The sequence below is a fragment of the Cellulomonas sp. Leaf334 genome (genome assembly GCF_001424195.1).
Lineage (GTDB): Bacteria > Actinomycetota > Actinomycetes > Actinomycetales > Cellulomonadaceae > Cellulomonas.
The window spans coordinates 227,064-281,209 of record NZ_LMOO01000001.1; the positions used below are offsets into that span (position 1 = coordinate 227,064).

Here is a 54,146-nt window from a genome sequence, read left to right on the forward strand (position 1 = left end):
GCTACCCGGTGGGCAAGTCGCTCCTCGAGGAGGACCAGATCGAGACCGTCAAGGGCTACCTCGCCCAGGCGGAGGAGGCCGGTGTGGAGATCGTCCTGCCGACCGACATCGTGGTCGCGGACGAGTTCAAGGCCGACTCCCCGGCGCAGGTCGTCGCGGCCGACGCCATCCCCGACGGCAAGATCGGCCTCGACATCGGCCCCGACTCGAGCGCGCTGTTCGCGTCGAAGATCGTCGATGCCAAGACGGTCGTCTGGAACGGCCCGGCCGGCGTGTTCGAGTTCGAGGCGTTCTCCGGCGGCACCCGTGCCGTCGCGCAGGCGCTCGTCGACGCGGGCGCGAACGGCGGCTTCACGATCGTCGGCGGTGGCGACTCCGCCGCGGCCGTGCGCACGCTCGGCTTCGACGAGGCCGGGTTCGGACACATCTCGACCGGTGGTGGCGCGAGCCTCGAGTTCCTCGAGGGCAAGACGCTCCCCGGCATCGCGGTTCTGGAGGACTGATCGTGGCGACGCGTACCCCGCTGATGGCGGGCAACTGGAAGATGAACCTGGACCACCACCAGGCCACGCACACCGTGCAGAAGCTCGCGTGGACGCTCAAGGACGCGCGGCACGACTTCGCGGCCGTCGAGGTCTGCGTGCTGCCCCCCTTCACCGACCTGCGCAGCGTGCAGACGCTGGTCGACGCCGACAAGCTCGAGCTCGTCTACGGCGCGCAGGACGTCTCGGCGCACGCGTCGGGCGCGTACACCGGGGAGATCTCGCCACTGTTCCTGGCCAAGCTCGGCGTCACGTACGTCGCGATCGGCCACTCGGAGCGCCGCGAGTACCACAACGAGTCCGACGAGCTGATCAACGCCAAGGTGAAGTCGGCGCTCGGCGCGGGCATCACGCCGATCCTGTGCGTCGGGGAGGTGCTCGACGTCCGCAAGGCCGGTGAGCACGTCCCGCACACGCTCGCGCAGCTCGACGGCGCGCTGGCCGGCCTGACGGCCGCCCAGGTCGCCACGATCGTCGTCGCGTACGAGCCCGTCTGGGCGATCGGCACCGGCGAGACCGCGACGCCCGAGGACGCGCAGGAGCTGGCTGCGGCCATCCGTGCCCGCATCGCCGAGCTGTACGACGCCGAGACGGCCGACGCGGTCCGCGTGCTGTACGGCGGTTCGGTGAAGTCGTCGAACGTCGCGTCGATCATGGCCAAGCCGGACGTCGACGGTGCGCTCGTCGGCGGCGCGAGCCTGGACCCCGAGGAGTTCGCCGCGATCGCGCGGTACAAGTCGCACGCCGTCGGCCTCTGACCTGACCTCGACGTGCCCGGCAGGTTCCGGGGATCCTCCTGGAACCTGCCGGGGCACGGTGGTGGCTTATCGCCCCACTCGTCGCCTACCCTGTACCGCGGTCCACCGCAACGTCGCTGGCTCTACCGCCGTCGATGTGCCCGCCCAGTGAGGAACTACACCGACGTGACTGGCCTTCGTATCACCCTCCAGGTGCTGCTGGTGCTGACCAGCCTCCTTCTCGTCCCGCTCGTCCTGCTCCACAAGGGCAAGGGTGGTGGCTTGTCGGACATGTTCGGCGGTGGCATCACGAGCAGCGCGGGGAGCTCTGGCGTCGCGGAGCGGAACCTCAACCGCATCACGATCGGCACCGCCCTCGTCTGGACGGCGATCATCGTCCTGCTCGGTCTCATCGAGCGCACGGTCTGAGGGGCAGACGATGGCGAGCGGGAGCGCGATCAGGGGGTCGCGAGTCGGCGCAGGCCCGATGGGCGAGGCCGAGCGCGGTGACACGGCTCCGCGGATCTGGGTGTCGTACTGGTGCGCCAACGGCCACGAGACCCGCCCCAGCTTCGCCGAGGAGGCCGCGCTCGAGGCTCCGGTGACGTGGGACTGCCCCCGCTGCGGGTTCCCCGCCGGGCAGGACCAGGAGAACCCTCCGTCGCCCTCGAAGAACGAGCCGTACAAGACGCACCTCGCCTACGTGAAGGAGCGGCGCTCCGACGAGGACGGCGCCGCGATCCTCGACGAGGCACTGGCTGCACTGCGCGCCAAGCGCGGCGGCTGACCAGCTCCGTTCCGTGAGCGGCGAGAGCCCCCGGACCGACCCGCCGATCCTCTCGGTGATGCTCGCCGTGCCCGATGCCGGGGCGGCTGCGCGGTGGTACGCCCAGGCGATGGGCGCCACGACGTTGTGGGACGTCGGGGGCGTCGTCGGCCTCAGCATCGCCGGCGCGCCGTTCTTTCTCGGTCAGCCCGAGGGCGACACCTGGGACACCCCCGCGGGTCTGGGTGGCCGGAGCGTGCGCGTGGAGGTCTTCGTCGACGATCCGGACGCCTTCGTCGCCCGTGCGGTCACCGCAGGCGCGGACGGAACCGTCGACCCGGTCCGCGACCACCGGACGCCGTGGGGCGTGCACCGCCAGGGCGGCTTCATCGACCCGTTCGGGCACCTGTGGCTGGTCGGCGACCGGTCACCCCTGGCGCGGCACCCGCACGGCTGACACGAGCCTCAGTCGAGCACCCGCAGCAGGGCGAAGCCGTCGTGTCCTTTGGCACCGACCGTCTGCACCACCGTGGCGTCGTACCGGGGGTGGCGGGTGAGCAGCTCGACCATGGCGCGGACGCCCTGGACGCGCTCGTCGGCGTGGTCGGGCTGGATCACGGCACCGGCGCGGACCACGTTGTCGACGATGACGACCGAGCCCGGGTGGGTGAGCGCGAGCGTCTGCTCCAGGTAGCGGGGGATCGACTGCTTGTCGGCATCGATGAAGACGAGGTCGTACGGCTCGGTCTCCTCCGCGATCAGCCTGTCGAGCGTGTCCGCCGCAGGCCCGACGAGCACGTCCACGACCTCCCCGACACCCGCCTGGGTGAGCGAGTCGGTCGCGGTGCGCGCGTGCTGGGGCTCGAGCTCGAGCGTCGTCAGGCGGCCTCCGTCGGGGAGCGCGCGCGCGAGCCAGAGCGTGCTGTAGCCGCCGAGCGTGCCGATCTCCAGGATCCGGCGTGCTCCGGTCGCCTGAGCCAGCAGGTGGAGAAGCTTGCCCTGGTTGGCGGCGACGGCGATGTCCGGCAGCCCGCCGGCGGTCGCGGCGTGCCGCGTGTCGACCAGGGCGGCGTCCTCGGGCGCGAGGACGGAGAAGTAGTGGTCGACGTGGGTCCAGAGCTCGGGACCGGTCTCGGGAGCTGCCGGGAAGGCCGCGGGGGTCGTCGAGAGCGCGGCGGGCGTTCCCAGCGTCTCGGTCGCCGCGATGTCGACCAGCCAGAGCGTCCGCTCGGTGCCGATCGCGCCCGCCGCCGGGGTCGTGTCGACCGGGGCGCCACGGAGCGCGGAGGCGACCGCCTGCGCCTTCTCCGCACCGGCGGCGACGACCCAGACCTCGCGGGCACCACGGATCGCGTCGTAGGTGAGCGAGACCCGCTCGGGCGGTGGCTTGGGGGAGCCGTGCACACCGACCGTCGGGCGGCCGGTGACCGTGAGCGCCTCGTGGCCCGGGAAGAGCGAGGCGACGTGCCCGTCCGGGCCCATGCCGAGCAGCAGCACGTCGAAGGCGGGGGAGCCCGCCTCCGCGAAGGTGTCTGCGTAGGCGTCGGCGGCTGCCTCAGGCGTCGGGACGTCGTCGCTCGGCGCGGGGACCGGGTGCACGTTCTCGGCCGGCAGCGCCTCGCCGAGCGCGTCGATGAGGGCGCTGCGTGCCTGGGTCTCGTTGCGGTCCGGGTCCCCCTCGGGCAGGAACCGCTCGTCGCCCCACCACAGGTGCACGCCGGACCAGTCGACCGCGTCCCGCACCGGGCTGGCCGCGACGGCCGCGAGGGACGCGATCCCCACCGTGCCGCCGGTGAGGACGACGTGGACGGGGGAGCGGTGCGACTGGACGTCGACCAGGTGCGTGAGCAGCCGCGCGGCGACGGACTCGGCGAGGACCCGGGCGTCCGGGTGGACGACCACGTCGCGGGTCATGCGTCGATCCTCGTGAGGCCCTTCTGCAGCACCTCGCCGTAGACCTCGTCCGCGTCGAGCCGCCGCAGCTCCTCCGCCAGGCACTCGCGCAGCTGGCGGATGGGGAGGGCGATGCGGTGCTCCGGCTGGTCGGGCTGCCGCAGGGCCGCCGTCTTGCCGTCGGGCCGGTCGAGCACGATGTCGCCGGACGCGCGCTCGAGGCGGACCTGGGTGATCGCCGGTGCGTCCTTGATCCGCTCGATCTCGACCGGGCACTTCAGCGCGTACGCCAGCCACGCCGCCATCAGGTCGACGGACGGGTGCGTGCTCTCGCCGGCGACCACGGCCTTGGTCACCTGCTCGTACGGAGGCTGGTCGAGCGTGGCCGCGATGAGGCCGCGCCACAGGGTCGCGCGCGTCCAGGCCAGGTCGGTGTCACCGTCGTGGTGCGAGGCCGCCAGCGAGCGGAGGGCCGCGTTCGGACGTGCGCACTGCGTCGTGTCCGTGATCCGCCGGGTAGCCATGCGCCCGAGGGGGTGCTCGGCGGGGTTGTCCGGGATCTCGTAGGGCCACCACGTGACGATGGGCGCGTCGGGGAGCAGGAGCGGGATCACCAGGGTGTCGAGGTGTCGCTCCAGCTGCCCGGACGGCCGCAGGACGAGCACCTCGCTGGCCCCGGCGTCGCCGCCGAGCCGGATCTGCGCGTCGAGGTTCGAGGCCCGGTCCTTGGTGTCGTTCGCGATGACGATGACGCGGCACGGGTGCTCGCGGCTGGCGTCGTTCGCGGCGTCGATCGCCTCGTCCGGGTCCCGGTCACCCACCGAGATGATGAGGGTGAGGACGCGTCCGAGGGCGATCGCGCCGCCCTCGTCGCGCTCCTTGAGGAGCCGCTTGTTGATGTCCCGCGTCGTCGTGTCGGGCATCTCGATGATCATGGCCGTCTCCAGACTCGCCCGTCGCGGGCCATCATCTTCTCCGCCGACTCCGGACCCCAGGTGCCGGAGCGGTACTCCTCGGGCTTGCCCTTGCCGGCCCAGTACTCGGTGATCGGGTCGAGCACCTTCCAGGACAGCTCGACCTCCTCGTGCCGGGGGAAGAGCGGCGGGTCACCGAGCAGCACGTCGAGGATCAGACGCTCGTACGCCTCGGGCGACGACTCCGTGAACGCGTGGCCGTAGCCGAAGTCCATCGTGACGTCGCGGACCTCCATCGCGGTCCCCGGCACCTTCGCGCCGAACCGCAGCGTCACGCCCTCGTCGGGCTGCACACGGATCACCAGGGCGTTCTTGCCGAGCTCCTCCGTGGCCGTCGACTCGAACGGCAGGTGGGGAGCGCGCTTGAACACCACGGCGATCTCCGTGACACGACGTCCCAGACGCTTGCCGGTGCGCAGGTAGAACGGCACCCCGGCCCAGCGGCGGTTGTCGATGTCGACGCGGATCGCGGCGAACGTCTCGGTGGTGGACTCCGGGTTGAAGCCTTCCTCCTCGAGGTAGCCGACGACCTTCTCGCCGCCCTGCCACCCGGCCGCGTACTGCCCGCGGGCGGTGTGCTTGCCGATGTCGCGAGGCAGGCGGACGGCCGACAGCACCTTGATCTTCTCGGCGGTCAGGCTGGAGGCCTCGAACGACGCCGGCTCCTCCATCGCCGTGAGGGCGAGGAGCTGGAGCAGGTGGTTCTGGATGACGTCACGGGCCGCGCCGATGCCGTCGTAGTACCCCGCGCGGCCGCCGATGCCGATGTCCTCGGCCATGGTGATCTGGACGTGGTCGACGTAGTTGGCGTTCCAGATGGGCTCGTACAGCTGGTTCGCGAAGCGCAGGGCCAGCAGGTTCTGGACCGTCTCCTTGCCGAGGTAGTGGTCGATCCGGAAGATGTCGTCCGGCCGGAACACGCTCGAGACGATGTCGTTCAGCTCCCGCGCGCTGGCCAGGTCGTGGCCGAACGGCTTCTCGATGACCACCCGGCGCCAGGTGCCGTCCTGAGGCTGCGAGAGTCCCGAGCGCGCGAGCTGCTTGCACACGACCGGGAAGGCGCTCGGCGGCACGGACAGGTAGAACGCGTGGTTCCCGCCGGTCCCGCGCGACGCGTCGAGCTCCTCGACCGTGTCCCGGAGCCGGTCGAAGGCGTCGTCGTCGTCGAACGTGCCCTGGACGAACCGGATGCCCTCGGAGAGCTGGCGCCACGTCGCCTCGCGGAACGGCGTGCGGGCGTGCTCCTTGACCGAGTCGTGCACGATCTGCTCGAAGTCCTGCCGGGCCCAGTCACGCCGGGCGAACCCGGTGAGCGCGAAGCCGGGCGGGAGCAGGCCGCGGTTGGTGAGGTCGTACACCGCGGGCATGAGCTTCTTGCGGGCCAGGTCGCCCGTGACCCCGAAGATGACCAGACCGCAGGGCCCGGCGATCCGGGGCAGGCGGCGGTCGCGGGGGTCGCGCAGCGGGTTGTGCCCGGCGGACACCTTGCTCGGGCTCATCTGCGGTCCCCGGTGTCGTTCTGACGGGCGGCGTCGATGAGGCCGCCGGCGACGGTGTCGAGCAGCTCGCCCCAGCTCGCCGTGAACTTGTCCACGCCCTCGACCTCCAGCTGCTCGGTGACCTCGTCGATGTCGATGCCGAGCTCCCGCAGGCCGGCAATGACGGCCTCCGACTCCTCGCGCGTGCCCGTGACCGTGTCCGTGCCGTCGCCGCCATGGTCCGCGACCGCGTTCAACGTCGCCTCGGGCATGGTGTTGACGACGCCCGCGACGACGAGCTCGTCGACGTACAGCGTGTCGGGGTACGCCTTGTCCTTGACGCCGGTGGACGCCCAGAGCGGCCGCTGCGGGTGCGCACCGGCCGCGGACAGCGCCTTCCAGCGATCGTCGGCGACGACCTCCTGGTAGAGCCCGTACGCGAGGCGCGCGTTGGCGATCGCCGCCTTCCCGCGCAGCGCTGCGGCCTCGGGGGTGCCGAGGGCATCGAGCCGCGGGTCGATCGCCGCGTCCACGCGTGACACGAAGAAGGACGCCACCGACTCGATCGGCGCCAGGTCGTGCCCGTTCGCCCGGGCCTGCTCCAGTCCGGTCTGGAACGCCTCGAGGACGGCTCCGTACCGCTCGAGCGAGAAGATCAGCGTGACGTTGACGCTGATCCCCTCGGCGAGGACGGCGGTGATCGCCGGCAGCCCTTCGCGGGTGGCGGGGATCTTGATGAAGACGTTCGGCCGGTCGACCGTCGACCAGAGCGACTTCGCGGACGCGACCGTGCCGTCCGTGTCCTTGGCCAGCCGGGGGTCGACCTCGATCGAGACCCGGCCGTCCACGCCGTCAGTGGCGTCGTAGACGGGACGCAGGACGTCCGCCGCCTGCCGCACGTCGTCCGTGGTGATGCGGAAGACCGCCTCGTCCACGTCGGCGCCGCCAGCCGCGAGCTCGCGCAGCTGCTCGTCGTAGGCGTCACCCTTCGACAGCGCGCTCGCGAAGATGGACGGGTTCGTCGTCACGCCCACGACGCCCTTCGCCCCGACGAGCTCGGCGAGGTTCCCCGTGCGCAGGCGTTCGCGCGAGAGGTCGTCGAGCCAGATCGCGACGCCGGCGTCAGCCAGCCGTGCCAGAGGGGTGCTGCTCGGTGCCATGGTGGATCCCCTTCTCCTGCGCGTCGGCCCTGGGACGACCAGGGCCGACGCGCCCGTTCCGAATCAGACCTTCTGGTCGCCCGTCCCGCTCTCGGTGGGGACGGCGCCGTTGCTCTCCGGTGCTGCGTCGCCGCGTGCGGCCGCGATCGACTCGTGCGCCGCCGCGACCACGGCCTCGGGCGTGAAGCCGAACTCCCGGAAGAGGGTCGCGGCGTCGGCCGACGCCCCGTAGTGCTCGATCGAGACCGACCGGCCGGCGTCGCCGACGATCTTGTGCCACGACAGGGCGATGCCGGCCTCGACGGACACCCGGGCCCGCACGGACGACGGCAGCACCGACTCGCGGTACTCCGCGTCCTGCTCGGCGAACCACTCGAGCGACGGCGCCGAGACGACGCGCGTCGCGACCCCGGCGGCCTCGAGGGTCTCCCTGGCGGCGACCGCGATCTGCACCTCGGAACCGGTGCCGATCAGGATGACGTCGGGTGTGCCGCTGCTCGCCTCGAGCAGGACGTAGGCGCCGCGCGCCACGCCGTCGGTCGTCGCGAACCCGTCCTCGCCGCGCGGGAACGTCGGGACGTTCTGGCGCGTGAGGATGAGGCCGACCGGGCCGTCGGTGTGCTCGAGGATCGCGCCCCACGCGGCAGCGGTCTCGTTGGCGTCGGCCGGACGCACGATGGTCAGGCCGGGGATCGCACGGACGGCCGCGAGGTGCTCGATCGGCTGGTGCGTCGGGCCGTCCTCGCCGAGGCCGATGGAGTCGTGCGTCCACACGTACACGGCTGGAACGCCCATGAGCGCCGCGAGGCGGACCGAGCCGCGCATGTAGTCGCTGAACGTGAAGAACGTCCCGCCGTAGGGGCGGGTCAGGCCGTGCAGGCGGATGCCCGACAGGATCGCGCCCATCGCGTGCTCGCGGATGCCGAAGTGCAGCGTGCGGCCGTACTGGTCGCCGGCGAACTCGTGCGTCGAGCGCTTGGCGGGGATGAAGGACGGCTCGCCCTTCATGGTGGTGTTGTTGGAGCCCGCGAGGTCGGCGGAGCCACCCCACAGCTCGGGCAGCACCGGAGCGAGCGCGCTGAGCACCTCGCCGGACGCGGCGCGGGTCGCCACCGACTTGCCGGCGGGGAACACCGGGAGCGACTCGGTCCAGCCGGCGGGCAGCTCACCCGCGACCAGCCGGTCGAGCAGCGCGGCGTTCTCCGGGTTCGCGGCGTGCCACGCGTCGAACGCGCTCTGCCACTCGGCCTTCGCGGCGGCTGTGCGCTCCGACAGCCCGCGCGTGTGCGCCAGGACCTCGGGGGCGACCTCGAACGTCTTCTCGGGGTCGAACCCGAGCAGCTCCTTCAGGCCGCGGATGGCGTCGCCGCCCAGCTTCGAGCCGTGCGAGGAGTGGTCGTTCGTCTTGCTCGGTGTGGGCCACGCGATGAGCGTGCGCAGGCCGATGAACGACGGGCGGTCCGTGACGGCCTTGGCCGCCTCGATCGCGGCGTGCAGCGCGTCCACGTCCTCGCGGTACCCGTCCGGGCCACCGGTCCAGTCCACGAACTGCACGTGCCAGCCGTACGCCTCGTAGCGGGCGACGACGTCCTCGGTGAACGCGATCTCGGTGTCGCCCTCGATCGAGATGTGGTTGTCGTCCCACAGCACGACGAGGTTGCCCAGCTCCTGCGTGCCCGCGATGGACGACGCCTCGCTGGTCACACCCTCCTGCAGGTCACCGTCGGAGGCGATGACGTACACGAAGTGGTCGAACGGGCTGGTGCCGGGCGCGGCCTCCGGGTCGAGCAGACCCCGCTCCCGCCGCGCCGCCATCGCGAAGCCGACCGCCGAGGCCAGGCCCTGGCCGAGCGGCCCCGTGGTGATCTCCACGCCGGTGGTGTGCCGGTACTCCGGGTGGCCCGGGGTCTTCGAGCCCCAGGTCCGCAGCGCCTCCAGGTCCTCGATCTCCAGACCGAAGCCGGCGAGGTACAGCTGGATGTACTGCGTGAGGCTGGAGTGGCCCGCGGAGAGGACGAACCGGTCCCGGCCGAGCCAGTGCGGGTCCGCCGGGTCGTGCCGGAGCACGTTCTGGTAGAGCAGGTACGCCGCGGGGGCGAGGCTGATCGCCGTCCCGGGGTGACCGTTGCCCACCTTCTCGACCGCGTCGGCGGCCAGGACACGCACGGTGTCCACCGCCCGCAGGTCGAGGTCAGTCCAACCGACCGTCTCAGCCAGGGGAGCCTTCGCGTTCACCGAACCTCATTTCCACCCGGGCAGGGGTCCGGGTGTCGTGTCGGACGAGAATCTTCGACGTGATCTTCGACATGAAACGACATCCGCGTCGGATGCCGGGCAGGTGGGACGTCACGCCGTGACGGCGGTCGTCGGACCGTGCGAACCGACCTTATAGCGCACCCGGGCAGGGATGCCGGGCGTGACCAGCACCCGGCCGAGCGACCGATCTCACACGGCATGCCGGGCGTTTCCGGCGCCCGCGTCGCGCCCCGGTGCAGGCGCAGGCCGTAGCATGGCTGCGCGAACCACCCCCACCGGAACACGGAACGGAACCGCAGAGCGTGCGCCTCAGCAGCCCCTTGTCAGTCGACGACGCCGGAGCGTCGGCCGCGACGACCCCGGCTGCTCCTGACACGACGGTCGCCGTCGCCCCGAGCGGCCCCCTCGCGCGGTTGCGCCGGACCGTCGGCCCGTACGTCGCGCTGACGAAGCCGCGCGTGATCGAGCTGCTGCTGGTCACCACGCTCCCGACGATGATCCTGGCGCAGGGCGGCTTCCCCGGCTTCGGGCTGGTCGTCGCGACGCTCGTCGGCGGAGCGGCCGCGGCCGGCTCGGCCAACGTCCTCAACTGCTACCTCGACCGCGACATCGACAAGATCATGAACCGCACCAAGCGGCGACCGATCGTCACCGGTGAGGTCAGTCCCCGCGCAGCACTGATCTTCGGGCTCGCGCTCGGCGTCCTGTCCCTCGCCTGGCTCGCCGTCATGGTGAACGCGGCGTCGGCGTGGCTCACCGCGGCAGCGATCCTCATCTACGTCGTCGGCTACACGATGATCCTCAAGCGCCGCACCCCGCAGAACATCGTCTGGGGCGGCGCGGCCGGGTGCATGCCGGTGCTCATCGGCTGGTCGGCGGTCACCGGTGGCGTGTCCTGGACCGCGGTGCTGCTGTTCGGCGTGATCTTCTTCTGGACGCCGCCGCACTACTGGCCGCTGTCGATGAAGTTCCGTCGGGACTACGCCGCGGCGGGCGTCCCGATGCTGCCCGTCGTGGCCAAGGACACCAAGGTCGCCCGCGAGATGATCGCGTACACGGTCGCGATGATCGCGTGCTCGCTGCTCCTGGTGCCCGTGCAGGGCATGACCTGGGTGTACGGCGTCGTCGCGCTCGCGCTCGGGCTCTGGTTCCTCTGGGCGTGCATCGGTCTGCTGCGCCGCGCCGAGCACCCGGAGGCCGGCAAGCTGCGCGCGATGAGCGTGTTCCACGCGTCGATCACCTACCTCACGCTGCTGTCCGTCGCGATCGCGGTGGACGTGTTCCTCCCGTTCTGAGCGTGACCGGGTCGGCGATCGACGCAGCGGTCGAGCTCTATCTCGCCCACCTGTCGGCCGAGCGCGGCCTCTCGACGAACACCCTGCTCGCCTACCGCCGGGACCTGACCCGCTACACGGCGTTCCTGGTCTCCCGCGGTCATTCCGCGCCCGCTGACGTGGCCGCGCCGGACGTCGAGGACTTCCTCGTCGCGGTGCGTGCCGGGTCCGACGGTCGTACGGCACTGTCCGACTCGTCGGCGGCCCGCATCGTCGTGGCGGTCCGCGGGTGGCACAAGTTCCTCCTGCTGGGCGGCGTGACCGGCGTCGATCCCGCCCGAGCCGTGAAGCCCCCGGCTCCGCCGAAGCGGCTGCCGAAGGCGATCTCCGTCGAGGACGTCGAGCGCCTGCTGGACGCGGCGGGGCTGGGTGACGGACCGGTCCCCCTGCGGGACCGCGCGCTGCTCGAGCTCGTCTACGGCACGGGGGCGCGCATCTCCGAGGCGGTGGGGCTCGACGTCGACGACGTGGACCGCACCCCCGGACGTGCGGCGGTGCGGCTGATCAGCAAGGGGAGCAAGGAGCGTGTCGTCCCGCTGGGCGCGTTCGCGCTCGAGGCGGTGGAGACCTACCTGGTGCTGGCGCGGCCGACGCTGGCCGTCGGCAGCACGGGCGGGTCGCCGGGGGTGTTCCTCAACACGCGCGGGGCGCGGCTCAGCCGACAGAGCGCGTGGGCGGTCCTGCGGCTGGCCGCGGAGCGTGCCGGGCTGGCGGGTGCCGAGCAGATCTCCCCGCACACGCTGCGGCACTCGTTCGCGACGCACCTGCTCGCCGGGGGCGCCGACGTCCGGGTGGTCCAGGAGCTGCTCGGGCACGCGTCGGTCACCACGACGCAGCTGTACACGATGGTCACGTCGGACACGCTCCGCGAGGTCTACGCGGCCTCGCACCCCCGAGCACGGTGAGCATCGGCCGTGCGTCGGACTGTCGCGCGGCCATCGGGCGCCCTGCTCCGGTAGGTTGTCCCGCGTGGTGAGCCAGCAGACGACCGACCCGCAGCTCGATGCCGTCGGGCGGCCCATGCCCGCGTTCCCCGAGCCCCCACCTCTGGCGTCGCACGGTCCGGCGCGCGTGATCGCCCTGTGCAACCAGAAGGGCGGCGTCGGCAAGACGACGACGACCATCAACCTGGCCGCTGCTCTGGCGGAGTACGGCCGCAAGGTGCTCATCGTCGACTTCGACCCGCAGGGTGCCGCGTCCGTGGGGCTGGGCATCAGCCCGCACGAGCTGGACCGCACGGTCTACAACCTGCTCATGGAGCGGGACGCCGACATCCACTCGCTCATCCAGCACACCGCGACGCCGGGCCTCGACCTGCTGCCCGCCAATATCGACCTGTCCGCCGCCGAGGTGCAGCTGGTGGGCGAGGTGGCCCGCGAGTCGGTGCTGGCCCGGACGCTGCGTCCGGTGCTCGACGACTACGACGTCGTGATGATCGACTGCCAGCCGTCCCTCGGCCTGCTCACCGTCAACGCCCTGACCGCCGCGCACGGGGTGCTCATCCCGCTGGAGTGCGAGTTCTTCGCGCTGCGCGGGGTCGCGCTGCTCGTCGAGACGATCGAGAAGGTGCGCGACCGGCTGAACCCGCGTCTCGAGGTCGACGGCATCCTGGCGACCATGTACGACCCGCGGACCCTGCACGCACGGGAGGTCGTCGCGCGCGTCAACGAGGCGTTCGGCGACACCCTCCTGCACACCGTCATCAGCCGCACCGTCAAGTTCCCCGACGCCACCGTGGCCGCGGAGCCGATCACCACCTACGCCCCGACGCACTCGGGTGCGGCGGCCTACCGTCAGCTGGCACGTGAGCTCGTCGCCCGTGGCGACGCCGCCTGACGAGCGCGCGGTCCCACCCGAGCAGTCGGCCGAGGGGCCGGCGGGTGCGAACGCGCCTGCACCGTCCCCGGTCGGCACCAGCGCGTTCGAGGTCCACCTCACCAACTTCAGCGGTCCGTTCGACCTGCTCCTGGGGCTGATCGCCAAGCACAAGCTCGACATCACCGAGGTCGCCCTCGCGCAGGTCACCGACGAGTTCATCGCGCACCTGCGCGGCGCCGAGAAGCAGTGGGACCTCGGCCAGGCGAGCGAGTTCCTGGTCATCGCCGCCACGCTGCTCGACCTCAAGGCCGCCCGGCTGCTGCCCTCGGCGGACGTCGAGGACGCGGAGGACCTGGAGCTGCTCGAGGCGCGCGACCTGCTCTTCGCCCGGCTTCTGCAGTACCGCGCGTACAAGCTGGTGGCCGCGGACCTCGCCGAACGGTTCGCGACCGAGGGTCGGCGCTTCCCGCGCCTGGTGACCCTCGAACCGCACCTGGCCGCGCTGCTGCCCGAGCTGGTCTGGCAGATCGGTCCCGAGCAGCTGGCAGCGCTGGCGGCGAAGGCCGAGCAGCCGAAGGCGGCACCTCCCGGTGTCGACATCAGCCACCTGCACGCCCCGGCCGTCAGCGTCCGCGAGCAGGCCGCGGTGCTGGTGGACCGGCTGCGGCACGGCGGCGCGATGTCGTTCCGCGCGCTGACCGCGGACGCCGGGGCCACGGTCGTCGTCGTCGCGCGGTTCCTCGCGCTGCTAGAGCTGTTCCGGGAGGGTGCCGTCGCGTTCGACCAGGTCACGCCCCTGGGCGAGCTGACCGTGCGCTGGACGGGATCCGAGGAGGGCGAGATCGAGGTGTCCGACGATTTCGACACGCTGGACACCACACTCGACGCAGAGCTGGCGGCCGGTAGCGGTTCCGCCGAGGAGGACGCATGACCGAGCAGCCCGCTGACGACGCGGTGGTGGACGAGACCGATCCCGCCGCCGCCGACGAGCTCGCCTTCGACGTCGACGACCTTCCCGGCGGTGCCCTGGCCGCGCTCGAGGCGGTCCTCATGGTCGCCGACGAGCCCATCGCGGCCGTCCGGCTGGCCACGGTCCTCGCGCTGCCGACCGCCCGGGTCGAGGCGCTCCTCGACGAGCTTGCCGCCGAGTACCGCGGCGACAACGGCGGTCGGCCGCGCGGCTTCGAGGTGCGACGCGTCGGGGACGGCTGGCGGATCTACTCCGCGCCGGTCTACGCGGACGTGGTCGGGCGGTTCGTGCTCGAGGGGCAGACCGCCCGGCTCACGCAGGCGGCGCTCGAGACGCTCGCCGTCATCGCCTACCGCCAGCCCGTGACGCGCGGGCAGGTGTCGGCGGTCCGTGGCGTGAACGTCGACGGCGTCGTCCGGACGCTCACCACGCGCGGACTGGTCGCCGAGGTCGGCACGGATCCGTCGAGCGGTGCCGTGCTCTACCAGACCACGGGATACTTCTTGGAGCGGATGGGGCTGTCCAGCCTGGACGAGATGCCCCCGCTCGCGCCCTACCTGCCGGACATCGACGCCTTCGACGGCGTCGACCAGGCGATCGGAGACAACAGATGAGCCCGCAGGAACGACGGTCAGGGGGCGCCGGCCAGTCCGGTGGTCAGTCCGGCGGCAGGGGCGGCGCGCCGCGGGGCAGCAGCGGGTCCGGCGCGAGCCGGGGCGGCAGCGCCGGCGGGTCCCGGGGTGGCAGCAGCGGCGGGTACCGCGGGGCCGGTGGGGGCGAGGGCTACCGCGGCAGCACGGGCGGCGGCGACGGGTACCGCAGCAGCGGTGGCGGCGGCTACCGGGGGAGCAGCGCAGGCGGCGACGCTCGCGGCGGGAGCGCCGGTGGGTCCCGCGACACCGGGGGTCAACGCGGTGGCGGCTCGAGCGCCGGTGGCGACTCTCGCGACAGCGGCGGGTACCGCGGTGGCCCGAGCAGCGGTGGTGGCTCGCGAGGTGCGACCGGAGGCGCATCGCGCGGCGGGCCGGGTGCAGGGGCGCGCAGCGGTGCGCCTCGTCCGAAGAGCGGGAGCGGCTACCCCCGCAGCGGTGGTGCCGGCCGTCCCCGCAGCGACGGTGCGTCGAGCCGGCCGCGGAAGCCGAGCCGCACGCCCGAGGTGACGATCGACGTCCACGACCCCGACGGCGTGCGTCTGCAGAAGGTGCTCGCAGCGGCGGGTCTGGGGTCGCGACGTTCGTGCGAGGACCTCATCTCCGCCGGACGCGTGACGGTCGACGGCAACACGGTGCTCGAGCTGGGCGTGCGCGTCGACCCGCTCACAGCGGTCATCCACGTCGACGGCATGCGCGTGCAGCTGGACTCGTCGATCGTGACCATCGCGCTGAACAAGCCGAAGGGGGTCGTCTCCACGATGCACGACCCCGAAGGCCGGCCGTCGATCGGTCAGTTCGTGTCCGACCGCGAGGAGCGGCTGTTCCACGTCGGCCGCCTCGACGCCGAGACCGAGGGCCTGATCCTGCTGACCAACGACGGGGACCTGGCCAACCGCCTGTCGCACCCGTCGCACGGCGTCACCAAGGTGTACCTGGTCCAGCTCGAGGGTCGCGTGACGCCGTCGCTCGGCGCGCGCCTGGTCAAGGGCGTCGAGCTCGAGGACGGCGTCGCCAAGGTCGACAAGTTCCAGATCGTGCAGACGACCCCGCAGGCCAGCCTGGTGGAGATCGAGCTGCACGAGGGCCGCAACCGCATCGTGCGCCGGATCTTCGACGAGGTCGGCTACCCGGTCACACAGCTGGTCCGCACGCAGATCGGCCCGATCCGGCTCGGCGACCTGAAGCCGGGTCGCACGCGTGTGCTGTCGAAGACCGAGGTGGGCTCCCTGATGACACGGGTGGGCATGTGACGCTGGCGACGCGAGGGCCGGTGCGCATCGTCGGCACCGGCCTGCTGGGCACGTCGGTCGGTCTCGCGCTGACCACCCACGGAGTCGACGTCGTCCTGCACGACCCGTCGCGCACCGCGCTGGCACTGGCTCGGGACGTCGGGGCCGGTCGACCGGCGGCTCCCGACGACGTCGCACCGGCGTTGATCGTCGTCGCGGCCCCGCCCGACGTCACCGCCGACGTGGTCCGCGCGGAGCTGGACGCGTACCCGGACGCCGTCGTGACCGACGTGGCGAGCGTCAAGGGGTACGTGCTGGCGGAGCTCAGGGCCGCGGGTGCGGACCTCACGCGGTACGTCGGCTCGCACCCGATGGCGGGCCGCGAGCGGTCGGGCCCGTCGGCCGCCGTCCCCGACCTGTTCCTCGGTCGCCCGTGGGTGATCGCGGACTCGGGCTCGTCGCACCCGGACGCCGTGCTGGCCGTGCGCTCGCTCGCCGTCGACCTCGGGGCGGTGCCGGTGACGATGGACGCCGACGCGCACGACGCCGCGGTCGCCGCGGTCTCGCACGTGCCGCAGGTGGCAGCGAGCCTCGTCGCCGCCCGGTTGCGCGACGCCGACGACGCCGCGCTCGGGCTCGCCGGACAGGGCCTGCGCGACGTCACGCGCCTGGCGGCGTCCGACCCCGCGCTCTGGACCTCGATCCTCGCCGCGAACGCGGCCGCCGTCCGCGACGTCCTGTGCCACCTGCGCACCGACCTCGACACGGTGATCGACGCGCTCGCGCAGGCGGCTGCCGCCGACGGACCCGAGACGATCGAGCTCGGGGCGCTCGCCACGCTGGCGCAGGCGATCTCCGACGGGAACGCGGGCGTCGCGCGCATCCCCGGCAAGCACGGCGGCGCGCAACGGGTCTACGGCGTCGTCACCGTGCTGGTACCCGACGCCCCCGGCGAGCTCGCGCGGCTGCTGACCGAGGTGGGTGAGGCGGGGGTCAACCTCGAGGACCTGCACCTCGAGCACGCCGCCGGCCGGCCGGTGGGCATGGCGGAGATCTCGGTGCTGCCCGGTCGGGTGGAGCACCTCGAGGCGGAGCTGACAGCCCGCGGATGGAGACTGGTGAGTTGAGCAGGGCGATAGTCGTCGCGATCGACGGTCCGTCGGGGTCGGGCAAGTCGAGCGTGTCACGGGGCGTGGCGACCGCGCTCGGTCTGGCGTACCTCGACACCGGGGCGATGTACCGGGCAGCGACGTGGTGGTGCCTGCACCAGGGCGTCGCGCTGACGGACGTCGACGCGGTCGCCGGGCAGGTGCAGACGCTGCCCCTGGTGATGGGTGTGGACCCGCTCGACCCGGCGGTGCACGTCGACGGGATCGATGTCGGCGAGGCGATCAGGACCACGGAGATCTCCGCGGCCGTGAGCGCCGTCGCGACCAACCTCGCGGTGCGCGCCGAGCTCGGGCGGCTCCAGCGCGCGGAGATCGAGTCGGCACGCGTCCACGGCCGCGGCATCGTCGCCGAGGGTCGCGACATCACGACCGTCGTCGCGCCAGACGCCGACGTCCGCGTGCTGCTGACCGCGAGCGAGGACGCCCGGCTCGCCCGGCGCGCGCGCGACGTGCACGGCACGGACGACGCCGCGGCCGTCGAGGCCACCCGTGACCAGGTGCTGCGTCGCGACGCCGACGACTCGACCGTCGTGGAGTTCCACGTCGCCGCCGACGGGGTGGTGACCGTGGACTCGTCGCACCTGGACTTCGACCAGACGGTGCAGGCCGTGCTCGACGTCGTCGAGTCGGTCGTCGGCCCCCGCCCGTGAGCACGCCGACCGGCCCGTCGGAGCGCGGTCCGCGCTGGGCGCGCTGGATCGGCCGGTTCCTCGCACGGGTCGTCTGGAACACCGAGGTCACGGCCGCGCACCTGGTGCCCACCGACGGGCCGGTCCTGTTCGCGGCGAACCACACAGGAATCGTCGACGGACCGATCCTGCTCGGTGTCTCGCCGCGGCCGTCGCACATGCTGGTGAAGTCGGAGATGTTCTGGGGCCCCGTGGGCTCCGTCCTGCGTGCCGCCGGTCAGATCCCGGTGGAGCACGACGGGGGGCGCTCGGCACTCAGCAACGCGCTCGTCGTGCTCAAGCGCGCGGGTGTCGTCGGTGTCTTCCCCGAGGGGAACCGTGGCAAGGGCGACGCGGCGAGCGCGCGCGCCGGCATCGCCTGGCTCGCGCTGAACGCGCATGCGCCGGTCGTGCCGGTGGCCGTGCTCGGCACGCGGCGGACGGGGGAGTCGGTCGGGCACGTGCCGGGTCTGCGTCGTCGGCTAGCGATCGAGTTCGGTGAGCCGCTGGTCCTGCAACGTCTCCCCGGCATGTCCGGACGGGCCGCCCTCGAGGGCGCGAACGAGTCGATCCGGGTGGCCCTCGCCGACCTCGTCGACCGCGCCAGCGCCCGCACCGGGATCGTCCTGCCGACCGACGACCCCAACAGGGAACGCGCGCTCTGATGGGCTGGTCGTGGGACCCGAGCCTCTACGAGGGCAGCGCCGGGCACTACGCCGTCGGTCGGATGGCGTACCCGACGGCTCTCGCCGACGTCCTGCGCGACGAGCTGGGCCTCGACGGCAGCGGGCGGCTGCTCGACGTCGGCTGCGGCCCGGGATCCCTGACCCGGCTGCTCGCACCCCTGGTCGCGTCCGCCGTGGGCGTCGACGCCGACGCCGGGATGATCGCGGAGGCCCGTCGCTCAGGCGTCGCGGGTGTCGAGTGGCGGCACCTGCGCGCGGAGGAGCTGCCCGCGGACCTCGGGACGTTCCGGCTGGTCACGTTCGCGCAGTCGTTCCACTGGATGGATCAGCCGCGGGTCGCCCGGGCGGTCCGCCCGATGATCGAGCCCGGCGGCGCGTGGGTGCACGTCGCCGCGACGACGGACCGCGGTGTCGAGGGCGACGACCCGCTGCCGCACCCGCGGCCGCCGTGGGATCAGGTCGACGAGCTCGTCGTCGGCTACCTCGGACCGGTCCGCCGGGCAGGCCAGGGTGTGCTGCCGTCCGGGACGCGCGGCGGCGAGGAGGACGTCCTGCGGGAGGCCGGCTTCCACGGGCCGCAGCGGCTCGAGGTGGTCCGTGGCGACGTCGTGAAACGCTCGACGGACGAGCTCGTCTCCGCGGTCCACTCGTTGTCCAGCGCGGCCCCGCACCTGTTCGGCCCGCGGATCCAGGAGTTCGACGACGACCTGCGCGCGCTCCTGCGGTCGGCGTCCCCGAGCGGCACGTTCGCCGAGCGGGTGCGCGACGTCGCCGTCGTGATCTGGCGTCCGTGACGGGACTCTCGCGCCGGTAGTCGTCCCGGGGTCGGTCCACAGGGGACAATGGGTGCATGACTGAGCCCGATCCGACCTTTGCGCTGCCCGACGAGGCCGCCGACGCCGACCGTGAGCGGGCGCTGCGCGCAGGGCTCACCGAGTACGAGCTCGAGGACGAGGACCTTGCCCTCCTGCACGCCGGCGACGTCGGGGAGATCGGTGAGGAGCCGGTCGTCGTCTTCCCGGTGCTCGCCGTGGTCGGCCGCCCGAACGTCGGCAAGTCGACCCTCGTCAACCGCATCCTCGGCCGCCGCGAGGCCGTCGTCGAGGACAGGCCCGGAGTCACGCGCGACCGCGTGAGCTACCCGGCCGACTGGTCCGGCAAGCGGTTCACGCTCGTCGACACCGGCGGCTGGGAGGTCGACGTCGCCGGCATCGAGGCGCGCGTCGCCCAGCAGGCCGAGGTCGCCATCTCGCTGGCCGACGCCGTGATCTTCGTCGTCGACGCCACCGTCGGCGTTACCGAGACCGACACCCAGGTGGTCCGCCTGCTCCGCAAGGCCGGCAAGCCTGTCGTGCTGTGCGCCAACAAGGTCGACGGCCCTGCCGGAGAGGCCGACGCCGCCAACCTGTGGTCCCTCGGGCTCGGCGAGCCGTTCCCCGTCTCCGCGCTGCACGGCCGCGGCACAGGCGACCTGCTCGACGCCGCGATCGAGGCGCTGCCCGAGGTCTCCGCGCACGGCACCCCGATCCCCGACGGACCCCGTCGCGTCGCGCTGGTCGGCCGCCCGAACGTAGGCAAGTCCTCGCTGCTGAACAAGGTGCTCGGCGCCGAGCGCGTCGTCGTCGACTCCGTCGCCGGAACCACGCGCGACCCGGTCGACGAGCTCGTCGCGCTCAAGGGAAAGCCCTGGGTCTTCGTCGACACCGCCGGGATCCGCCGCCGCGTGCACCAGACGTCCGGCGCCGACTTCTACGCCTCGCTGCGCACGCAGGCCGCGATCGAGAAGGCCGAGGTGGCCGTCGTCCTGGTCGACGCCTCCGTGAAGCTCACCGAGCAGGACACCCGCGTGATCACGCAGGTCATCGAGGCCGGCCGCGCCCTGGTCATCGCGTACAACAAGTGGGACCTCATGGACGAGGACCGCCGCCCGTTCCTCGAGCGCGAGATCGAGCAGGACCTCGTCCAGGTGCAGTGGGCGCCGCGCGTGAACATCTCCGCGAAGACCGGCTGGCACACCGACCGCATGGTCCCCGCGCTCGAGCGGGCGCTCGAGTCCTGGGACACCCGCATCTCCACCGGGCGCCTCAACGCGTTCCTCGGCGAGCTCGTCGCAGCGCACCCGCACCCGCTGCGCGGCGGCAAGCAGCCCCGCATCCTGTTCGCGACGCAGGCGTCCACCCGCCCGCCGCGCTTCGTCATCTTCGCGACCGGCTTCCTCGACCCCGGCTACCGCCGCTACATCGAGCGCCGCCTCCGAGAGACGTTCGGGTTCGAGGGCACGCCCATCTCGATCTCCGTCCGGGTGCGGGAGAAGCGCAAGCGGTGATGGTCGTCGCGCGACGCCGCCCTCTCCTGAGGCTCGGCCTGCCGCGCGACCCCGCGTCGAGCAGCCACATCACCGGCTTCCTGGTGACCACGCTCGCCACCGTCATCGTGACGCGCCTGCTGCTCGGCCTCACCGGGTTCCCGCAGCTGGGCGGTGGGGGAGTGCACATCTCGCACGTCCTGTGGGGCGGGCTGCTCATGGCGCTGGCGTTCATCGGGCTCATGACGTTCATCGGACCCGTCGCCCGCCGCGTCTCCGTCGTCGTCTCCGGCATCGGCTTCGGGCTGTTCATCGACGAGATCGGCAAGTTCGTCACGTCCGACTACGACTACTTCTGGGAGCCGACGGCCGCCCTGATCTACCTCGTGGTCATCTCCCTGGGACTCTTCGCCGACGTCCTCCAGAGACGCCACCCTCGCGACCCCGCCGAGTACCTTGCCGCCGCCACCGACCAGGCCGTCGCCGGCCTCTCCGGGGGCTTCAGCACCCGCGAACGCACCCGCGCACGCTGGTACCTGTCCCGTGCCGGTGACGCCCCCGGAGCCGACGAGGTGCGCGCCCTGCTCGACTCGGTCGAGCACGACGCCGACGAGGTCCCCGACCCCATCGGCGCCACGTCCCGGTGGGTCGTCGCCGCCTCACGCTGGCTCGTGCGCGCCCGCTGGGTCCCCTGGGTGACCGTGGCCGTCCTCGTCGCCACGTCCGTCGTGACGCTCGCCCGCGGCATCTACGGCTGGACCGCGTCCGACGACCAGCCCGTCTGGCTCGTCGCCGGCATCCTGCTCAGCGGCCTCGCATCCACCGCGTTCGCCGTCGTCGGCCTCGTCGAGGTCCGCCGCGACCGCGAAGCCGGCTACCGCTGGTTCCGCCGCGCCGCGCTCGTCGCCCTCCTCGTCACCCAGATCTTCCTCTTCCGGCTCTCACCCTGGGACGCGACGTTCGGCCTCCTGGTCGACCTGCTGATCCTCGGGGTCGTCGCCGCCGAGCTCGACGTGATCGCCGATGACAGGACCACCTCGCCCGTGGGGTAGAGTTTCCGAGGCTTCTGCGGGAGCCATCGGGCTGTGGCGCAGCTTGGTAGCGCACTTGACTGGGGGTCAAGGGGTCGCAGGTTCAAATCCTGTCAGCCCGACCGATGAACGCGCAGGTCACACCAAAGATCTGGCACCGACAAGGCTCTTCTCCACCAGTTGTGGAGAGGGGCCTTTGTCGCATCTGTGTCAGCGTTGATCGTCACCGCCGCTCCGGCCCCCGGCTGCTCATCGGCGCTGGCGTTCCCGTATCCCCGCCGCCGCCGTCTTCGCGTTCCTCGCACTGGTCGCGGTTGTCAGGCAGATCCTCTGCGCGGACACGTCATTCGTGCGCGGGGCCGTTGTCAGGCAGATCCTCTGCGCGGACACGTCATTCGTGCGCGGGGCCGGGGACTCCCGGTCCGCCTCGATCACGTCATGGAGAACCCGGTTGCACGTGCTCGCCCGGGTGACGTGAGAGGGCACGGAAGGTTGACGACGCGGCGGTCCCACCGGTGCGGGCCGTGGACGGTGATCATGGGGAGGTTCTGCTCCGAGCGACGGGAGTCTCGATGAGGGTCACCGGCACATCGCGACGTCTCCGCCCCGGGCGGTCCTGCTGATGTGGGAGGCGCTGGGCTGGGGGGCCGTCGCCGCGTCGTCCCTGGTCGTCGGTGCCGTCCTGGGCATCCTGCGGGACTGGCCGCGGGCGCTGATCGGCGTCGTGCTCGGGTTCGGCGCCGGAGCGCTGATCTCGAGCGTCTCCTTCGAGCTGGCGCAGGAGGGGTTCGAGCGTGGTGGCGGTCTGTCGCTGACGATCGGCCTGGCCGCCGGCGCACTGGCGTTCTACGGAGCCGATCGCGTCGTCCAGCGGCTGGGCGCCCGGTCGCGGGTGGGCGTGGCCGGCCTTCCGCTCGCTCTGGGCGCCTTGCTGGACGGCATCCCCGAGCAGGCGGTGCTCGGGCTCGGACTGGGCCAGGGCGAGGGCGTCGGGATCGCGCTGCTGGTCTCGATCTTCGTGTCGAACCTTCCCGAGGCGATCGGGTCGTCGAGCGACATGCGGGCCGCGGGTCAGCCCCGCCGTCGCATCCTGCAGTTGTGGACAGTCGTGGCGGTCGTCTGCACGGGGGCGACGCTCGCGGGCTACGCGGTCTCCCGTGTCACGGCGGAGCGGTTCGAGGCCGGCGTGGACGGTTTTGCCGCCGGAGCCTTGCTGGTCATGCTGGTGGGTTCGATGATCCCCGAGGCCACGGAGAAGGCGCAGGACAAGGCGGGTCTGGCCGCTGTTCTCGGGTTCGCCGTCGCGGCCGGGCTGTCCGCGCTCACGTGAGCGCTCCGGCCGATGTCGGCGGAGGTGCTCTGGGTGACGTCGGGATGCGGGGAGAGGAGGCGATGACAGGCCCGGACTCCACCCGCTTGTCTCGCGGCATGTCGCGACCGGCCGACCGGAGCGACGCTGCCACGATGCGGGCATGGCCTGGAACGTTCTTCGTCGCGTGCTCCCGGACAGCCAACGTCGGACGAACGACGACCTGACCGCCGACCTGGACCTGTTCGCGGGGGAGGTGTCCGCGAAACGGTCGGCGTTCTGGACGATGCTCCTGCTGAGCTCCGTCATCGCGACGGCGGGGGTGCTGGCCGACTCCACGGCGACCGTCATCGGCGCCATGATCATCGCGCCGCTGTCGACCCCGATCATGGGACTGGCTCTGGGGCTGGCCCGGGGTGCCCCACGGTCGGCCGTGCAGTCCGCGTGGATCGTGACCCTGGGAGTCGCCCTGGTCGTCGCGGTCGGTGCAGTGTTCTCCCTCGTCGTCCCGACATCCTTCGACCTCCTGTCGAACGGACAGATCACGTCGCGCACCTCTCCTGGGCTGCTCGATCTCATCGCGGCCGTCGCCACGGGCTTCGCGGGCGCCATCGCGCTGGCCCGGCGGGACGTCGCGGCGGTCCTGCCGGGGGTGGCCATCGCCATCTCGCTCGTCCCGCCGCTCGCCGTCGTCGGGGTGTGCCTCGGCGACGGTGCCCCCGGCCTGGCGGGTGGTGCCCTCCTGCTGTTCCTGTCGAACGCGGTCGCCCTCGTCCTCGCGGGCACCCTGGTGTTCGCGATCACCGGGTACGGGGTCGCCCCGGTGGGCCAGGAGCAGCCGACCCGGCGCCGCACCTACGCGACCATCGTGGTGGTCCTCGTGATCGTCGCGCTCCCGCTCGTCGGCAACACCGTCTTCACCTACCAGGTCGCACTGAAGTCCGAACGGGTGGAGCGCGCCGCGGACGCCTGGCTCGCGGACGTCTCCGGCGCGAACGTGACCCAGGTGTCGTACAGCGGCTCCCAGGTCGAGATCGACGTCCGCACGCAGGGTGACCTTCCGGACGCTGACGTCCTCGTCCGCTCGCTCGAGAGCGCGGTGCCGCGCGGCACGCCGGTGGTCATCGTCACGAACTTCGGAGACCGTCAGGAGGTGGGCCGGGTCGGGTCCGACTGACGCAGCCGTGCACCCCACGGCCGTCGTCGTCCTGACGATCTGGCAGGACCATCGGCCCTGTCCTCTCGCCGCGCCGCGGAGTATCGCTGGAGATGCGCGGGCAACCGTGCCCGACGTGGTCGAGGTGAGGAGTCACCATGAAGGCGCTCGTGTTCCATGGTCCGAACACCATCGCGTGGGAGGAGGTCCCGGACGCGCGTCTGCTCGAACCGACCGACGCCGTGGTCCGGATCGACACCACGACCATCTGCGGTACCGACCTGCACATCCTGCACGGCGACGTCCCGGCGGTGACGGACGGACGCGTGCTCGGGCACGAGGGCGTCGGGACGATCGTGGCGGTCGGCGAGAGCGTTCGCAGCCACGCTGTCGGCGAGCGGGTCATCATCTCGTGCATCAGCGGGTGCGGTGTGTGCACCTACTGCCGGAGCCAGAACCCGTCCCACTGTCTCGCAGCCGAGGGGATGCCTGGGATCGGCTGGGTGCTCGGCCACCTCATCGACGGAACCCAGGCGGAGCTCGTCCGGGTGCCGTTCGCCGACAGCTCCCTGCACCGCCTCCCGTCGAACGTGCCTGACGAGCTGGCCGTGCTGCTCTCGGACATCCTGCCGACGGGATTCGAGATCGGCGTCCGGTACGGGCACGTCCAGCCCGGCGACTCCGTCGCGGTCGTGGGAGCCGGGCCGGTCGGCCTCGCCGCGGTCGCCACCGCAGGGTTGTACGGGGCCGCGCAGATCATCGCCCTCGACACGGACGGCCACCGCCTCGACGTCGCGAAGCGGCTGGGCGCGACGGCCACGGTCGACGCCTCGGCACCCGACTGGAAGGCGCAGGTGCTGGCGATCACGGACGACGCGGGGGTCGACGTCGCGATCGAGTGCGTCGGCATCCCGCAGACGTTCACGATGTGCACCGAGCTGGTCCGACCCGGCGGGCACGTCGCGAACGTCGGGGTGCACGGGGCGCCGGCCGAGCTCGCGCTGCAGGACCTGTGGATCCGGAACATCACGATCACCACCGGCCTCGTCAACACCACGACGCTGCCGATGCTCCTTCGCCTGGTCGCGGCAGGGAAGCTGCCCGTGGAGGCGTTCGTCACCCACCGGTTCGACCTGGACGACATCGTCTCGGCGTACGACACCTTCGGGCGTGCGGCGCAGACCCAGGCGCTCAAGGTGCTCCTGTCCCGGTGAGACGTGACGGACGAGGGGCCCGGCTCCATGAAGAGCCGGGTCCCTCTGCGCCGGCGGTCGCCGACCCTGCCGATCGCTCGGGGTCCGTGCTCGCCGCGCGGAGCGGGTGACCACCTGCATCGCAGCGGGGGCGACCTGTTCCAGAACTGTCATCCGTTGTCGTGCGCCACGATCACCAGGACCGTCCGCAGCGGACCACGCCGACCCCGTGTCCGGCCGCACCGCCGGCGCTCCCTCCACCCTGCGTCCGCGCGAGCGGGGCCTAGATGAACAGCAGCTGGGCGCCGTCGGTCTTCTCGATGAAGTCGCTGGCGCTGATGATCCCCTCGACGTCCTCGTCGAGGTCGGCGAGCGTCAGGTGGTTCATGTCCGCGGACAGTCGGCACGCCCACAGGTGCCCACCGGAGGCGACGATCTGCTCGAGGAACTCCGGGACGTCGGGGACGTCGAGCTCCGCGATCGCCTTCTTCAGCCGCGACGTCGCCATCGCTGTCATCCCGGGAAGTCCGCCGAGGCCCTGTGGCATGTGGGTCGCCGTGTTCCCGAGCATGGTGAACTTCAGGTCGCCCATCGTGGCTCGCGTGATCATGTCGAGGCCCCAGAAGGTGAAGAACAGGTGGGTCTCGACGCCCTCGCCGAGCGCCGCGTTCGCCAGGATCAGACCCGGATAGGCCATGTCCAGGTTGCCCTTCGAGCAGATGATCGCGAGCTTCCGCCCGGGAGCGTCGTCGGTCCCGAAATGGGGCACGATCGCGGTAGCGGTCTCGGTGGAGGTCATGGCAGTGCCTTTCGTCGGCGTGGATCAGACGCAGCCCACGGGCTTCGGCAGGCCGGCGACGTAGGCCATCTTCTTGGCCGGCTTCTGCGGGAAGAGCCGGAAGAGCTCCTTGACCGGGACGCCGCTGCCGGCTGACGCCCGCCGGAGCGTCGGGGTCTCGCCGCGCTGCCGGAAGTCCTCCCGGAGGAACGTCAGGACCGCTCGGTGCTCGTCGGTGAGCGTGAGCCCGACCTGCTCGGCGAGGACGAGTGCGAGCCCGTCGTCCCACTCCGAGGGGTCGGTCAGGAAGCCCGCGTCATCGACGTGGATCGTGTGGTCCGCGAGGGTCGTGACTGGCATGGCGCACCGCCTTCTAGGACGTGGGAACGGGAGACTTCTTGCCGGCCATCGACATGGCCGGCGCGATGGGCATCGGGCGGCCCGGGAGCAGGACGTTCCAGTACAGCCACCGGAACGCGAGCTTCCCCAGGTGGTTGGCGCGGCTCTCCATGAGCAGGCGCAGCGGTCCCACGAACGGGACCGGATACGTCCCGGGGAGGGGCTCCGTGTCGTAGTTGAAGTCGAGCAGCAGGGCCTTGCCGTCACCGGACTCGACGAAGCAGGTGGCGTGGCCGTCGAACGAGTGGGTGAGCTCTCGGCCCGAGGTGAGGTCGACGAGGTTGTCGACGAGGACGTCGGCCGAGAAGTGGGCGACCGACCCCGCCTTGGAGGTCGGGATGTCCGATGCGTCGCCGATGGCGAAGATGCGTGGGTCCGCGGTCGACTGGAGGGTGTGGCGGTCGACGGGGACGAACCCGAGCTCGTCGCCGAGGCCGGATCGCTCGACGAAGTCGGCTCCGCGGTGCAGCGGCACCGTGACGAGCAGATCGAACGGGATTCGGCGGCCGTCGTAGGACTCCAGCGTGGTGCCGTCGATCCGCTCGACGAGGAAGTCAGGCTCCACGGTGATGCCGCGGTCGACGAGCATGGATCCGAGCCGCTGCGAGGCGATCGGCTGGGTGAACGCACCATCCAGGGGCGTCACGAAGATCAGGTCGGTCGCCTCCCGGCGTCCCCGTTCACGCAGCCAGTCGTCGGCGAGGAACGTGAACTCGAGCGGCGCGACCGGGCACGTGATCGGCACGTCGGTGACGTGGACGACGAGACGGCCGCCCTGGAACCGCCGCAAGGCGGTGGCCAGGGCCTTGGCTCCGTCCAGCGTGTAGAAGTCGAAGATGGTCCGTCGCCACTGAGGGCCGAGCATCCCTGGTGTCTGGTCCGGCCGGGTTGAGGCTCCGGAGGCGATGACGAGGTAGTCGTAGGGGAGGAGCCGGCCGTCCAGGAGCACGACCTCTCGGGCGTCGACGTCGATCCGGTCGACGGCTTCCAGGACCAGCTCCACACCGTCGCGCACGAAGGCGTGCCGCGACCGGACCAACGAGGTCGTCGGACCACCGAACGGCACGAAGAGGAAGCCAGGCTGGTACGCGTGCGCGTCGTCCCGGTCGACCACGGTGATCGCCCAGGTGTCGTCGAGTCTGCGTCGGAGCTTGTTCGCGACCATCGTGCCGGCGGTCCCTCCGCCGAGCACCACCACGTGCCTGGTCATGGCACTCAGTGCGCGATCTGCACGTCACCGTGCTCGATCGCGGAGACGTCGTCGGAGGTTGCACGCAGCAGGCGGTCCGCCAGGTCGCGCAGCGCGCGGGCGGCCGCCAGCTCCTCGCCGATCTCAGGGACGTCCATGTCCTGCGGTGCACGTCGCGCTCGGCCGTAGCCGTCGAGGTGGGTGCCGGCCGACGTGGTGAGCACGGCGTGTGCCTTCGTCACGTCACCGTCGGCCCGCAGGTCGTCCGCATCGAAGAGATGGATCACGACTCTCCAGGTGTGCGTCATCGCACTGCTCCTTCCGCCTGGCGGGGCCGCCCGCCACCACGGCGGTGCGTCCTTGTCACCCAGCCTTCGTCGGCCCAGGTGTCCGACATAGAGCAGAAGGTCCTGACACGCGCAGCGTCTAGCGGACGACCACCACCGGACACGTGGCGTGGTGCAGGACAGCCTGGCTCACCGACCCGAGAAGAAGGCCGCGGAAACCACCGAGGCCGCGAGACCCGACCACCAGGAGCTCGGCGTCCTCGGAGGCGGCGAGGATGACGTGCGCGGGTCCGCCGCGGTGCACCATGGACGTCACGTTCACGTCGGGATAGCGCTCCATGTGCCCCGCGAGGCTCTCGGACAGCAGAGCCTTCTCTGCCATCCGGATCTCTTCGATCTCTTCGGGCATCCACGGCGGCACCGGCCCGAACAGCGTCGGCATCTCCCATGCGTGCACGGCGACCAGGGGGAGCCCCAGGCGGGACGCCTGGTCGAACGCGTAGTCGACGGCGCTCACGCTCGTCGGGGAGCCGTCCACCCCCACCACGACCGGTCGCGTGGACGTCTCCGCCGCCGCGCGCGGCGTTCGGACCACGACGACCGGGCAGTGCGCGTGCGCAGCAACAGTCACGCTGACCGACCCGAGGAGCAGACCTGCGAAACCGTCGCGGCCCCGGGAGCCCACGACGAGCATGCGGGCGTGCTTCGATGCCTCGGTGAGCACCGCTGCCACGCTGTCCTGGGGCTCGAGCTGCGACGTGACCTCGAGCTCGGGGTCGATGGCCCGCAGACATTCGACCCCGCCCTCCAGAACCTGGCGACCGACCTTCGCCGTCAGGTCCAGGGGACGGTCAGCGACGACGTAGCCGTCGAGGAACGTCCGCGCGACGTGCACGATCCGGAGCGGAACGTGCTCGCGTCGAGCCGCCCTAGCAGCCCATGCCAGCGCCTCGTCCGCGTGGGTGGAGCCGTCGTAGCCCACCACGATCTCTCGGTTCATCTCGCACCTCCGAAGGCTTCCTTGTCTCATCCGTTCGCTCGGGTACCTCGATCGTGCGAGCCCGGCGGTTCCGTTCGTAGAGTCCGAGGTCCCGAGCTGCCCCTGGACCACCGACGCGACGTCACGGCGTGCGTGCGTCGCGCAACGCTGCCGTCCTCGTTCTCGACGACGTGCTCAGCACTTCCCGCAGACGATGGGACCAACGACCGTGGCGCTCCGCCTCCACGCGCGGTTCGCTGGGGCTGGGAAGGTGCGTCACGGGAAGGACCGCCATGAGCACGTCCAGGACTGTCGAATCCGGCCCGATCGTCGTCGGCGTCGACGGCTCCGAGCCGGCACTCCGAGCCGTCGCCGCCGCTGCCGTCCAGGCCGGACTCCTCGGGTTCCCGCTCGAGGTGGTGCACGCGTTCATCTGGCCCGAGCTTCGTGGACCAGCGATCCCGACACCCTCGGACCTGCCCGGTGCGGGCTTGAGGAAGTCGGCTGAACGCATCGTGGACGAAGCGGTCCGGCGTGCCCAGGAGACGGCGCCCGGCGTCGCTGTCAGCGGAGCGGTGATCACGGGCGCACCCGAGCCGGTCCTCCTGCGGGCCAGCGTCCACGCCGCGCTGGTGATGGTGGGGGATCGTGGTCTCGGCGGGTTCACGGGCCTCCTGCTCGGCTCGGTCGCGATCGCGTTGGCTTCCTCGGCGCAGTGCCCGGTGCTCGTCGTCCGTGGACGACCCGAGCCCTCCGGTCCGGTGGTGGTGGGGCTGGACGACAGCACCGCCGGGGAGACGGCCGTGGACCTCGCGCTGTCGTGGGCGGCAGCGAACCGGCTGACCCTCCGGGCCGTCCACGCTGCACCCGAGGCTCCGTCGCGTCGCGCTGACCCTGCCGGTGAGCGCGGCCGGCGGTGGGCGCCTGACGCCGCGGCCGTCCCCACTGTGTTCGCGCTGGTCGAGCTGCATCGACGCGCCCACCCGACGGTCGAGGTCGAGCGTGAGGTGCGACGCGGGGATGCTCGCCGCGTGCTCATCCGCGAGAGCGAGCACGCAAGCGTCGTCGTCGTGGGTTCCCGCGGGCGCGGCGGCTTCGAGGGACTCCTGCTCGGGTCGGTCAGCCACGCGACTCTGCACCATGCAGCCTGCCCGGTCGCGGTCGTCCCGCACGGGATCCGGGGGCTTCGACCCCCGCTGGGACCGTCCGACGGCCTGCGTGCGTCGCGCGTCGACACGTGAGCGCGGGCACGTCGACCGACCTACCTGGCCGCCGGGGTCTTCTCGGAGTGTGTCGATGGGCCGGACCAGCGCGGGACACGGCCTAGCCTGTTCGTCAGACGTCGCGCTCGTGGGGTGGGTGCACGATGGCGACCGGGCAGGTGGCATGGTGCACGACCGCATGGCTCACCGACCCGAGCAGGAGACCCGCGAAGCCGCCGCGCCCCCTGGACCCCAGAACCACCAGCTGGGCTCCATCCGAGGCCGCCAGCACGACCTCGGCGGCTCCGCCCAGCCTCACCGTCGACCGCACCTCGACGTCGGGGTACTTTTCGCAGTGGCCGGCGAGGCTCTCGGCCAGGAGCGCCTTCTCGGTGACGAGCCGATCTGCGATCTCCTCCGGCGTCCACGCCGGGGTGGTACCCAGCAGCGCGGGCGTCTCCCACGCGTGCACAGCGGTCAATGGAGCCTCGAGCCGTGACGCCTGGTCGAACGCGAGGTCGACCGCCCTGACACTCGTGCGCGAGCCGTCCACGCCGACGACGACGGGCCGTGCGAGCGGAACCGCGGATCGGCCTGGGCGGCGCCTGACGACCACCACCGGACAGTGGGCGTGCGCCGCGACCGCCGTGCTCACGGAGCCGAGCAACAGTCCAGAGAATCCCCCCAGGCCGCGCGCGCCGAGCACGAGCATGTGCGCGTCGGTGCTCACCTCGACGAGAGTGCCGGGAACGCTGTCGCGGAGCTCGAGCGATGACGTGATCTCGACGTCAGGTGCCTCGGCTCGTGCACGTTCGACGCCGTCGGTCAGTGAACGTGCGCCGCCCTGCCCGAGCCCGACATGGACGATACGCAGCGGACGGCGCTCACGTCGTGCCTCGTCGGCGGCCCACCGCAACGCCTGCTGCGCCTCCGGAGAGCCGTCGTACCCCACCACGATCTGCCCGCTCATGCTGCACCTCCAGCGCGCGTCGGCTGCGGCCTGTGCTTCGTCCAGGTTCGCCTGGACGCCGTGCCGACCCCAGGGTCGTTGGTCCCGAAGGTGGTCGCTCCTGGTCGCGGCCCCCTGGCCCTAGAGGGCCGACACGCCCAGCATGCGACCCACGGCATAAGTGACGATCATCGCCAGCGCGCCGCCGACCATGAGGCGCGCCATCGCCCGCAGGCGACGCGCGTGCCCGAGCCGAGCGCTGATCCCGCCGGTGATGGCGAGTGCCAGGAGCACGGCGACAAATGTCACGGCGACGCGAACGTCGGCGGGGGCAACACCGATGGCGACCAGGGGTAGCACCGCCCCGGCCGTGAACGACAGACCAGACGAGATCGCAGCATGAACCGGGTTGGTCAGCGCGTTCGGGTCCAGGCCGAGCTCGACATCCAGGTGGGCCGCCACCGGATCGTCGGCACTGAGCTCCAGCGCCACGGCTCGAGCAGTCGCAGTGGACAGGCCCCTCGACTCCAGGATTCCGGTCAGCTCCTCGAGCTCTCCTTCAGGATCGCCCTCCACCTCGCGGCGTTCGTGCTCGATCAGAGCTCGCTCGGCGTCGCGCTGGCTGCTCACCGACACGTACTCCCCGAGCGCCATGGAGACGGCGCCGGCTACGAGTCCCGCGACGCCTGCAACGAGGATCGGACTGATCGCCGCCGTAGCGCCAGCGACGCCGACGACCAGCCCTGCCGTCGAGATGATGCCGTCGTTGGCGCCGAGCACGCCCGCGCGCAGCCAGTTCAGGCGGGATGCCTCCCGCCCCCGGCCGGCATCGACGACCAGGCGTGCCTGCTGTGCTCCGCTACCGGGCATGGATCCGACGCTCGGGGTGTCGCAGGGCCGGTTCCGTCGACGGCCGGTCAGCTCGCCCAACCATCCACCGCACAGCAAGTGCAGTCTCAGCCAGCCCCACCGCGAAGAACGCCCACTGCACCGGCGACTCCCCACCGATCAGGGGCAGCTGCGCGAGCACCCAGCCGGTCAGGACGACGCCGGCGCCGAGCGCGGCCTGGGGCGCGAGTGCGTGCCCTCGTAGGCCGAGCACCATCGCGACACCCTGCGGCACCGCGATGCACACCCCGAGGGCCAGAGCGGGCACGGCGGGGCCGTCGATGAACGTGAGCTGGTCGACCAGCGGATCGAACTGGCCGGAGAGGAACCCCTGCACGCCCGCGAGCGCGCCCGCAGTGGTCAGACCCTCGAGCGCGATCGACCACCGTCGGGCCACGGGTCTGGCGGGACGGGGCAGGGCCCTCCGCTCGGTCATGACTCGAGCCTGTCCCGGGTCTCCGCGCGTGGACCAGGGCACAACGTCCCACGACAGCGCAGCGGAGGATGCGTGATCCTTGGTCAGGGTGCCGTACCCGCACCTCTGCCTGAGGCGCCAGGTCCAGGAGGTCGTTCCATGGCACGCCGCTCGGCTCGTCCCGGGGCCACCGGCTCCGGGGTGCTCCCGACTCACGGGAGCACACCGGGCCGAGCCTGGACGGCTGCCTGGTTCGCGATCGCCGGCGCTGCTGTCGCCAACGGCGCCGTGCGCGAGCGGTACCTGGTGCCGCGCTTCGGCGAGGTGCGCGCGCAGCAGATCTCGACCGGCGCGCTGGTCGCCGTGATCTGGACGGTCGCCGCCGGGCTGGGCCGGGTGCGGCCGCTGCCGGACCGCGCCTCGGCGCTGATCGTCGCCTGCGGGTGGGCCGGCTCGACGTTGACGTTCGAGGTCGGGCTCGGTGCGGCGGGTTCCGCCGCGGGAGCTGGTGGCCGCCTACGACCTGAGAGCAGGCAGGCTGTGGGCTCTCGTCCCGATCACCATGGCTGTCGCTCCGATCGTCGCCGGAACTCACACCCTCCACCGACGGGTGAGCAACCCCACGATCGCCGCGCGGATGGTGAGGTTGCGTGAGCTCCGGCCATGCGCAGCGCGGACGATCCGCGGTCGTGTCATGGTTGCGCGATGGCGCCCACCCCCCAGGTCGACATCTCCGCCCTCCTGACGGCGGTGGAAGATGCCTCGCCTGCCGAGGCGATGTCCGTCGCCGCAGAGGTGCTGCGGCGGACGCTCGGCGTGCGCTCCGCGAGGTTCTTGATCGCCGACGCCGCAGGGAGCACGCTCGTCGACCCGGCGAACCCTGGCGGGCGCTTCGAGCTCGAGGGGACGGAGGCGGGGCGGGCGTGGCGCGAGCAGCGCACCGTCCAGGACGGGCACGGGTGGGCGTTCACCCCCGTGACCGTGCGCGGCGACGCGCTCGGGGTGCTCGCCGTCCAGATGCCTGCGCACGGCACCGGTGGAGACGCTCCGGAGACCGCGACGATCGCGCAGCTCGCAGCGGTCGCGCACGCCCTCGGGTACGTCCTCATCGCCAGCCAGCGGCACACCGACCGGTACGAGACAGCGATGCGGTCGGTCGACTTCACGCTCGCCCGGGAGGTCCAACGACGCCTTCTGCCGCCCGGCTTCGTCTGCGAGGGAGGATCCTTCACGATCGCCGGGTGGCTCGAACCCTCGGCCAGCGCCGCCGGCGACACCTTCGACTACGTCGCATCCTCCGACCGGCTCACGGCCTCGCTCACGGACGCCACGGGGCACGACCTGGGCGCGGCGATGGTGGCGACCCTCGCGGTGAACGCGCTGCGTAACGCCCGTCGGCGGGGCGCCGGTCTCGCCGAACAGGCGAACGCCGCGAACGCTGCCCTGCTCGAGCGCGACGGGGACCGCAGCTTCGTAACGGGGATCCTCCTGGAGATGGACCTCCGGTCGTCCGGTGGCGAGCAGGGCCCCGGTGACCGCACCGTGGCACGGATCATCAACGCGGGGCACCCCGGCGCGCTCTTGTTGCACGAGGGGCAGGTCAGGGGCGTCGCGCCGGCCAACAACCCGCTGCTCGGGCTGCGCGAGCACGAGTACCAGGTTCAGGAGATCGAGCTGTTCCCTGGCGACCGGCTGCTCATGATGACCGATGGCATGTTCGAGCGGAGCGCGGCGAGCTTCGACCTTCCGGGTGCCCTGCGCGACACCGCCGACCAGCACACCCGCAGCGTGGCGCAGGGCATCTCGCGGATCTTCCTCGAGACGGTCGGCAACGACATCCAGGACGACGCGGCTCTGCTGCTCCTCGAGTGGCACGGCGGGACGACGGGCCGCACCACCCGGCGCGGGGCGGACCGCTCGTCGCAGTAGGCCTGCCCTGTCGACCCGCGCGAGTGCCAGTGACACGTGCGACGCCGCATGCGATCACCCTCCGGGCGCTCGACGCGCGAACGCGCCAGGTGCGGCCCGATGCCGATCGCGGAGCAGGAGCAGGCCTGGCACGACGACGACGGCGCCCGCCGCGAGCGTCAAGGCGGACCACCCGGCGAGTGCGAGGACGACCGTCGAGGTCAGGGTGCCGGCCGCGGCCGAGATCCACACCACCGCCTCGACCGAGCCCTCCACGTCGGCCCGCAGCTCCGCGGGCAGCCCGACGGCCAGCGACGCGCTGCCGCCCACGAAGCACAGGTTCCACCCGTAGCCGAGCGCGAACAGCCCCACCGCCTGGGGGAGGAGGGCCCCGGATGCGGCCACGATCGTCGCGACCAGCAGGGTCGCAAGGCCGAGCACCATGACCGGCACGGCACCCCGGCCGTCGACGAGACGTCCTGTGACGGGGGACAGGACGAACATGCCGAGCGTGTGGGCGGCGAGGACGAGACCGACGACGTCGAGGCCGTGATGGTGCAGGTGCAGCTGGACGGGCACCGACGTCATCACGGCCGCCATCACGACCTGCCCGGTGACCATCACCGCGAGGCCGTCGCGGCCGGCAGGCGATCGCACGATCGTCCGCACGGGCACCCGGGGACCTGTCCGGGGTCGTCGGGTCGTGTCCAGGCCGCTGACCGCCAGCGCGGCGAGCAGCCCCGCCGGGATGCTGAGCAGGAACGCACCGGAGAGGGCGGGCCGTCCGAGGGCGTCGGCGAGGTGCGCGGTGGGGAGCAGGAGCAGTGGTCCGCCGACGGCGCCGACGGTGCCGGCCCAGACGATCAGTGCGATCGCGGACCCACGTCGTCGGGCGGGTACGAGCTCGGCGGCTGCGTACCGGGACAGCTGCGCGGCGGCGTTCCCCAGCCCGATCAGGAGCATGCCGCCGACGAGCAGCACCACGTTGCCGACGGGCACGGCGACCGCACCGGCCGCGGCGCCGAGCGTGGTCGCCAGGTACCCGAGCCGCAGGGCCGTCCGGGTGCCGGCCCGGTGGGTGAGCACGGTGACCAGGAGGGCCCCGAGCCCGGTGCCGATCACCGCCGCGGTGCCCGGCACACCGCCCCAGGCCGGTCCCAGGGCGTCGACCATCACCAGTGCGGCGACCGTGCTGGTCGTCGCGATGACTGCGCTGTTCAGGGCGGCGCCGACGAACAGAGCTGTCGTCGCCGGAGCCGTCGTGGTCGTGGTGCCGCGCCTCATGCCGTCGACGGTACGAAGGCTCGGGGCATCGGAGAATGGCCGATCGCAGGCGTTGCCATCGTCTCGCCTCTCGATCCTGAGGTATTCCGGCGATACGGTTTGCAGATGAGCAGACCGCTCGACGGGACCGACTGGCGCATCGTCTCCGAGCTCCAGAAGGACGGTCGGCTGTCGTTCAACCAGCTCGGCCGCAAGGTCAACCTGTCCGCCCCTGCGACCGCCGACCGGGTCCGGCGGCTGGAGGAGGCGGGCGTGATCGCCGGCTACCAGGCCCGGATCGACCCTGCACGCGCGGGCCTCCCGCTGACCGCGTTCGTCAAGCTGCGGTGCTCGCCGGGCCGTTGCCTGCTCAAGACCACAGCGTCGGACGAGTTCCCCGAGGTCGTCGAGATCCACAAGCTCAGCGGGAGCTCGTGCACCCTCCTGCGGGTCCGTGCCGCGTCGATGCCGCACCTGGAGGAGATCTTCGAGCGCATCGGCAGGCACGGCGAGATCGACACCCAGATCGTGCTGTCCACCCAGTACGAGGGCCGCCCGGTCGCGGAACCACCGGCGGAGAACCGGACCGCTCAACCGTCGCCGGGATGGAGCCGTGACGCCCGGTCCGACGGGGTCTGAGCGCAGGGCTCGACCTGACGAGCCCGTCGCGAGTGCCCAACGGCTGTCACCGGCGGTGCTCCGCCGCTACTGTCGCCAGAATGGGCGATGCGGGCCTCACGATCGACGGCTACCAGATCGAACCGCTCGGTCCGCCGACGTGGGACGCGTTCGCGGGCCTGGCGGAGCGGCACAACGGTGTCTGGGGCGGGTGCTGGTGCGTCTACTTCCACTGCTACCCCGACCCGGTCGAGGAACGCCGAGAGCTCGGCAACCGGGAGTTCAAGCGGCAGCGCGTCCTGGCCGGCACCGCCCACGCGGCGCTCGTGCTCGACGGCGACGCCGCGGTCGCCTGGGCGGAGTTCGGGCCCGTCGAGGAGCTGCCGAACATCCACCACCGCAAGGAGTGGGAGAAGGGGGTCGTGCGCAGGCCGGACTTCCGGATCACCTGCCTGTTCGTGGACCGCGACTACCGTCGCCAGGGGATGGCGTCCGTCGCCGTCCGGGGCGCGCTCGCGCTGATCGCCGACGCCGGGGGTGGTCTGGTCGAGTCGTACCCGCACGACCTGCCGCCCGGCAAGAAGACCTCCGCGTCCTTCCTCTACAACGCGACGCGGACCATGTACGAGCAGCTCGGGTTCGAGTACCAGCGGCCCAAGGGCAAGGGCAACTGCGTGATGACCACCGAGGTGCCAGCCAGCAAGGCGTAGCCCGTGCGGCGGGGTGCCCTCTCAGCGCCGTACCCCGGTCACCGTTCCGTCGTCGTCGGTGACGTACCGGCCCTCCGACAGGTCGAGCAGCACCAGGCGGTTGCCGAACGGGTCCACGACGACCGCCACCCGCCCGACGGGAACCTCCTCGGGTCCGCTGACGAGCTCACCGCCGACCGATCGGAACTCCTGCACCGCCACGAGCACGTCGTCGACGAGCCACGTCGGTTCGTAGGGCAGCGTCGTCGTCAGGACCACCTCGGTCTCGCTGTCGGGGAGGGCGAGGCCGGCTTGGCCGACGGCGTCGTTGCGCCACAGGAGCCGGTGCCCGAGCCCGTGCACGTAGCAGCGGAGCCCGGTGTCGAGATCCGGCACCGGGATGGTCACGGCATCGACGTTCCTCAGCACGGTCATGTCCCAGGGTGCCACCGCGGGGGGTCCTCGTGCGGACCGCGGTCAGACTCTCCTGGGCGACCCGACCGTCGCCGCCTCCGCCTTCTCCCGTCGCATGCTCCGATGCAGCTCCTGGAGCAGCAGCGGGACGTCGGCCCACGCCTGCAGGCTCACGGTGGCGACTGCCCGTACCCGGGGCCACTCGCCGTCGGCGAACTCGTGAGGGATCGGGTCCAGGGCTCGGAGCGCGATCTGGCGGAGCTCCTCGGCGATGTCGCGGGCGCGTTCGTCGGGGACCGCGGGCAGCACGGCCGCGACCAGGATCTCGTCGTCGCCGAGACGGCCGATCACACAGCCTGACGGATAGGCGCCGGCGAGCGCCTCGGCCATGGTGTTCAGGACGCGATCACCGTGGCGCAGACCGTGGATCGCGTTCAGGAGCCCGAAGGCTCGGACGTCGATGAGTGTCGCGGCCAGTCGTCGGCGCGAGCCCCGGATCTCCAGCGCCCACGAGTCGAGCGTGTGCTCGAGGGTGTGGCGGTTGACGAGACCGGTGGTGCGGTCGCGCATGCCCTGCTCAGCCAGCGCGGCGGCGAGGGCGTGCACGAGCTCGGCCGTTCCCGTGGCCGACCAGACGTCCGCGCGCACCACCACGTCCTCGAACCGGGACTCGGCCGGTCGGGCCATCGCGAGGAGCGCCGCCTCGACGACCGACGACGCCGGGTCGACGACGAGCGGCTCCCAGTCGGCCACCGCCCGCGCCGGTCGACGCGTGAGCACTGCTCGGCCGTAGCCGAGCCGGCCCGCCATGCCGGCGGTGAACCGCGAGCGCGTGATCAGTCCGATCCGGCCCGGGTCGGTCCGGTCGATGACGCCGATCCGCACGAGGGCCGCGTCGAGGAACAGGGGTTCGACCTCGTGGACGGGCATCTCGGCGTCGATCACCTGGAGAGGGACCGCGACGGTCGCGACGGGAGCGGTGGACGGGACGGCGCCGGAGCGGAGGTCACGCAGGAGGGTCTGAACGTTCGCCACAGCGCATGGTCGGTCAACGAAGGCGCAGGTCGGAAGGGTGTTCGTCGAGTCGCCGGTCAACGTTCATGTGCGGGACACCGGGGCTGCCGTCATCAGCACGGCCGCGCGCCACCGGCGCTCGCGACGTCGATGACCGCCTGCACCAGGACGGGACCTGACGTGAGCGCCGGGTCGTCGTGGTCCGCGTCCGGCACCACGACCTCGACGACCTCGCGATCCGCTGCACGGGCCGCGTCCGCCACGGCCCGGCTCTGGCGTGGCGGCACGGTCGTGTCCCGGTCGCCGAGGACGACGACGACAGGGACGGTCGTCTGGCGCACGGCTCCGACGACGTCGAACCGGTCGTGCAGCACGGGGCCGACCGGCACGTGGGAGACCGCCCGGGCAGCGTCCGCGAGGGTGGTGAACGGCGACCGCAGGACGAGCGCGGCCGGCGGGTGCTCGGCGGCCAGGCCGGCCGCGACCGCGGCGCCGAGACTCTCCCCGAGGTAGACGAGCGAGGTCGCCCGGATCCCGGCATCGACGAGGAACGCCCGCGCGGCTCGGGCATCGCGCAGGAGGGTCACCTCCGACGGCGACCCCGGGTTGCCGCCGTACCCGCGGTACTCCAGCAGCAGGACCCCGAAGCCGGCGTCACCCAGCGCAGCGGCGAGCGGGACGCGGTCCGCACGGTTGCCCGCGTTGCCCGGCGCGACCAGCACGGTCGCGGTGCAGCCCCCGGGCGCCGGCAGGTACCACGCGGCGAGCGTCAGGTGGTCGGTCGTCGACAACCGGACCTCTCGCGCACCCGGCAGCAGGTCCGACACGGACGGTGGGGTGCTCCGGTCGGGGAAGTAGATGAGCGAGCGCTGGAACGCGAGGACCAGGCCGACGACGAGGACGACGGCGACCGCGACCGCTGTCAGGATCCGACGACCGCGCACCTGCCCAGCCATCGTCTGATCGTCGCACGGTGACGGGCGCGAGGCGCTCGCCCGGCCGCGGGCGTACCGTCGGACGAGAGCCCGAGCCGACGTCCGGAGGAGGACAGGACCATGAGCACAGACACGCCGCCGCTGCCCGACGACGAGACGCGAGCGCACACGACCGAGCCGGCCGAGGGGGCCGAGGTGGCCGGGGACGGGACGGACGTCCGGCAGCACGCCACCGAACCTGCCGAGGGCAAGGACCCCGCCGACTCCTGATCGCTCAGCGGTCGGGTGCGCGGCGGTTCCGACCGCGGCCCAGCGCGCGCACGCTCTGCGAGCGCACGAGGGCCCGAAGGTCGGCCACCGTCCTGCGCAACCAGGTCATGCGGCGGGGTCCAGGACGACCTTGATGCACCCGTCGTGCTTCTTCTGGAACATCTCGTACGCCGCAGGGGCGTCGAGGAGCCCGACGCGGTGGGTGCGCAGGTCGAGGACGCCGAGGGGGTCGGCGTCGTCCGTCACGAGCGGCAGCAGGTCGTCCACCCAGCGCCGGACGTTCGCCTGCCCCATCCGCAGTGTCAGCTGCTTGTCGAACATCGTCATCATCGGCAACGGGTCGACCGCGCCGCCGTACACCCCGGAGATCGACACCGTCCCGCCCCGGCGTGCGATGTCGATCGCGGTCAGCAGCGCACCGAGCCGGTCGATGCCGGCCTTCTCGATGAGGGGCGCGGCGAGCGCGTCGGGCAGCAGGGTGGCCGCGCGCTGTCCGGCGGCGGCGACGGGTGACCCGTGCGCCTCCATCCCGACGGCGTCGATCGCCGCGTCGACCCCGCGACCGCCCGTCAGGTCCTGCACCGCGCCCACGAGGTCGTCGGTGTCGCGCAGGTCGAGGACCTCGATGCCGTGCCGACGTGCCATCGCCAACCGCTCGGGGACCAGGTCGATCCCGATCACCCGGGACGCCCCGCGGTGCGCGGCGATGCGTGCGGCCATCTGGCCGATGGGTCCCAGACCCAGGACCCCGACGGTGCCGCCGGGGGGCACCTGGGCGTACTCGACGGCCTGCCACGCAGTCGGCAGGACGTCGGACAGGAACAGGTACCGCTCGTCCGGGCTGCCGTCGTCGGGCACGACGACCGGGCCGAACTGGGCCTGCGGGACGCGCAGGTACTGTGCCTGCCCGCCGGGGACCTGGCCGTAGAGCTTGGTGTACCCGAACAGTGCCGCGCCCTTGCCCTGGTCCCGTACCTGCGTCGTCTCGCACTGCGAGTGCAACCCGCGGCTGCACGTCCAGCAGGTGCCGCACGCGATCCCGAACGGGACGACCACACGGTCACCCACCCGCAGAGAACCCGCCGCGGGACCGACGGCCTCCACGACGCCCATGGCCTCGTGCCCGAGGATGTCCCCGGCGTCGAGGTAGGCGCCGAGCACGGAGTACAGATGCAGGTCGGAGCCGCAGATCGCCGTGGACGTCACGCGGACGACGGCGTCCGTCGGCTCCTGGATGGTCGGGTCGGGGACCTCCTCGACGCTCAGCTTCTCGCGTCCCTGCCAGGTCAGTGCTCGCACCGGTCTCTCCTCCGTCAGAGGTTCGGCGCCGGTGGCTCCACGCCTCCTCGACGCTAACCCGACCCTCGGGGGAGCCGCACGTCGAGCGGGACCCTCAGGGCGCCAGCTCGTCGAGCAGGGTGGGCAGCTCGTCCGGGAGCTCGCGTGCCAGGTAGCCGAGGTGGCCGACCCGGGTGGCGAGCCGGTCGCCGGCGGCTGCGTGCAGGTGGGTGGCCCAGCACGCGGCCTGTGCGGGCTCCGCGCCGCGGGCGAGGAGCCCGACGAGCGTCCCGGCGAGGACGTCCCCGCTCCCTGACGTCGCCAGCCCGGGAAGTCCCGTCGACACCTCCCACTGCGTTCCGTCCGGGGAGGCGACCCGACCCTGGCAGGACACTGCCGCACCGAACGTCGCCGCGATGCGGGAGCATGTCCGGTCGTCGAGCTCGTCGACCCCGAGCAGGAGCGCCGCCTCCTTGGGGTTGGGGGTCAGGACGAGCCGACCGCCGAACCGCTCCGCGACCTCGGGGACCTGCGGGAGGACACCGAGCGCGAACGCGTCGAGCAGGACGGGGACCTTGCCGGGGATGCTGTCACAGAGGTTGTGGAGCAGGGTGATCGTGCGCTCGGGATCGTCGAGCCCGGGGCCGACGAGGACCGCGTCGGCAGACCGCAGCTCGCTCGCGAGCCGGTCGGTTCCCGTCCCGTCGGGCGAGCCGTCCTCGGTCTCCGGCAGACCGATCACACCCGCCTCGGGGATCTCGATCGCCAGCGGGACGGCGACGGACCTCGCCACCGCCAGGGTGAGCCGCCCCGCGCCGACCCGAAGAGCAGCGACTCCGGCCAGGAGGACGGCTCCCGGGGTGCTGCGGGCGCCGCCGACGACGACCACCTGCCCGCGGCCGTACTTCGACGTGGCGTCCGCGGGAAGAGGCCACTCCCGCAGCAGTACCGGTGTGATCGGCTCAGTGCGGGAAGGCATCGCGGTCCCCGGCGTGCGTGGTGACGGGTGCTCCCTCGCGAGCGAGGTGGTCGTCCTCGTTGAAGGCCGCCAGCGTCCAGGGTGCCCCGGCCGACGACCGGACGAGCCGGGTCACGGCGGCGTTGCGGACCGGGGTGTGCCGGGCGAGGTCGAGGACCTGCTGCTCCACCAGGGACTCGCACACGTACCGGACGGTCATGATGACGGCGTCGTGCGCCACGACGAGCACCCGGCGTCCTCTCTCGACGCGGTCGAGGTCCGACAGCACGCCCCGCAACCGCAGCGCCAGGTCGGCCCACGACTCACCGCCCGGGGGGCGGTAGTAGAACTTGCCGAGGTGGCGTCGGCGGGCCGCCTCAGCCGGGTACCGAGCCTCGACGCCCGTCGTCGTGAGGAGGTCCAGGATCCCGAGCTCACGGTCGCGCAGGCGTTCGTCGACGCGGACGGCAAGCCGTGAGCCCGCCGCCTCCAGTGCGATCGTCGCGGTCTGCACCGCGCGCGCGTACGGCGAGCACCACACGACCTCGGGCGCCGTGGACTCCGCCTGGTCGCGCAGCCACGCACCGAGCGCCTGAGCCTGGTCGGCCCCGCGCGCCGACAGTGGCGTGTCGGCGTCGCGGGTCTCCAGGTGGATGACGTCGAGGCCCGCACGCTCGGCCGCGGTCGCGGCGACGTTGCCGACGCTCTCGCCGTGCCGCACGAGGATGAGCTGCGCGACACCGTCGACTGCGTCGGCGCTCACGTGGGGTCGGCGCCGGTGGGGTCCGTCGGGTAGATCCGACGTGCGGGCACGTCCTGGTTGTCGCCGGGTTCCGGCTGCCCCGTCTCGGGTGCCGTGTCGGGCAGGGGAGTGACGTCGTCAGGGTTCGTCGGGGTCTCGCTCATCGCTCTGCTCCTCTCGGTCAGTGATTGCGCAGGGCGTCGACGAGCTGGGACTTGTTCATCGACGAGCGTCCCTCGATGTCGAGCTCGCTCGCCCGCTTCTTCAGCTGCGCCAGCGTCCAGTCGTCGTACGAACCCGAGCTGCCGCCCTTGGCCGCGACCGTGCGTCGGCTCGAGCCGGCGCTCGCGTTCGCGATCCGCGCCGACTTCTCCTTGCTGTTGCCCTCGTCGCGCAGGGCCTCGTAGACCTTCGTGTCCTTGACGCTCGGTCCTGGGGTACGTCCCGGCATCGTGCACCTCCCTGCTCGGCCGCCTCGTGGGGGGCTCGCAGACACGGCCGTTTCTGGACCTCGACCCAGCGTAAGGAGGCTCCGCCGTGCCCGCGACAGCACCGCCCCCGTTGCGGACCGGGTGATCCACGGGTCAACTGGGGACGTGAGCCGGACCGACAAGGTGGAGCACGCATCGGGGTACGACGCGGAGCTGCAGCGGCTCGACGTCGTGTTCCGACGAGCCTGCGCCGTCCGGGCCGGGGACAACGTCCTCGACGTGGGCTGCGGCACCGGTCAGACCACGCGGGCGGCGGCGGTCGCTGCCCACCACGGTCGCGCGCTGGGCGTGGACACGTCCGCACCGGCCGTCGAGCGCGCGCGCAGGCTCGCGGAGGACGAGGGGCTCGACAACATCGCGTTCGAACGTGGCGACGCACAGGTCCACCCGTTCCGTTCGGGAAGCGTCGACCTCGTGATCAGCCGGTTCGGGACGATGTTCTTCCACGATGCGGGTGCGGCCTTCGCGAACCTCGCTCGCACCCTGCGCCCGGACGGACGGCTCGTGATGATGGTCTGGCAGGCGGGGAACCGCAACGAGTGGACTGTCGCCATCCACCGGGCGCTGGGCGAGGAGGTCGCCGAGTCGGCGGCGTTCTCGCTCGCGGACCCGTCCCGGACGACGGAGCTCCTCAAGGTTGCCGGGTTCGTCGACATCGGACTCGACGACGTCGCCGAGCCGGTCTGGTACGGCCCGGACGTGGCCTCGGCCGAAACGTGGGCCCGGAGCTTCACCACCACGACCGAGGTGCTGGGCCGGCTCGGTCCCGACGGGGCGGAGCAGGGCCTCGACCGGCTGCGCGAGACGCTCACGGCACACCTGGGCGACGACGGCGTCTGGTTCGACTCACGCGCCTGGATCGTCACCGCGCGTCGGTGACAGCGCTGAGCGATCGTCTACCCCTGCTGCCGGCGGACGATCTCCGTGATCCAGATCGGCGCGAACGGGGACGTGCAGCCCGGTGGGGTCGGGTAGTCCTTGAGCACCTCGAGCCGCTCGCCGATCTCCAGCGCGCGCGCCCGGTGCTCGGGGTGGTGGATGCCGATGGTGGCGAGGCACTCGTTCATCGCCCACTGCAGGCGGTCCGGTGCGTCCTTCATCCGCGCCTCGACGAGGTCGAGGAGCCCGGTCAGGTCGAGCCCGTCGGGGCTCTTCGCGACGCGGTCGCTCGTCAGCGCCCACCCGGCACTGGCGACGACCGGGTCGGGGTCGGAGAACCACGCGACGCGCAGCTCCTCGACGTGGGGGTTCTTCTTCACGACGTAGCCGACCAGCCAGTCGTGCACCTTCGGCACGCGGGCGTCGCGCAGCATGGTGTCCAGCTCGGTCGCGGAGTACTGCTTCGGGCGGCTGATCAGGATCGCGACGAGGCGAGCCGCCGTGTCGCCGGTCTGCCACAGCCGGGCAGCGAGCTCGTGGTCCGTCTTGAGGCTCTTGGCCACGGCACGCAGCTTGGTGAGGTTCACGCCGTGGTCGTCACCGTGGCGTTCGTTCACCGCCCGGATCCTCGGGTCCTCCAGCAGTGCGAGCTCGGCCAGCACGTCGCCGACCGTGGCCTGGGGGAGCACACCGGTTGCCACTCGATCTCCTCGTCTCGTGATCGTCGACGAACAGCCTACGTCCGGACGCGCGCGCGCCCGTGGAGCGGTCGTCGCCGTTTCGCCGCTCGACCGTGACACATCCGTGAGCGGAAGCCCTGCGCGCGGACGGCACACGGTTGGACACTGCGACCTGTGCACACAGCCAGCAGCGGTCCGCTCCGGCGAGCAGCGGTGGTCGTCGGCACGGCACTCCTCGTCGTCGGGGGGTGCTCGACCGATCCCGGAGCGCCGGCAGAGGAGGACCCGCCCTCGCCGAGCGTAGGGGAACACTCCGGAGCGCCGACGGCGATCGACGGGCAGCTGCTCTGGCCGGACGGGAGCCTGGTCGAGCGGACCGAGGTCGACACGGGAGCGGCCTGGACGGCCGGCGACGGGGTCGACTACACCGTGCTGTACACGTCGGCGCCCGGGTCGGCGGGCGAGGCGTACCTCGCTCCGTTCGCTCTGTCGCCCGACGGGTCGCTGGTGGTCGGCCGGGTGCCCGCCGGCCAGAGCGACGGGGGGCAGTGGCTCACCGCGCCGACGGTGGTGGGGCTGTACGACGGAGAGGCGTTCGACCCGTTCCCGGGGGCGCCGCCCGTCGCTGGTGACCATCCACGGCAGGCGTTCGGTGCGTCGGTGGAGGACGGGCTGGCCGCGTGGGTCGAGACGGACCGCACCGACATCGGCGCGTCGAGCTGGCGCATCTTCTCGACAGGTGCCGGCGGTGGGTCGAGGCTCGTCGCGCGGTCCGAGGACGCCGGTGGCACCGAGGTGCTCGTCGGGACGCCGATGATCTCCGGCGGGCGCGTGTACTGGGCGACCGGGAACGCCGACGAGGTCGATCTCTTCTCGCGTCGCGCCGACGGCAGCGGGACGCGGGACGACGTCACGACCGGGGTCGGGCCCGCCCTGGGCGCGGATGCGACGGGGGTCTACGTGGTCCGACCGTCGGGGTCGGCCGAGCAGAGCATCGAGCGAGTGGCTGCGGGGAAGCCGCCGGAGGTGATCCTGCGGCGTTCCGGACCGGAGGTGGCCGCGATCGTCGCGGACGGCGGTGTCCTCGTGCTCGTGACGGCGACCAGGTCGTCGGGTGGCGGGACGATCGAGATCGTCGACACCCGGGCGCGGTCGGCCCGGACCGTCCGGCTGGACGGGTCGGCCTGGAGCACGTCGGTCGCCCTGTGCGACGGCAGGCTGCAGTGGTCCGAGGCCGGAGCCGAGGGTCTCGGTGCCACCGTGCCCACGTTCGTGCTCGACGTGGCGTCGGGGGACTTGGCCCGCATCGACGTCGACGATGCGTTCGGCAGCGTCCTCTGCACCGGCGACCGCCTCGCCTGGAGCCACCTCGACCCGGCGTCCGGGGCGGTCGCCGGGACCGTCGTCGCCCGGTGGGCCCACTAGGGACCTTCGACCCGTCCGACGCGCCACCCCGCACACCTAGCGTCTACATCTAGTCCCCCAGGGGCCGATCGACCACAGCATGTTGTGGTCGACGCCTGGAGGGCCTCGGAGCAGAAGCCGGAGCGGGACATGTCGGACAAGGTTGTCGTGGATGTCGGATCGTCGATCGACGAGTACCTGGAGCGCACGGACTGGCGCGTGAACGCCAACGCGAACCAGGGGTACTCCCTCGGCGGGTTGATCCTGCAGACGGCAGGCAAGGTGGTCGCGAACTACTGGCTGAGCCACGTCTACCCGGCGGACGTCGGCGCCGCGCACCGTGAGGGCGACCTCCACATCCACGACCTCGACATGCTCTCCGGCTACTGCGCAGGCTGGTCGCTGCGGTCGTTCCTGGCCGAAGGGCTCAACGGGGTGCCGGGCAAGGTGGACGCCCGGCCGCCGCGGCACTTCGGCTCGGCCGTCGGGCAGATCGTGAACTTCCTCGGGACGATGCAGAACGAGTGGGCGGGCGCGCAGGCGTTCAGCTCGTTCGACACGTACATGGCCCCGTTCGTGCGGCGCGACGGGCTGTCGTACGAGGAGGTCCGGCAGGGGATCCAGGAGCTCGTCTACAACCTCAACGTGCCGTCCCGGTGGGGGACGCAGACGCCGTTCACCAACCTCACGTTCGACTGGACGTGCCCGGACGACCTGCGCGAGGAGGTGCCGTTCGTCGGGGGCGAGCCGTGCGACTTCACCTACGGCGACCTGCAGGCCGAGATGGACCTGATCAACCGCGCGTACATCGAGGTCATGACCGACGGGGACGCGTCGGGCCGCGTCTTCACGTTCCCGATCCCGACGTACAACATCACGCACGACTTCGACTGGCACAGCGAGAACGCCGACCGGCTCTTCGCGATGACCGCCCGGTACGGGCTGCCGTACTTCCAGAACTTCCTCAACTCCGAGATGAACCCGGGCGACGTGCGCTCGATGTGCTGCCGCCTGCAGCTGGACCTGCGCGAGCTGCTGAAGCGCGGGAACGGGCTGTTCGGGTCGGCCGAGCAGACCGGGTCGCTCGGCGTGGTCACGGTGAACTGCGGCCGTCTCGGGTTCCTGCACCCCGGCGACGAGACGGGGCTGCTCGCGGCGCTCGACCACCAGCTGGAACTGGCCCGGACGTCGCTCGAGCTCAAGCGGACCGTCATCCAGCGCTACCTCGACGAAGGGCTGTTCCCGTACACGCGGCGCTACCTCGGCACGCTCGACAACCACTTCTCGACGATCGGCGTCAACGGCCTGAACGAGCTGGTGCGCAACTTCACGGGCAACCGCCACGACCTGACCGACCCGGAGGGGCACGCGCTCGTCGTCCGGCTGCTCGACCACGTGCGCGCACGCATGGTGGAGTTCCAGGAGTCGACCGGCCACCTGTACAACCTGGAGGCCACGCCGGCGGAGGGCACGACGTACCGGTTCGCGAAGGAGGACCGTCGCCGGTTCCCCGGCATCCTGCAGGCCGGGACCGACGACCACCCGTACTACACCAACTCCTCGCAGCTGCCGGTGGGCTTCACCGACGACCCGTTCGAGGCGCTGGAGCGGCAGGACGAGCTGCAGACCAAGTACACGGGCGGCACGGTGCTGCACCTGTACATGGCGGAGCGGCTGTCCACTCCCGACGCGGCCCGCGAGCTGGTCCGGCGCGCGCTGTCGACGTTCCGTCTGCCCTACCTGACCGTCACACCGACGTTCTCCATCTGCCCGCGGCACGGCTACCTGGCGGGGGAGCACCCGACGTGCCCGCAGTGCCACGGCGACTGCGAGGTGTGGACCCGGGTGATGGGCTACCACCGTCCGGTGAGCTCGTTCAACATCGGCAAGAAGGGCGAGCACGCCGAGCGCACCCCGTTCCGCGAGGCGGCGGCGGCGCTCGCGTGACGCTCGAGGTCGTCGTGGCGGGCTTGACGCCGCTGTCGTCGTGCGACTGGCCCGGCAGGCTCGTCGCGACGGTCTTCCTGCAGGGGTGTCCGTGGCGGTGCACCTACTGCCACAACGCCGCGATCCTGGACCCCCGCGCACCGGGTCAGGTCCCGTGGCAGGACGTGCTCGACCTGCTCGCACGCCGACGCGGACTGCTGGACGGGCTCGTGTTCTCGGGCGGTGAGCCCACGCGGCAGGCGGCGCTCGTCGGGGCGGCGGCCGACGTGCGCGCCGCCGGGTTCGGGGTCGGGCTGCACACGTCGGGCGCGTACCCGAGCCGGCTGCCGGCGCTGCTCCCTCTGGTCGACTGGGTCGGGTTCGACGTGAAGGCGCCCGCGCGTCTCTACCGGGCGGTCACGCGCGTCGGCGGTCCGACGACGAGCGCCGACGCGACCTTCGCCTCGCTGCGGCTGGTGCTCGACTCGGGCGTCGACGTCGAGGTCCGGACCACGGTGGACCCGACGGTCATGGGTCCCGACGCCGTCGCCGAGCTGACCGAGGCGCTCTCGGGGCTCGGGGTGCGCCGGCACGTGCTGCAGCAGGTCCGGGCGGACGGGACGACGGACGAGTACCGCGCCGCGCTGGCCGCCTGCTGATGCGACGGGTCGCGCCGCGGGGGACCATGTCGCTCATGACGACGTTCCCCACGATCGTGCAGGTCGTCCTCGACGCGACCGACGTCCGGACGCTGGCGGAGTTCTACCGCGAGCTGTTCGGCCTGGAGTACCGCGCCGGTGACGAGCCCGAGAACGGCGAGAAGGACTGGTTGGTGCTGCGGTCGGGTTCGGGGGTCCCGCTCGCGTTCCAGCAGGTCGACGCCCTGCCCGCGGCGACGTGGCCGGAGGGCCCGATCCCGCAGCAGCTCCACCTCGACACGACGGTGCCGGACGTGACGGAGCTCGACGTCCAGCACGAGCGGGCGGTCGCCCTGGGCGCTCGACTGCTCTACGACCGGTCCGACGACCCCGAGGAGCCGCTGCGCGTCTACGCCGACCCGGCGGGGCACCCGTTCTGCATCTTCGTCGGCTAGGCGCGGGCGTCGGCCAGCGCTCGGGGCGGGTCGACGACCTCCGGGAGCGGGTCCGCGGTCCCGCGCCGCACCAGGGCGATCCCGGCGACGACCAGCACCATCCCGACGGCCTGGACGGGCAGGGGCGCCTCGCCGACCAGCGCCCACGCGAGCAGCACGGCGACGAGGACCTCGGACAGCGCGAGGAACGACGCGAGCCGCTCCCCGAGCAGCCGCACGGACAGCGCGCTGACGCCGTACGCGAAGGCGGTGGGCACGGTGGCGACCACGAGCAGCGGCACGATCCAGTGCACCTGTGACCCGAGGAGCTCGACCCGGACGTCCGGGGCGGAGAGCGGGAGGATGCCGACGGCGGCGACGACGGCGACCGTCAGGGCCCCGACGGCCATCCCGGCACCGGCGAGGCTGATCGGGGGGAGCGCCGACGGGCGGCCGGTGAACGCGAAGTACCCGGCGTTGCCGACGGCGGAGACGAGCGCGAACGCGAGGCCGACCGGGTCGAGCTCCAGCGAGCCGGTGAGGTCGAGGACGAAGACGAGCCCGCCGGTGGCGAGCGCGGCGCCGACGAGCGTGGCGCGGGTCGGCGCCTGCCGGTCGCGTGCCCAGCGCCAGGCGACCAGCAGGAGTGGTCCGGTGTACTCGATGAGCAGGGCGACCGCGACGGGGAGCCGGTCCACCGCGAGGTAGTACATGGTCGAGGCGGTGGCGACGCCGAGCACGCCGAACCCGAGGATGCTGCGCCACTCGTCGCGCACGACGTGCCAGCGTCCGCGCACGGCCCACGCCGCGGGTCCGGCGAGCAGCAGCGCGGCGACGGAGAGGCGGACGAGGATCGCGGAGCCGGGGGACCACCCGGCGACGAGCAGCGGCTTGACCACCGGGCCGCTGGTGGCGAAGGCGACGGCTGCGACGAGACCTGCGACGATGCCGACGGAGCGGTTCTGGGACATCACTGTGCTCCCGCCACCAAAGGATGTAATGAGTGAAGTGCGATTACACTCATGACGCTACTCAGGAAGTCGACAGGAGTCAAAGTGGTTTTCGCACCTGACACCGAGATGAGCATCGCCGCGGCCGTCGAGATCGTGAACACCGCCCGCCGTCGCGACGGCCACGACGCGATGTCGACCACGGACGACGTCGCCGAGTTCTACACGCGGTGGGGCTACACGGCACGGCACGACGGCGACGACGCCGAGCTCGCCGCGATCCGCGACGCCCGGGACCAGATCGCGGCGCTCTGGGACCTGGACCGCGACACCGCCGCCGGCGTGCTCAACGAGATGCTGGCGCGAGGGGGAGCGGTGCCGTACCTCACCCGGCACGACGACCTGGACTGGCACCTGCACGGCACGGCGCCGGACGCCCCGCTGGCGACCGTGCTCCTCGTGGAGACGGCGATGGCGATGTCCGACGTCGTGCGCAGCGCCGAGTACGACCGGCTCCAGCGGTGCGAGGCCGACGACTGTGACGCCGTCCTGGTCGACCTGTCCCGGAACCGGTCGCGCCGGTTCTGCGACGTCAACGGCTGCGCGAACCGCGCGCACGTCGCCGCCTACCGTGCCCGCCGAGCGGGCGGGCCGACCCTGCGGCACGGCGATGTCGTCCGGTGACCGGCACCTCCACGGCCGTGGGGTGGAGCGCGCCTGTGCGTCTGTCACCGGTCCGGTCTAGCCTGGCGCGTGCCCGACCGGAGGGAGAACGACGTGGTGCTCATCGGCGCCCATGTGCGCGGTGACGACCCGGTGGCAGCCGCCGCCGAGCTCGACGCCGGGTGTGTCCAGCTGTTCCTGGCCGACCCGCAGGGCTGGAAGAAGCCCGTGCCGCGCGACGACGCCGACGCCCTGGTGGCCTCGGGTCTGGGCATCTACGCGCACGCGCCGTACCTGGTCAACGTCGCGTCGACCAACAACCGGATCCGGATCCCGAGCCGGAACATGATCGCGCAGCATGCGGCCGCGGCCGCGGGGCTGGGCGCGCGGGCGCTCATCGTGCACGGAGGTCACGTCGGCGACGGCGACGACCTGGCCGTCGGCATCGAGAACTGGCGCAAGACGTTCGAGCGCGCGACGTTCCCGGTGAAGATCCTGGTCGAGAACACGGCGGGCGGCGAGAACGCGTGCGCGCGGACCCTCGACGGCCTCGCGATGCTGTGGGACGCGATCGGCGGCTACGACGTCGGCCTGTGCCTGGACACCTGCCACGCGTGGGCGGCCGGGGAGGACCTGGAGACGGTCGTGGAGCGGGTGCGGAGCATCACGGGGCAGGTCGACCTGGTGCACGCCAACAGCTCGCGGGACGCACAGGGCTCGGCGCGCGACCGGCACGCGGGTTTCGCGTCGGGCACGATCCCGCCCGAGCTGATCGCGCACGTGGTCCGGGAGGCCGGCTGCGACGCGCTCGTCGAGACCCCGGCCGAGAGCCAGGCGCAGGACATCGCGTTCCTGCGGGCGGCACTCGCCGGCTGAACCCCACGGTCGTGTCGCGACCGTTTCGGGGTGATTCGCGCTGCTCGGTGGTTAGCCTCGGTGGCACGCGCCCCCCGGCAGAGGCGGGGTCAGCACCAAGGACGGTTCCATGAACACGCTCGGGCAGTGGATCTGGATGTTGGTCTGGTTCTTCCTGTTCTTCGTCTACCTCGTCATCCTGTTCCAGATCGTCGGTGACCTCTTCCGCGACCACGCCCTGAGCGGCTGGTGGAAGGCCGTCTGGATCATCGGGCTCGTCTTCATGCCGTACCTCGTGGCGCTGATCTACCTGATCGCGCGGGGCAGGGGCATGGCGGAGCGGCAGCGCGGTGCCTTCGTGGAGGCCAAGACGGCCCAGGACTCGTACATCCGCTCGGTCGCGTCCGGGAAGTCGCCGGCGGACAACATCGCCGACGCGAAGGCCCTCCTCGACTCGGGGGCCATCGACGCGGACGAGTTCGCGACGCTCAAGGCGAAGGCGCTCGCCTGACGGAGCGCTGACGACCCCGGGCCGGTTCGCCGGCCCGGGGTCGTGCGTCGCTCAGGCGTCGCTCGCGCACCGGAAGCCGACGTTCCCGGCGGACGAGTCCGGGCTGTTCGAGCTCCGGGAGTCGACGCGGTAGCGGAAGCAGTACGACTCGTGGCACAGGTACGAGCCGCCGCGCATCACGCGCAGTCCGGTGTCCTGCGCGGGTCCGCTCGGGTCCACCGCACCCGACGTGCGGTACGCGTCGCGCGCGAACGCGTCGCGGCACCACTCCCAGACGTTCCCGGTGGTGTTGTGCAGCCCGTAGGCGTTGGGTTCGAACGCGTGCACCGGTGCGGTGCCGACGAAGCCGTCGGCCGCGGTGTTCGTCGACGGGAACTCGCCCTGCCACACGTTCATCCGGTGCACGCCGCCGGGCTCGCGCTCGTGACCCCACGGGTAGTGCGCTCCCGCCAGCCCGCCGCGGGCGGCGTACTCCCACTCCGCCTCGGTCGGGAGCCGGACGCCGGCCCACTGCGTGTAGGCGACCGCATCGGACCAGCTCACGTGGACCACGGGATGGTCGGCGCGGTCGGTCAGTCCGGACTGCGGGCCCTCGGGATGCCGCCAGTCGGCGCCTTCGACCTGACGCCACCAGGGTGCCTGCTCGACCGCCCTCGTGGGCGGGAAGTCCTCGGGCAGCAGCCCGGCGAAGACGAACGACCAGCCGAACTCCTCCGCCTCCGTGCGGTGTCCGGTGGCGTCGACGAACGCGTCGAATCGCGTGTTGCTGACCGCGACGGGGTCGATCCAGAACGGGCTGAGCGTGACCGTGCGCGCTGGTCCCTCGCCGTCCTGCGGGTACCCGTCCGGTCCGTCGTGGCCCATGACGAACGGCCCACCGTCCAGACGCACCATCCCGGCCCTCGGCGTCGAGCCGAGGACCGGGACGGTGGCGTGCGTGGACGGTTCCCGGTGAGCGCCAGGCGCGCAGCAGGCGTGCTCGGTCGTCACCCCGGGAGCCGCGTCAGCTCGTCAGGATGCGGTTCTTCTGCACCTCGAACTCGATGTCGCTGAGGACGCCGGCGTCCCGCAGCGAGCCGAGCTGGGCCAGTTGGGCGAGCTTGGCGTCCATGTCCGCCGGGGCCGCTGCGGGCGGCGGCGGTGCGTAGGCCGGCTCGGGGGCGGCGTACTGCGGGGGCGGCGGGGGTGCGGCGGGGGCCTGCTGCTGCTGGTCCTGTGCGGCCCAGCGTCCGGCCTGTCGCCGGGAGACCCGGTTCGAGACGCTCGTGGCGGTTCCGGCGATGACGGCGGTCCTGGCGACCCCGCGGATCAGTCCTGGCATCGGTAGCTCCTCCTCAGGCGGTTTCAGGCGACGGGTCGATGGCGTCCAGGGCAGCGATGACCGCCTGCACCGGGATGCGTCCGCTGGCGACGAGCTGACCACCGGCACGCCGCAGCGCGACGGCGAACGGGGCAGCCCACACGTTCTCGTACACGAACACCCCGGCCGCGTCCCCCGGTGCCAGCGCGTTCGCCGCCTCCGCGATGTCGTCGTCGCCGAGCAGCCCGGACGAGGCACCCTCGAAGATCGTGAGGTCGACACCGCCGTCCGCCAGCTCGCTCAGCTCGAGTCCGGAGACGGAGCCGTCCTGCGCCTTCTGGACGAAGGTCAGGTCGAGGATGCGGATGATGCCGCGCTCCACCAGGTCGACCAGGAGAGGGAATGCCTCACCTGTGAAGTGCGCGTTCGGGAAGGCGACCACGATGTAGTCGATGGGGCCCGTCTCCTCGAGCCCCGCCAGGTCCTGCGTCATTCGGGCCGTCCTCTCGCTGTTGCCGGTCGAGATCGCTACGACATGACCGGACGAGGGGGACCAAAGGCTCCCCGTCGTCCAGGCGCCGGCCCCGTCGCCGCCGCCTTTCGTACCCTTCGTCTGGAACGTACCACCCAGGTCAGGGCTGTCCAGGGGTTCTTCAGCCCCGCAGTGCCGCCAGCATCGCGCCGACGGTCGCAGCTGCTCCGGCGACCCAGAGGAGGGTCGGCAGACGTTCCCGGAAGGACCTCATGCGCGGAGCACCTCGCCGTCGTCGGTGATCTCGATCTCCTCCGGTTCCAGCGGTTCGCTCGCCGGGCCGCGGACCACGGCGCCGGTCGCCGCGTCGAAGGCGCTGCCGTGGCAGGGGCACCGGATCTGGCCGTCCTCCACCGCGGCGACGATGCACCCCTCGTGGGT

General features: G+C 72.1%; 61 protein-coding genes and 1 tRNA gene (2 of these 62 cut by a window edge). 34 read left to right on the forward strand and 28 right to left on the reverse strand.

Going from position 1 to position 54,146, the window contains the following annotated elements:
- From pgk to ASF78_RS01070, 5 genes are all read left to right on the forward strand, one after another.
- On the forward strand, positions 1–503 hold the final stretch of the coding sequence (gene pgk, locus ASF78_RS01050; RefSeq protein ID WP_056583848.1) for a phosphoglycerate kinase. The gene continues 697 nt to the left of window position 1, outside the view; the window shows 503 of its 1,200 coding nt (coding positions 698–1,200); its start codon lies beyond the left edge, outside the window; the stop codon is at positions 501–503.
- Between the two features lie 2 nt (positions 504–505).
- Complete coding sequence (tpiA, locus tag ASF78_RS01055; RefSeq protein WP_056583850.1) at positions 506–1,300, forward strand: triose-phosphate isomerase; 795 nt, start codon at positions 506–508, stop codon at positions 1,298–1,300.
- Positions 1,301–1,465: 165 nt separating this feature from the next.
- Complete coding sequence (gene secG, locus ASF78_RS01060) at positions 1,466–1,708, forward strand: preprotein translocase subunit SecG (protein ID WP_056587873.1); 243 nt, start codon at positions 1,466–1,468, stop codon at positions 1,706–1,708.
- Between the two features lie 10 nt (positions 1,709–1,718).
- The gene (locus tag ASF78_RS01065) at positions 1,719–2,066 is read left to right on the forward strand and encodes an RNA polymerase-binding protein RbpA (RefSeq protein WP_055914815.1); all 348 of its coding nucleotides are present in this window, start codon (positions 1,719–1,721) and stop codon (positions 2,064–2,066) included.
- A 13-nt stretch (positions 2,067–2,079) separates the two neighbouring features.
- Entirely contained in the window at positions 2,080–2,502 is a 423-nt protein-coding gene (locus ASF78_RS01070) for a glyoxalase/bleomycin resistance/extradiol dioxygenase family protein (protein WP_056583853.1), read from the forward strand.
- Positions 2,503–2,510: 8 nt separating this feature from the next.
- Here the strand turns inward: ASF78_RS01070 and pgl are convergent, their stop codons facing one another.
- The 5 genes from pgl to tkt form a co-directional block, all read right to left on the reverse strand.
- Positions 2,511–3,959 (reverse strand): 6-phosphogluconolactonase, encoded by a 1,449-nt coding sequence (gene pgl / locus ASF78_RS23345; protein ID WP_056583855.1) that lies wholly within the window; start codon positions 3,957–3,959, stop codon positions 2,511–2,513.
- Positions 3,956–4,873: a glucose-6-phosphate dehydrogenase assembly protein OpcA gene (locus ASF78_RS01080; RefSeq protein ID WP_056583858.1), complete on the reverse strand. Its 918-nt coding sequence runs from the start codon at positions 4,871–4,873 to the stop codon at positions 3,956–3,958. The genes pgl and ASF78_RS01080 overlap by 4 nt, the downstream gene beginning before the upstream one ends.
- Positions 4,870–6,411, reverse strand: a complete 1,542-nt coding sequence (gene zwf / locus ASF78_RS01085; protein WP_056583860.1) for a glucose-6-phosphate dehydrogenase — start codon at positions 6,409–6,411, stop codon at positions 4,870–4,872. The genes ASF78_RS01080 and zwf overlap by 4 nt, the downstream gene beginning before the upstream one ends.
- Positions 6,408–7,550 carry a transaldolase gene (gene tal / locus ASF78_RS01090; protein ID WP_056583863.1) on the reverse strand — a complete coding sequence of 381 codons (1,143 nt, stop codon included), beginning with the start codon at positions 7,548–7,550 and terminating at the stop codon, positions 6,408–6,410. The genes zwf and tal overlap by 4 nt, the downstream gene beginning before the upstream one ends.
- Before the next feature lie 63 nt (positions 7,551–7,613).
- Positions 7,614–9,785 carry a transketolase gene (tkt, locus tag ASF78_RS01095; RefSeq protein WP_056583867.1) on the reverse strand — a complete coding sequence of 724 codons (2,172 nt, stop codon included), beginning with the start codon at positions 9,783–9,785 and terminating at the stop codon, positions 7,614–7,616.
- A 341-nt stretch (positions 9,786–10,126) separates the two neighbouring features.
- On the opposite strand from tkt, the gene ASF78_RS01100 reads away from it, so the two are divergent.
- The 16 genes from ASF78_RS01100 (at position 10,127) to ASF78_RS01175 (ending at position 25,348) form a co-directional block, all read left to right on the forward strand.
- The gene (locus ASF78_RS01100) at positions 10,127–11,101 is read left to right on the forward strand and encodes a heme o synthase (protein ID WP_369816293.1); all 975 of its coding nucleotides are present in this window, start codon (positions 10,127–10,129) and stop codon (positions 11,099–11,101) included.
- 2 nt (positions 11,102–11,103) lie between these two features.
- Complete coding sequence (locus ASF78_RS01105; RefSeq protein ID WP_235518330.1) at positions 11,104–12,045, forward strand: site-specific tyrosine recombinase XerD; 942 nt, start codon at positions 11,104–11,106, stop codon at positions 12,043–12,045.
- Positions 12,046–12,160: 115 nt separating this feature from the next.
- Positions 12,161–12,976 carry a ParA family protein gene (locus tag ASF78_RS01110; RefSeq protein WP_235518482.1) on the forward strand — a complete coding sequence of 272 codons (816 nt, stop codon included), beginning with the start codon at positions 12,161–12,163 and terminating at the stop codon, positions 12,974–12,976.
- Entirely contained in the window at positions 12,945–13,889 is a 945-nt protein-coding gene (locus ASF78_RS01115) for a ScpA family protein (RefSeq protein ID WP_235518333.1), read from the forward strand. The genes ASF78_RS01110 and ASF78_RS01115 overlap by 32 nt, the downstream gene beginning before the upstream one ends.
- A complete protein-coding gene (gene scpB / locus ASF78_RS01120; RefSeq protein WP_056583876.1) occupies positions 13,886–14,542 on the forward strand; it encodes an SMC-Scp complex subunit ScpB in 657 nt (218 codons plus the stop codon). Before ASF78_RS01115 ends, scpB begins: the two co-directional genes overlap by 4 nt.
- Positions 14,543–15,084: 542 nt before the next feature.
- Positions 15,085–15,831 carry a pseudouridine synthase gene (locus tag ASF78_RS23350; RefSeq protein WP_056583878.1) on the forward strand — a complete coding sequence of 249 codons (747 nt, stop codon included), beginning with the start codon at positions 15,085–15,087 and terminating at the stop codon, positions 15,829–15,831.
- Positions 15,828–16,937, forward strand: a complete 1,110-nt coding sequence (locus tag ASF78_RS01130) for a prephenate dehydrogenase (RefSeq protein ID WP_056583881.1) — start codon at positions 15,828–15,830, stop codon at positions 16,935–16,937. Before ASF78_RS23350 ends, ASF78_RS01130 begins: the two co-directional genes overlap by 4 nt.
- Positions 16,919–17,629 (forward strand): (d)CMP kinase, encoded by a 711-nt coding sequence (gene cmk, locus ASF78_RS01135; protein ID WP_056583883.1) that lies wholly within the window; start codon positions 16,919–16,921, stop codon positions 17,627–17,629. The genes ASF78_RS01130 and cmk overlap by 19 nt, the downstream gene beginning before the upstream one ends.
- Complete coding sequence (locus ASF78_RS01140) at positions 17,626–18,312, forward strand: 1-acyl-sn-glycerol-3-phosphate acyltransferase (RefSeq protein ID WP_056583886.1); 687 nt, start codon at positions 17,626–17,628, stop codon at positions 18,310–18,312. Before cmk ends, ASF78_RS01140 begins: the two co-directional genes overlap by 4 nt.
- Positions 18,312–19,127 carry a bifunctional 2-polyprenyl-6-hydroxyphenol methylase/3-demethylubiquinol 3-O-methyltransferase UbiG gene (locus ASF78_RS01145; RefSeq protein WP_056583889.1) on the forward strand — a complete coding sequence of 272 codons (816 nt, stop codon included), beginning with the start codon at positions 18,312–18,314 and terminating at the stop codon, positions 19,125–19,127. Before ASF78_RS01140 ends, ASF78_RS01145 begins: the two co-directional genes overlap by 1 nt.
- Positions 19,128–19,183: 56 nt before the next feature.
- Positions 19,184–20,659, forward strand: a complete 1,476-nt coding sequence (der, locus tag ASF78_RS01150) for a ribosome biogenesis GTPase Der (protein ID WP_056583891.1) — start codon at positions 19,184–19,186, stop codon at positions 20,657–20,659.
- A complete protein-coding gene (locus ASF78_RS01155) occupies positions 20,659–21,690 on the forward strand; it encodes a hypothetical protein (RefSeq protein ID WP_056583894.1) in 1,032 nt (343 codons plus the stop codon). Before der ends, ASF78_RS01155 begins: the two co-directional genes overlap by 1 nt.
- A 27-nt stretch (positions 21,691–21,717) precedes the next feature.
- Positions 21,718–21,791: transfer RNA gene (locus tag ASF78_RS01160), tRNA-Pro, on the forward strand.
- A 500-nt stretch (positions 21,792–22,291) separates the two neighbouring features.
- Entirely contained in the window at positions 22,292–22,999 is a 708-nt protein-coding gene (locus tag ASF78_RS01165; protein WP_056583897.1) for a ZIP family metal transporter, read from the forward strand.
- A gap of 142 nt (positions 23,000–23,141) precedes the next feature.
- Positions 23,142–24,155 (forward strand): TIGR00341 family protein, encoded by a 1,014-nt coding sequence (locus tag ASF78_RS01170; protein WP_056583900.1) that lies wholly within the window; start codon positions 23,142–23,144, stop codon positions 24,153–24,155.
- A 137-nt stretch (positions 24,156–24,292) separates the two neighbouring features.
- Positions 24,293–25,348: a zinc-dependent alcohol dehydrogenase family protein gene (locus tag ASF78_RS01175; RefSeq protein ID WP_056583903.1), complete on the forward strand. Its 1,056-nt coding sequence runs from the start codon at positions 24,293–24,295 to the stop codon at positions 25,346–25,348.
- Positions 25,349–25,610: 262 nt separating this feature from the next.
- Here the strand turns inward: ASF78_RS01175 and ASF78_RS01180 are convergent, their stop codons facing one another.
- From ASF78_RS01180 to ASF78_RS01200, 5 genes are all read right to left on the reverse strand, one after another.
- Entirely contained in the window at positions 25,611–26,126 is a 516-nt protein-coding gene (locus tag ASF78_RS01180) for a DsrE/DsrF/DrsH-like family protein (protein ID WP_056583905.1), read from the reverse strand.
- Between the two features lie 24 nt (positions 26,127–26,150).
- Positions 26,151–26,465 (reverse strand): TusE/DsrC/DsvC family sulfur relay protein, encoded by a 315-nt coding sequence (locus ASF78_RS01185; protein ID WP_056583908.1) that lies wholly within the window; start codon positions 26,463–26,465, stop codon positions 26,151–26,153.
- 13 nt (positions 26,466–26,478) lie between these two features.
- Positions 26,479–27,714: an NAD(P)/FAD-dependent oxidoreductase gene (locus ASF78_RS01190; RefSeq protein ID WP_056583910.1), complete on the reverse strand. Its 1,236-nt coding sequence runs from the start codon at positions 27,712–27,714 to the stop codon at positions 26,479–26,481.
- A gap of 5 nt (positions 27,715–27,719) precedes the next feature.
- Positions 27,720–28,001, reverse strand: coding sequence for a dsRBD fold-containing protein (locus ASF78_RS01195; protein WP_056583913.1), 282 nt, complete (start codon positions 27,999–28,001; stop codon positions 27,720–27,722).
- A 118-nt stretch (positions 28,002–28,119) separates the two neighbouring features.
- Positions 28,120–28,980: a universal stress protein gene (locus tag ASF78_RS01200; protein WP_056583916.1), complete on the reverse strand. Its 861-nt coding sequence runs from the start codon at positions 28,978–28,980 to the stop codon at positions 28,120–28,122.
- A gap of 272 nt (positions 28,981–29,252) precedes the next feature.
- On the opposite strand from ASF78_RS01200, the gene ASF78_RS01205 reads away from it, so the two are divergent.
- Complete coding sequence (locus ASF78_RS01205) at positions 29,253–30,200, forward strand: universal stress protein (protein WP_082494740.1); 948 nt, start codon at positions 29,253–29,255, stop codon at positions 30,198–30,200.
- 94 nt (positions 30,201–30,294) lie between these two features.
- Here ASF78_RS01205 and ASF78_RS01210 read toward each other — a convergent pair whose 3' ends face one another.
- From ASF78_RS01210 to ASF78_RS01220, 3 genes are all read right to left on the reverse strand, one after another.
- Positions 30,295–31,131, reverse strand: a complete 837-nt coding sequence (locus ASF78_RS01210; RefSeq protein ID WP_056583918.1) for a universal stress protein — start codon at positions 31,129–31,131, stop codon at positions 30,295–30,297.
- A gap of 120 nt (positions 31,132–31,251) precedes the next feature.
- Positions 31,252–31,980 carry a VIT family protein gene (locus ASF78_RS01215; RefSeq protein WP_056583921.1) on the reverse strand — a complete coding sequence of 243 codons (729 nt, stop codon included), beginning with the start codon at positions 31,978–31,980 and terminating at the stop codon, positions 31,252–31,254.
- Positions 31,970–32,434 (reverse strand): hypothetical protein, encoded by a 465-nt coding sequence (locus ASF78_RS01220; protein ID WP_156373993.1) that lies wholly within the window; start codon positions 32,432–32,434, stop codon positions 31,970–31,972. The genes ASF78_RS01215 and ASF78_RS01220 overlap by 11 nt, the downstream gene beginning before the upstream one ends.
- A 684-nt stretch (positions 32,435–33,118) precedes the next feature.
- Here ASF78_RS01220 and ASF78_RS01225 point away from each other — a divergent pair.
- The gene (locus tag ASF78_RS01225; RefSeq protein ID WP_056583927.1) at positions 33,119–34,342 is read left to right on the forward strand and encodes a PP2C family protein-serine/threonine phosphatase; all 1,224 of its coding nucleotides are present in this window, start codon (positions 33,119–33,121) and stop codon (positions 34,340–34,342) included.
- Between the two features lie 54 nt (positions 34,343–34,396).
- Here the strand turns inward: ASF78_RS01225 and ASF78_RS01230 are convergent, their stop codons facing one another.
- The gene (locus ASF78_RS01230; protein WP_056583930.1) at positions 34,397–35,605 is read right to left on the reverse strand and encodes an MFS transporter; all 1,209 of its coding nucleotides are present in this window, start codon (positions 35,603–35,605) and stop codon (positions 34,397–34,399) included.
- A 105-nt stretch (positions 35,606–35,710) separates the two neighbouring features.
- Between ASF78_RS01230 and ASF78_RS01235 the strand changes: the two genes are divergently transcribed.
- Both ASF78_RS01235 and ASF78_RS01240 read left to right on the forward strand, forming a co-directional pair.
- The gene (locus ASF78_RS01235) at positions 35,711–36,223 is read left to right on the forward strand and encodes an Lrp/AsnC family transcriptional regulator (protein ID WP_056583932.1); all 513 of its coding nucleotides are present in this window, start codon (positions 35,711–35,713) and stop codon (positions 36,221–36,223) included.
- Positions 36,224–36,303: 80 nt separating this feature from the next.
- The gene (locus ASF78_RS01240) at positions 36,304–36,912 is read left to right on the forward strand and encodes a GNAT family N-acetyltransferase (protein ID WP_056583935.1); all 609 of its coding nucleotides are present in this window, start codon (positions 36,304–36,306) and stop codon (positions 36,910–36,912) included.
- Between the two features lie 21 nt (positions 36,913–36,933).
- On the opposite strand, the gene ASF78_RS01245 is transcribed toward ASF78_RS01240, so the two are convergent.
- The 3 genes from ASF78_RS01245 to ASF78_RS01255 form a co-directional block, all read right to left on the reverse strand.
- Complete coding sequence (locus ASF78_RS01245; protein ID WP_056583939.1) at positions 36,934–37,326, reverse strand: VOC family protein; 393 nt, start codon at positions 37,324–37,326, stop codon at positions 36,934–36,936.
- 42 nt (positions 37,327–37,368) lie between these two features.
- Complete coding sequence (locus ASF78_RS01250) at positions 37,369–38,340, reverse strand: diguanylate cyclase domain-containing protein (RefSeq protein ID WP_056583941.1); 972 nt, start codon at positions 38,338–38,340, stop codon at positions 37,369–37,371.
- Positions 38,341–38,432: 92 nt separating this feature from the next.
- On the reverse strand, positions 38,433–39,275 hold the full coding sequence (locus tag ASF78_RS01255) for an alpha/beta hydrolase (protein WP_056583944.1): 843 nt from the start codon (positions 39,273–39,275) through the stop codon (positions 38,433–38,435).
- A gap of 99 nt (positions 39,276–39,374) precedes the next feature.
- On the opposite strand from ASF78_RS01255, the gene ASF78_RS22660 reads away from it, so the two are divergent.
- On the forward strand, positions 39,375–39,524 hold the full coding sequence (locus ASF78_RS22660; RefSeq protein WP_200940503.1) for a hypothetical protein: 150 nt from the start codon (positions 39,375–39,377) through the stop codon (positions 39,522–39,524).
- A 105-nt stretch (positions 39,525–39,629) separates the two neighbouring features.
- On the opposite strand, the gene ASF78_RS01260 is transcribed toward ASF78_RS22660, so the two are convergent.
- The 5 genes from ASF78_RS01260 to ASF78_RS01275 form a co-directional block, all read right to left on the reverse strand.
- Complete coding sequence (locus ASF78_RS01260; protein ID WP_056583945.1) at positions 39,630–40,823, reverse strand: zinc-dependent alcohol dehydrogenase; 1,194 nt, start codon at positions 40,821–40,823, stop codon at positions 39,630–39,632.
- 94 nt (positions 40,824–40,917) lie between these two features.
- Positions 40,918–41,781: an NAD(P)H-hydrate dehydratase gene (locus ASF78_RS01265; RefSeq protein WP_200940504.1), complete on the reverse strand. Its 864-nt coding sequence runs from the start codon at positions 41,779–41,781 to the stop codon at positions 40,918–40,920.
- The gene (locus tag ASF78_RS01270) at positions 41,765–42,523 is read right to left on the reverse strand and encodes a histidine phosphatase family protein (RefSeq protein WP_056583948.1); all 759 of its coding nucleotides are present in this window, start codon (positions 42,521–42,523) and stop codon (positions 41,765–41,767) included. The genes ASF78_RS01265 and ASF78_RS01270 overlap by 17 nt, the downstream gene beginning before the upstream one ends.
- The gene (locus tag ASF78_RS22220) at positions 42,520–42,666 is read right to left on the reverse strand and encodes a hypothetical protein (RefSeq protein WP_156373994.1); all 147 of its coding nucleotides are present in this window, start codon (positions 42,664–42,666) and stop codon (positions 42,520–42,522) included. The genes ASF78_RS01270 and ASF78_RS22220 overlap by 4 nt, the downstream gene beginning before the upstream one ends.
- 17 nt (positions 42,667–42,683) lie before the next feature.
- Complete coding sequence (locus ASF78_RS01275) at positions 42,684–42,953, reverse strand: Rho termination factor N-terminal domain-containing protein (protein WP_056583951.1); 270 nt, start codon at positions 42,951–42,953, stop codon at positions 42,684–42,686.
- Between the two features lie 145 nt (positions 42,954–43,098).
- On the opposite strand from ASF78_RS01275, the gene ASF78_RS01280 reads away from it, so the two are divergent.
- Positions 43,099–43,872 carry a class I SAM-dependent methyltransferase gene (locus tag ASF78_RS01280; RefSeq protein ID WP_200940505.1) on the forward strand — a complete coding sequence of 258 codons (774 nt, stop codon included), beginning with the start codon at positions 43,099–43,101 and terminating at the stop codon, positions 43,870–43,872.
- Positions 43,873–43,889: 17 nt separating this feature from the next.
- Here ASF78_RS01280 and ASF78_RS01285 read toward each other — a convergent pair whose 3' ends face one another.
- Complete coding sequence (locus tag ASF78_RS01285; RefSeq protein WP_056583953.1) at positions 43,890–44,573, reverse strand: DNA alkylation repair protein; 684 nt, start codon at positions 44,571–44,573, stop codon at positions 43,890–43,892.
- 153 nt (positions 44,574–44,726) lie between these two features.
- On the opposite strand from ASF78_RS01285, the gene ASF78_RS01290 reads away from it, so the two are divergent.
- The 4 genes from ASF78_RS01290 to ASF78_RS01305 all read left to right on the forward strand — a co-directional run bounded on the left by ASF78_RS01290 (position 44,727) and on the right by ASF78_RS01305 (position 48,975).
- Positions 44,727–45,977 carry a hypothetical protein gene (locus ASF78_RS01290; RefSeq protein WP_156373995.1) on the forward strand — a complete coding sequence of 417 codons (1,251 nt, stop codon included), beginning with the start codon at positions 44,727–44,729 and terminating at the stop codon, positions 45,975–45,977.
- A gap of 129 nt (positions 45,978–46,106) precedes the next feature.
- A complete protein-coding gene (locus ASF78_RS01295; protein ID WP_056587886.1) occupies positions 46,107–47,903 on the forward strand; it encodes a ribonucleoside triphosphate reductase in 1,797 nt (598 codons plus the stop codon).
- Positions 47,900–48,541 carry an anaerobic ribonucleoside-triphosphate reductase activating protein gene (locus ASF78_RS01300; protein WP_056583958.1) on the forward strand — a complete coding sequence of 214 codons (642 nt, stop codon included), beginning with the start codon at positions 47,900–47,902 and terminating at the stop codon, positions 48,539–48,541. Before ASF78_RS01295 ends, ASF78_RS01300 begins: the two co-directional genes overlap by 4 nt.
- Before the next feature lie 35 nt (positions 48,542–48,576).
- A complete protein-coding gene (locus tag ASF78_RS01305; RefSeq protein WP_200940506.1) occupies positions 48,577–48,975 on the forward strand; it encodes a VOC family protein in 399 nt (132 codons plus the stop codon).
- Here the strand turns inward: ASF78_RS01305 and ASF78_RS01310 are convergent.
- A complete protein-coding gene (locus ASF78_RS01310) occupies positions 48,972–49,925 on the reverse strand; it encodes a DMT family transporter (RefSeq protein ID WP_056583961.1) in 954 nt (317 codons plus the stop codon). The genes ASF78_RS01305 and ASF78_RS01310 overlap by 4 nt on opposite strands.
- 84 nt (positions 49,926–50,009) lie before the next feature.
- On the opposite strand from ASF78_RS01310, the gene ASF78_RS01315 reads away from it, so the two are divergent.
- The 3 genes from ASF78_RS01315 (at position 50,010) to ASF78_RS01325 (ending at position 51,933) form a co-directional block, all read left to right on the forward strand.
- Positions 50,010–50,588, forward strand: coding sequence for a CGNR zinc finger domain-containing protein (locus ASF78_RS01315; RefSeq protein ID WP_056583964.1), 579 nt, complete (start codon positions 50,010–50,012; stop codon positions 50,586–50,588).
- A gap of 93 nt (positions 50,589–50,681) precedes the next feature.
- Complete coding sequence (locus ASF78_RS01320) at positions 50,682–51,443, forward strand: deoxyribonuclease IV (protein WP_200940548.1); 762 nt, start codon at positions 50,682–50,684, stop codon at positions 51,441–51,443.
- A gap of 109 nt (positions 51,444–51,552) precedes the next feature.
- The gene (locus tag ASF78_RS01325; protein ID WP_056583967.1) at positions 51,553–51,933 is read left to right on the forward strand and encodes an SHOCT domain-containing protein; all 381 of its coding nucleotides are present in this window, start codon (positions 51,553–51,555) and stop codon (positions 51,931–51,933) included.
- A 51-nt stretch (positions 51,934–51,984) separates the two neighbouring features.
- Here the strand turns inward: ASF78_RS01325 and ASF78_RS01330 are convergent, their stop codons facing one another.
- The 4 genes from ASF78_RS01330 to ASF78_RS01345 all read right to left on the reverse strand — a co-directional run.
- Positions 51,985–52,827 carry a formylglycine-generating enzyme family protein gene (locus tag ASF78_RS01330; protein ID WP_056583970.1) on the reverse strand — a complete coding sequence of 281 codons (843 nt, stop codon included), beginning with the start codon at positions 52,825–52,827 and terminating at the stop codon, positions 51,985–51,987.
- A gap of 109 nt (positions 52,828–52,936) precedes the next feature.
- Positions 52,937–53,254 (reverse strand): SHOCT domain-containing protein, encoded by a 318-nt coding sequence (locus ASF78_RS01335; RefSeq protein WP_056583973.1) that lies wholly within the window; start codon positions 53,252–53,254, stop codon positions 52,937–52,939.
- Positions 53,255–53,267: 13 nt separating this feature from the next.
- A complete protein-coding gene (locus tag ASF78_RS01340; RefSeq protein ID WP_056583976.1) occupies positions 53,268–53,726 on the reverse strand; it encodes a DUF6325 family protein in 459 nt (152 codons plus the stop codon).
- 249 nt (positions 53,727–53,975) lie between these two features.
- Positions 53,976–54,146, reverse strand: the 3' portion of a protein-coding gene (locus tag ASF78_RS01345; protein ID WP_056583977.1) for a Rieske (2Fe-2S) protein. 276 nt of this gene lie beyond the right edge of the window; only the last 171 of its 447 coding nucleotides appear in the window; its start codon lies off the right edge, out of view; it ends in the stop codon at positions 53,976–53,978.

Coding starts and splice junctions, on each gene's coding strand:
- ASF78_RS01065 (WP_055914815.1), top strand. CDS start 1,719: ATGGCGAGCGGGAGCGCGATCAGGGGGTCGCGAGTCGGCGCAGGCCCG.
- pgl (WP_056583855.1), bottom strand. CDS start 3,959: ATGACCCGCGACGTGGTCGTCCACCCGGACGCCCGGGTCCTCGCCGAG.
- ASF78_RS01080 (WP_056583858.1), bottom strand. CDS start 4,873: ATGATCATCGAGATGCCCGACACGACGACGCGGGACATCAACAAGCGG.
- zwf (WP_056583860.1), bottom strand. CDS start 6,411: ATGAGCCCGAGCAAGGTGTCCGCCGGGCACAACCCGCTGCGCGACCCC.
- tal (WP_056583863.1), bottom strand. CDS start 7,550: ATGGCACCGAGCAGCACCCCTCTGGCACGGCTGGCTGACGCCGGCGTC.
- ASF78_RS01110 (WP_235518482.1), top strand. CDS start 12,161: ATGCCCGCGTTCCCCGAGCCCCCACCTCTGGCGTCGCACGGTCCGGCG.
- scpB (WP_056583876.1), top strand. CDS start 13,886: ATGACCGAGCAGCCCGCTGACGACGCGGTGGTGGACGAGACCGATCCC.
- cmk (WP_056583883.1), top strand. CDS start 16,919: ATGGAGACTGGTGAGTTGAGCAGGGCGATAGTCGTCGCGATCGACGGT.
- ASF78_RS01145 (WP_056583889.1), top strand. CDS start 18,312: ATGGGCTGGTCGTGGGACCCGAGCCTCTACGAGGGCAGCGCCGGGCAC.
- der (WP_056583891.1), top strand. CDS start 19,184: ATGACTGAGCCCGATCCGACCTTTGCGCTGCCCGACGAGGCCGCCGAC.
- ASF78_RS01155 (WP_056583894.1), top strand. CDS start 20,659: ATGGTCGTCGCGCGACGCCGCCCTCTCCTGAGGCTCGGCCTGCCGCGC.
- ASF78_RS01165 (WP_056583897.1), top strand. CDS start 22,292: ATGTGGGAGGCGCTGGGCTGGGGGGCCGTCGCCGCGTCGTCCCTGGTC.
- ASF78_RS01170 (WP_056583900.1), top strand. CDS start 23,142: ATGGCCTGGAACGTTCTTCGTCGCGTGCTCCCGGACAGCCAACGTCGG.
- ASF78_RS01175 (WP_056583903.1), top strand. CDS start 24,293: ATGAAGGCGCTCGTGTTCCATGGTCCGAACACCATCGCGTGGGAGGAG.
- ASF78_RS01180 (WP_056583905.1), bottom strand. CDS start 26,126: ATGACCTCCACCGAGACCGCTACCGCGATCGTGCCCCATTTCGGGACC.
- ASF78_RS01185 (WP_056583908.1), bottom strand. CDS start 26,465: ATGCCAGTCACGACCCTCGCGGACCACACGATCCACGTCGATGACGCG.
- ASF78_RS01190 (WP_056583910.1), bottom strand. CDS start 27,714: ATGACCAGGCACGTGGTGGTGCTCGGCGGAGGGACCGCCGGCACGATG.
- ASF78_RS01195 (WP_056583913.1), bottom strand. CDS start 28,001: ATGACGCACACCTGGAGAGTCGTGATCCATCTCTTCGATGCGGACGAC.
- ASF78_RS01200 (WP_056583916.1), bottom strand. CDS start 28,980: ATGAACCGAGAGATCGTGGTGGGCTACGACGGCTCCACCCACGCGGAC.
- ASF78_RS01205 (WP_082494740.1), top strand. CDS start 29,253: ATGAGCACGTCCAGGACTGTCGAATCCGGCCCGATCGTCGTCGGCGTC.
- ASF78_RS01210 (WP_056583918.1), bottom strand. CDS start 31,131: ATGAGCGGGCAGATCGTGGTGGGGTACGACGGCTCTCCGGAGGCGCAG.
- ASF78_RS01215 (WP_056583921.1), bottom strand. CDS start 31,980: ATGCCCGGTAGCGGAGCACAGCAGGCACGCCTGGTCGTCGATGCCGGC.
- ASF78_RS01220 (WP_156373993.1), bottom strand. CDS start 32,434: ATGACCGAGCGGAGGGCCCTGCCCCGTCCCGCCAGACCCGTGGCCCGA.
- ASF78_RS01225 (WP_056583927.1), top strand. CDS start 33,119: ATGGCGCCCACCCCCCAGGTCGACATCTCCGCCCTCCTGACGGCGGTG.
- ASF78_RS01230 (WP_056583930.1), bottom strand. CDS start 35,605: ATGAGGCGCGGCACCACGACCACGACGGCTCCGGCGACGACAGCTCTG.
- ASF78_RS01235 (WP_056583932.1), top strand. CDS start 35,711: ATGAGCAGACCGCTCGACGGGACCGACTGGCGCATCGTCTCCGAGCTC.
- ASF78_RS01240 (WP_056583935.1), top strand. CDS start 36,304: ATGGGCGATGCGGGCCTCACGATCGACGGCTACCAGATCGAACCGCTC.
- ASF78_RS01245 (WP_056583939.1), bottom strand. CDS start 37,326: ATGACCGTGCTGAGGAACGTCGATGCCGTGACCATCCCGGTGCCGGAT.
- ASF78_RS01255 (WP_056583944.1), bottom strand. CDS start 39,275: ATGGCTGGGCAGGTGCGCGGTCGTCGGATCCTGACAGCGGTCGCGGTC.
- ASF78_RS22660 (WP_200940503.1), top strand. CDS start 39,375: ATGAGCACAGACACGCCGCCGCTGCCCGACGACGAGACGCGAGCGCAC.
- ASF78_RS01265 (WP_200940504.1), bottom strand. CDS start 41,781: ATGCCTTCCCGCACTGAGCCGATCACACCGGTACTGCTGCGGGAGTGG.
- ASF78_RS22220 (WP_156373994.1), bottom strand. CDS start 42,666: ATGAGCGAGACCCCGACGAACCCTGACGACGTCACTCCCCTGCCCGAC.
- ASF78_RS01275 (WP_056583951.1), bottom strand. CDS start 42,953: ATGCCGGGACGTACCCCAGGACCGAGCGTCAAGGACACGAAGGTCTAC.
- ASF78_RS01295 (WP_056587886.1), top strand. CDS start 46,107: ATGTCGGACAAGGTTGTCGTGGATGTCGGATCGTCGATCGACGAGTAC.
- ASF78_RS01305 (WP_200940506.1), top strand. CDS start 48,577: ATGACGACGTTCCCCACGATCGTGCAGGTCGTCCTCGACGCGACCGAC.
- ASF78_RS01310 (WP_056583961.1), bottom strand. CDS start 49,925: ATGTCCCAGAACCGCTCCGTCGGCATCGTCGCAGGTCTCGTCGCAGCC.
- ASF78_RS01325 (WP_056583967.1), top strand. CDS start 51,553: ATGAACACGCTCGGGCAGTGGATCTGGATGTTGGTCTGGTTCTTCCTG.
- ASF78_RS01330 (WP_056583970.1), bottom strand. CDS start 52,827: ATGGTGCGTCTGGACGGTGGGCCGTTCGTCATGGGCCACGACGGACCG.
- ASF78_RS01335 (WP_056583973.1), bottom strand. CDS start 53,254: ATGCCAGGACTGATCCGCGGGGTCGCCAGGACCGCCGTCATCGCCGGA.
- ASF78_RS01340 (WP_056583976.1), bottom strand. CDS start 53,726: ATGACGCAGGACCTGGCGGGGCTCGAGGAGACGGGCCCCATCGACTAC.